Source organism: Pseudomonas sp. (assembly GCF_030150285.1).
In the GTDB taxonomy this organism is placed as follows: Bacteria; Pseudomonadota; Gammaproteobacteria; order Pseudomonadales; family Pseudomonadaceae; genus Aquipseudomonas.
The window spans coordinates 164,309-213,368 of record NZ_JASLGE010000043.1; the positions used below are offsets into that span (position 1 = coordinate 164,309).

Consider the following 49,060-nt stretch of genomic DNA (forward strand, 5'->3'; position numbering starts at 1 on the left):
TTCGCCGTCGACCTGACGCACTTCGGTGAACGCATTCTGCCGCTGCTCAAACAGGCTGGCTTACGCCTGTGACCCGCTCGCCAACGCTCATCAGGAGCCCTTTATGAGTCTCGAATTTATCGGCCACACCAGTACCCGCCGCGGCGCGGAAGTGATCGAAGCCAGCGGCCCGGTCATCGACAAGGCCTACATCAAACACCTGGCCACGGTGGCTGAAGACAACGGATTTGACCGCCTGCTGATCGGCAGCTTTTCCACCTGGCCCGACAACCATCAGGTCGCCGCCTACGTGCTGCACAACACCGAACGACTGGGCGTGATGCTGGCCCACCGTCCCGGTTTTGTTGCGCCCACCGTGGCCGCGCGGCAACTGGCGACCCTGGACCAGTTCAGCGAAGGCCGCCTTGCCGTGCACATCATCAGTGGCGGCACCGACGAAGACCAACAGCGCGACGGCGACTTCCTGGCCCACGACGAACGCTACGCCCGTACCGCCGAGTACTTGAACGTGGTGAAGAAGGTCTGGCACAGCGATGAGCCGTTTGATCACCAGGGTGACTACTACCGGGTCAAGGGCGCGCAATCGGCGGTCAAGCCCTGGCGCAAAAGCGGCGTGCCGATTTTCTTTGGTGGCTCCTCGGCGGCGGCGTTTGACGTGGCGGGGCAACATGCCGAGGTGTATGCGCTGTGGGGTGAGTCACTGGCGCAGACCGCCGAAACCATCGCCAACGTACGCACAGCGGCGGCCAAGTATGGCCGTGAAGAGCAGATTCAATTCCTGTTGGCCTTTCGGCCATTGGTGGCCGACACCGAAGAGGCTGCATGGGCTCGCAGCCGTGAACTGCTGGCGGCGGCGAAAGCCAAATACCCGGCGGCCCCGGTGTTGCATCAGAACGAAGGCTCCCGCCGCCTGCGCGCGGCGGCGGCCCAGGGCGCGGTGCTGGACGAACGCCTGTGGACCGAATTTGCTGCTGCCACGGGCGCGCACGGCAACTCCACGGCGCTGGTGGGCACCGCGCAACAGGTGGCCGATGCCTTGCTGAAGTACCACGCGCTGGGCGTGAGCAAATTCCTGATCCGGGGTTTTGACCCGGTACCGGACACCTTGACCTTTGGTCGTGACGTCATCCCCTTGGTACGCGCGGCCGTCGCACAGCGCGCCTGACACCCCCATCCTTCACCCGACCGCAGCCTGCGTCAGCGACTACCTGTAGTCGTTGACGCGCTGCGCGAGGCTACGTCCGATCGTAAATGGGCAGAGCCGTATGGTGGGCGGGTTACCAGTCGTAGCTCAGGCGTGCGTAGTAGAACGCGCCGCCAATACCGTAGGGGGTGTTGCGGTTGGCGTAAGGGTCTTCGTGGTTGATGGTAGACGCCAGCGCTTCAGGCTGGTTCGGCGGGCGTTTGTTGAACACGTTGTTGGCCCCCAGCGTGGCTTTGAGGTTGTCGGTGACCAGGTAACCCAGCGCCGCATCGGTGATAAACGCGTCGTGCGTGGTGGAGTCTTGCGCCGGGTTGAGTACGTTGTTCACCACTCGGGTTTTGGAGTAGTAGTGCTCGGTCAGTTGTACCGAGAATTTGCCCAGTTGCCAGTCCAGGGAGGCGCGGGCAATGTTCTGTGGCAAGGCTTCTTCCAGCAGGGTAATGCGCTCCCGGTCGAGCAGGCTGAGCCCGGCGTTTTGCAGTACGGCAGGGTCGTTGACTTTTTTCACCTCGGTCTTGTTGCGCGCGTAGCTCAGGCCCCAGTGCGCCTTGCCGTAGCGGTTGTAGTCGATGTCGTAGTCCAGGCGCAATTCAACGCCGCGTGTCTGGGTTTCGCCAAAGTTGGTGAAGTAGCGCACCTGTTGCTGGCTGGTCAGCCCGGCATCAGTCAGCGCCTTGGCCACCGCCGCGTTGTTGAAGCCGTTAAAAGCCCCCGTGAGGAAAATGCGGTCACGAATGTCAATCTGGTACACGTCCACCGAGGCCGACAGGTGCTCGGTGGGGGTGAACACCAGGCCGAAACTGATGTTGGTGGACTTTTCCGGCTTGAGCGGCTTCGCGCCAAGGGCTCGCGCGGCGGGTGAGTCGGGGCGCAAGGTGTCGTAGTAGTAAGACAAGTACGAGGTGTTGGTGATCGGGTCGTTGACCGGTTGTACCGTGGCGCTCTGGTAGTTTTGCTCGGCCAGTGACGGTGCACGAAAGCCGTTGCTCAAGGTGCCGCGTGCCGCGATCACGTCGTTGAACTGGTAGCGGTTGGAAAACTTGCCCGCCACTGCCGAGCCAAAGTCCGAGTAGTTCTCGTACCGGATGGCCAGGCCGCTGTCCCATTTCTCGGTGATTTTTTGTGCGAAATCGACAAAGTACGCGGTGTTGTGCCGGGCCTCGTCAAATTCGAACTCGGGGTTGAACCCCGTGAGGAACGCCGTGCCGGCCCCCGCCAGTTTGCCGCGCAGGTTCACGGCCGGGTAATCGTTGGGGTAACGGTAACCGCCCCCGGCATAGGAGTAGTACTCTCCCGCGCCCAGCGACAGGGTGTTGTAGCGGTACTCGGTGCCCACCGTGACATTGAGCGGGCGCTCCAGCAGGCCTGTTTCGAAGGCGCGCTGGCCGGTCAGTGAGGCGATGCTTTCGGTAAATTTGAGGTCACCGGCGTGCAGGTTTTGCAGCGGGATCAGGGCCCCGAACGAGGGGTTGGTGGTGTTGAGGATGTTGATGTCGGCACGGTTCTGGCCATAACTGAGGCCCGCGTCCCAGCTCCAGCCCAGAATGTCTTCGGCCTTGAGCCCCAGGTTGACCTGCATGTCCTCTTCTTTGGTTTGCAGCCGCGAGCTGTAGCCGCCGGGGGTGGTGATCACGTTGGCGGTGGCGTTGGTCTCGGAGCGGAACGAGCCTTTTGCCTCAGACCGGCGCGGGCTGTAGGTGGCGAAAGAATACACTTCAAGGTTGTCGTTCAGGGGCACGGCGAGGTTGTAGGCCGCGCTGGTGCTTTCCTGGATGGGCACCACCTCGTAGTTTTCCGGCACGTTGCGGTTGACCGTGGCTTCACGGGGGTCGCCTTCGGCGGCGTAGATTTGCCAGATGGCTTTGGACGGGTCTTTCCACGGCCCCACGGTGTGGCTGTCGCCGGTGTTCAGGTACGACAGGCTAAGGTTAAGGAAACCGCCGTTTTCACCCAGGGCAAAACCCGAATTGAGGCCGCCGGTCCAGGTGGCCCCGGCATCGCCAATGCCGCCGACCTTGGCCACGTCATGGTTGTACTCGCCATAGGATACATCGGCCGAACCGCCGGACGCCGCCGATTTGAGGATCACGTTGATCACCCCGGCGATGGCATCCGAGCCATATTGGGCGGCGGCACCGTCGGTCAGCACTTCGACCCGCTCCACCGCCGACAGCGGAATCAAGCCCAGGTCGGCGGCGGAAGAACCCAGGGTCGCTCCGCCGCTGTTGTTGATCAGCGAGGAACCGTGGCGGCGCTTGCCATTGACCAAGACGAGCACCTGGTTGCCAGACAGCCCGCGCAGTGACGAACCGCCGACGTTCTTGGCCAGTGCGCCTCCGTTGCTGTTGATATTGATGTACGACGGCGTAACCAGGGACAGTGCCCGGCGCAGGTCGCTGGAACCGGTTTCGCGCAGGGTCTGGCCCTGAATCATCTGCACGGGGGACAGGGCCTTGAGGGCCGTGGTTTCGACCCGGGAGCCGGTCACCACCACGGTGCCCAGGCGGTTTTTATCCGCTTCGGTTTCGGCGCGGGCCGTCTCCAGTGGCGCGAGGGACGCAGCCCCCACGGAAAGGACGACACCCAGGGTGTGACGACGTGTGTGAAGTGTAGACATGTGTATGGATCCGGTATTGCCTCTGCATTTATTGAGTGTGTGCAGGAATGGTTCGACGCTGGCTGGTTTAAGCCTGGCAAGGGGTCAGCAGTGTGGGGCGGCGGATGCTGCGTTTTCTGAATGTGGGGGTGGGTCTTGGCCCTCCTGTGTTGGGGATCTGGGCGCTCAGCCGAGCAGGTGATACTTGCCGATCAGGTTGAATTTCCAGGCCACCGGGTCGTGCACCGTGTGGGTGCGGGCGTTGCGCCAGTGCCGGTCGAAACCGAACTCAAGGCGCGTCGAACTGGCCCCACCGAGCTGGAACAGGGTGTTGCTGGCCAGCAGGGCGGCTTCGGTGGTGAGAATCTTGGCTGCGGCCAAGGCCGAAGACACGGCGTCCGAAGGGCCTGGCCCCTGTTGCGCGGTGACCTCGTCAAACAGCAGGGCGGCCCGTTCCAGCACGGCTTCACCGGCATGGATGCGGGTGTGCAGGTCACCGATGATGGCCAGTACATAGGGGTCTTGCTCAACGGCCTGGACCCCGGTGCGGGCGTAGGGGCGGGCGTGGTTACGCACGTAATCGAGGGTGTCTTTGAACGCGGCGCGGGCAATACCCAGGTCGAGCGCGCTGTGGAACAGGTCCGGGATGCCGTAGGTGTTGGCGGTGGTTTTGCCCTGTTCGGAGTCCAGCACATGGCTGTGCTCCACGCGCACGTTGTCCAGCAGCAGGGTGCCGCTGGCGGTGGTGCGTTGGCCGAAACCGTCCCAGTCATCAAGGATGGTCAGGCCCGGTGCATAGCGGTCCAGCACGGCGGTTTTCGACAGGCCGTCTTCGTCCACGCAACCGATGGAAATCAACTGTGAAAACAGCGCGCCGGTGGCATAGGCCTTGGCCCCGTTGACGCGGTAATGGTCGCCTTCGCGGGTGATGCGGGTGCGGGTGGTGCCGGCGGGCAGGCTGCCGCCTTCGGCGTGGCCATTGCCCCAGCGATAACCCTGCAGGATCTTGCCGAAAAACAGGCGTTTTTGATCTTCACGGCCGACGGCTTCGATCACGCTGGATGCCAGCACAATACTGAGCAGCAATTGGCCGATGGACGCGTCGGCCTCGCCAATGGCCGCCACCACGCGGGTGAGGGTGAGGTAGGACACATCGGCACCGCCGTATTCGCGGGGTACGCGCAGGGCCAACAGACCGTGGCGGGCGCAGTCTTCCAGTTCTTGCCAGGGCAACAACCGTTCCACGTCCCGTTGTTGGGCATTGTGTTTGAAGCGGGCCGCCAGTTGCTCGGCAATCTGCACCGCCTCTGCATCGCTGCGGATGATATGGGCCGGGGTGTCAGGTGGGGCGATGGTCAGTGCTGAAGTCATGGGCAATGCTGTTCCTTGATAAAAACATCCCTGGGTACGCTCTTGTTAAAAGATCGTGAGCAAGCTCGCTTCTACAGGGGGTGGGTGTCAGGCCGGGTTGTAGGAGCGAGCTTGCTCGCGATCTCTACGGGGGGGTTCAGGCCGGGTAGTGGGCATCCGCGAAGTTGCCGTACAGCGCTTCTGATGAGTTGAAAAAGTCCTGCAGGTGTTTTTGCGTCACCACCACGACGGTAGGGGAGACGATGGGGATTTTGGGCAGGTCGGTCAGGGCGATAAGCTGGAATTCGTCGTACCAGGCCTTGCGCTTCACCGGGTCGAGTTCGGTCTGGCCCAGCTCCAGCAGTTCATCCACCCGTTTATTGGCATAGCGTGAACCGTTGGAGAAGGCGATGCCGGGCTTGAAGTTGGTCGAGGCATAGAAACGCTGTGTGCCCATGACCGGGTCCGGCCCGGCGGTGGCGGTGATCAAGGTGGTGTCGAAATCGCGGCGGGTGTACACGCGGTTGACGTACTCGGGGAAGTCCTGGGCGCGAATCACCAGTTTGACGCCGATTTTCGCCAGGTTGCTGCGCAGGTAATGGGCGATCTGCAGGGTTTCGCTGGTGGGGTTGGGGTCGTTGAACACGGTAAGGCGTACACCCTTGGCGTCCCTTTTCAGGCCGGCTTCTTCCAACAGGGCTTCGGCCTTGGCCAGGTCAAAGGGGTAGCGCGGCACGGCGTCGTTGTAAAAGTCGCTCATGGCCGCTGGAAGCGTGCTGTACGCCGGTTGGGCAAAGCCGAAGTAGATGTTTTTGACCACAAAGTCGCGGTCAATGGCATGGGCGAAGGCCTGGCGCACGCGCACATCCTGGAACACCGGTTTTTCCAGGTTGAATTCAAACCCCACCAGCCCGGGCGAATAGGGCGCGCTGATTTCACTGACCTGCAACTGGCGAATGCCACGCAAGCGCTGGACGTTGCTCAGGGCCACGCTGGCCAATTGCACCGCTTGGGTTTCGAGGGCGGCCGAGGCAGCGCTCAGGTCGGGAATAATACGAAAGATCAACGCGTCCAGATGCGGTTTGCCGGTGTCCCAGTACTGTTCATTGCGCACCAGGTTAATGGACACGCCCCGGTCCCAGCGCTCGAACTTGAACGGGCCGGTGCCAATCGGTTTGAGGTTGTACGGGTTGGTCAGCGGATTGCCGTTTTCATAGACATGCTTGGGCAACACTTGTGCATCGGTGGACGACAAGGCACTGAGCAGGTAAGGCGCGGGGCTCGACAGGGTCAGCACCACCTGCAACGGCGTCGGCGTTTGAACCTTGATCACCGGGGCAAAGGTGATGATCCCCCGGGAATTGAACGTGCGCCAAATGTGTTCCAGGGTGAACGCCACGTCCTGGGAGCCGAACGGCTGGCCGTCATGCCAGGTCACCCCGGGGCGCAAATTGAAGGTGTAGACCAGGCCGTCGGGGCTCACCTGCCAATCGGTGGCCAGGCGCGGCACGGGCTGGCGCTGGGCGTTATACGACAACAAACCGTCGAACACCTTGCTGGTCACGGTGTAGATCGTGCCGTCGGTGGTCAGTGCGTTGGTCAGGATTGAAGGTTCGGGAAACTGTGACACCACCAGCGTCTGCTTGCCGTCCACGCGGGCGAACACGCTGGATGCCTGCGTCAGCACGCCGGCTCCGGCGGCCAGAATGAGAGCGTCTTTAAGAAACAGCCTTCTTGTGATCGACATGCGATACCTGCTCGAAACAACTAAATAAAAGAATGCAACTTCGGGTCTAAGGTTAGAACCTGAAGTGTATTTAAAGAGGCGTGATCAAGAGGCTGTTCGGTTGGGCGTCAAAACAGTGATGTGAGCCTAACGGATACTTTCAAACGTGTTCAAGTGCACGGGTTAGATCGTTAAGTTCAGTTGCCATGCCGAGGCGGATAATAAGTTTAGAACTTTTTCGCCGGTGTGAGTTTGAAGTAATTGAGGTATTAGTGTTCGCCGTTAATGCCATTTTCCTTTAATTGATTGCCTTTGCAGAGTATTCAATGCCGGCCAGTACTCTTTATCAGCGTTTTACGCGACGGTTTCGCTCTGGGTTTAGCGGCCCGCTGGTTCGCGCCTTGCCAACGGCGGCCGGGGTGATTGTGCTCAACTTTGTGCTGTTGCAGATGGTGCCCGGCGATGCGGTCGATGCGCTGGTGGCCGAGGCCGGGTCGGCCACGGCCCAAACCACTGAACTGCTGCGCCAGCAATACGGCCTGGACAAGTCGCCGCTGGCCCAGTTTGGCGACTACCTGGTGCAGTTGGGGCACCTGAGCCTGGGCGACTCGCCGCGTTACGGCATGCCGGTGATGGATGTCATCAGCCAGCGCTTGCCCAATACGTTGATACTGATGGGGCTGGCCTTGGCGATCTCGCTGGGCGCAGGCATTGCCCTGGGCACGGTGATGGCACTGTGGGCGGGCCAATGGCCGGACCGGGTGCTGTCATCGGCAGTCTTTGTGCTGTATTCAACGCCCGGGTTCTGGATCGGCCTGATGGCCATTGTGCTGTTTGCGGTCAAGCTCGACTGGTTGCCCGCCGGCGGCGACAGCACCATTGGCGCGGGGCTGGCGGGCCTCGATGCGTTCGTCGACAAGCTCAAGTACGCGATTCTGCCGGCCTTGACCCTGGCCAGTTTCTTTGTGGCGATCTATGCCCGCCTGACCCGCGCCTCGGTGCTTGATGTGCTGAGCCAGGATTACGTGCGCACCGCTCGGGCCAAGGGGCTGTCGCCGTGGCGCATCACCCTGCGGCACGTGCTGCGCAATGCACTGCTGCCCCTGACCACGGTGGCCGGGGCGCATTTGGGCGGTTTGCTGGGCGGCGCGGCGGTGGTTGAAACCGTGTTTGGCTGGCCGGGCATTGGCCGCTTAACCCTGGAAGCGGTGCAGGCCCGTGAATACAAGGTGCTGTTGGGCATTTTGTTGATGTCGTCGTTTATCGTGATCCTCGCCAATGTGCTGGTGGACGGGCTGCATACGCGGCTGGACCCGCGCATCGCGGCCCGTTTGAAGGGGGGCTGAGGCATGCGCCTGCAAACCCCGAGTTCCGCGCCGGTGCTCACTCATCCGGCCCGCAGTGGCTGGCGTCAACACGTGGGCAGCCTGATGCTGGGCCGCTGGGCACCGGGCATTCAGCGCCTGACCGAACCGCCGCACGCGTTGCCGCAGGCTCCCCGCAGCGGCTGGCCCGTGGCCCGTGCATTGCTGCGCTCGCCCGCTGCGGTGGTGGGCCTGACGGTGCTGCTGTTGATCGGCCTGATGGCCTTGAGCGCCCAGTTTTGGTACCCCGGCGACCCGCTGGACATGGTGGCCCAGCCGTTGCTGACCCCGGGCGAGGACTGGCAGTTTCCGTTGGGCACCGATGCCCTGGGCCGTGACCTGGCGGCCGGCATTGTGCATGGCGCGCGGGTGTCGCTGCTGGTGGGGCTCACCGCCGCGACGGTGAGTGTGGTGCTCGGCAGCCTGGTGGGGGCGTTGGCCGGTTACTACGGCGGTCGGGCTGATCGGGTGTTGACCTGGCTGATCGAGATTTTCCAGACCACACCGTCGTTTTTGCTGGTGGTTGTGGTGGTGTCCATCACTCAGTCCACCGTGGGCATTATCGCGGTGGTGATCGGGCTGACCTCATGGGACACCGTCGCCCGGCTGGTGCGCGCCGAATTTCGCGCCCTGCTCAGCGCCGACTTCGTACTGGCAGCGCGCAGTGTGGGCTACAGCACACCCTGGATCATCTTTCGCGAAGTGCTGCCCAATACCGTGGCCCCGATCATCATCACCGCTTCGGTGATCGTGGCCTCGGCCATTCTGACCGAGTCGTCCCTGGCCTTTCTGGGCGTGGGCGACCCCAACACCATTAGCTGGGGCAGCATGATCGGCAGCGGCCGTGACCTGTTGCGCAGTGCGCTCTACCTTACGGCGATTCCGGGCCTTGCCCTGGTGATCACTGTCTTTAGCCTGAACCTGCTGGGCGACGCCCTGATCAGTGCCCTGAACCCACGATTGCGCGGGAGAACCGCATGAATGCTGTAGCCAACGTCGATGATCATCGTCACACCTTGTTGAGCGTGTCAGACCTGCGGGTGAATTACGGCGACTACTGCGCCGTGAAAGGCGTGAGTTTCCAAGTGGCGCGGGGAGAAACCCTGGCGCTGGTGGGCGAGTCGGGGTGCGGCAAGTCCACCACCGCGATGGCGCTGATGCGCCTGTTGAGCGGGCGGGCCGAACTCACGGGCACGGTGGATTTCGAGGGCCTGGACCTGTCTGGCGTCAGCGATGCGGTGATGCGCAACCTGCGCGGCAACGATATTTCCATGGTGTTCCAAGACCCCATGACCTCGCTGAACCCGGTGTTGAGCATCGGTGAGCAAATTGGCGAAGTGCTGCGCCGCCATCGCGGCCTGTCGCGCCAGGCGGCCCGCGCCGAATCCCTGGCCCTGCTCAAGAAGGTACGCATTCCCAACCCCGAGGCGCGCCTCGATGACTTTGCCCACAACCTGTCCGGCGGCCAGCGTCAGCGGGTGATGATCGCCATTGCCGTGGCGTGCAAGCCGCGCCTGCTGATCGCCGACGAACCCACCACTGCGCTGGACGTGACCGTGCAAGCGCACATTCTGCAATTGCTCAAGGACTTGAGCGAAGAGTACGCCATGGGCCTGCTGCTGATTACCCATGACCTGGGCGTGGTGGGCCAGTGGGCCGACCGCGTGGCGGTGATGTATGACGGGCTGATCGTCGAGACGGGCAGCACCGAAGCGATCTTCACCACACCGCAGCACCCCTACACCCAAGGGCTGTTGGGGGCTTCGCTGCGGCTGGACAGCGACACGCACTATGCCCGTGCGTCACTGCCGGAAATCAATGTGCAGCGGGGGGCGGGCGGGCAGATCCACTTCGACCTGCACAGCTACCCGCGTGTGGCCAAGGCGCTGGAGCCCGACCGCGACGCCTTGCCGCCGATTCTGGACGTGCGCCACCTGCGCACCGAATACAAAACCCGCCAAGGCCCGGTGGCCGCCGTGGACGATGTGTCGTTCACGATTCGGCCGGGGGAAACCCTGGGGTTGGTGGGGGAGTCCGGGTGCGGGAAATCGACCCTGAGTAAAACCATTTTGGGGCTTATCCGTGCCAGTCACGGGGAAATTCTGCTCAATGGCACCAATATCGCGGCATTACCTGAAAAACAACTGCGCGCTTACCGGCCCTTTGTGCAGATGGTGTTTCAAGACCCTTATGGCTCACTCAACCCGAAGCACAGCGTGTACCGCATTCTGGACGGTGTGCTGAAAAACCATGGCATCAAAGAGGCGCAACAGCGCAGCCAGCGCATCCTCGACATCATTGCGCGGGTGGGCCTGCCCCCCACGGCGGTGTGGAAGTACCCTCACGAGTTTTCCGGCGGTCAGCGCCAGCGTATTGGCATTGCCCGTGCGCTGATCTTGCGGCCATCGTTGGTGATCCTCGACGAAGCGGTGTCTTCATTGGACGTGTCGGTGCGCGCCCAGATCCTCAACTTGCTGGCCGACCTCAAGGACGAGTTCGGCCTGGCCTACCTGTTTATTTCCCACGACTTGTCAGTGGTCAAGTACATGGCCGACCGGGTGCTGGTGATGCACGACGGCAAGATCGTGGAAGAGGGTGCCCACGACGGCATCTGGAAAAACGCCCGCCACGCCTACACCCAAAAACTGATCGGCTCCGTGCCGGTGCCGCGTTACCCGGTGGCCGACGACGAGTCGGTGCCCTACACGGATTCGGCCTGGCAAGACCTGCCGGTGGCCATGCTGTTGTCGCGTTTTGCGATCTAGCTTCACCTTTGAATCAACCATCAACCCCCTTTTGGGAGAGCGTATGAGCACCATCGAGTACCGCAACCTGGGCCGTAACGGCATCAAAGTGTCACCGATCACCCTGGGCACCATGATGTTTGGCGGCCAGACCGAAGAGGACGTGGCCAAGCGCATTGCTGATCGCGCCTATGAGCAGGGCATCAACGTTATCGACACGGCCAATGGCTACAACGGTGGCGCTTCGGAAGAAGTGGTCGGCCGCCTGATTGCCGACCGCCGTTCGCAATGGGTGTTGTCGACCAAGTTCGTCAACCCCAACCCGGGGGCGCAGGGCCCGAACGACCGCGGGGCTTCGCGGCACAACGTGATCCAGTCGGTGGACGCCAGCCTCAAGCGCTTGAACACCGACTACATCGACCTGTTCTACCTGCACCGCGAGGACCACACCACACCGGTGGAAGAAACCTTGCGTGCGCTGTCGGACCTGATCCGGGCGGGCAAAATCCGGTCTTACGGGTTGTCTAACCACCGTGGCTGGAAACTCGCTGAATTCAGCCGCACGGCCGATTTGCTGGGCATCGAACGCCCGGCGGCCAGCCAGCCGCTGTACAACCTGGCCAACCGCCAGATTGAAAACGAACACCTGCCGGCGGCGCAGTACTACGGCATTGGCGTGGTGTCTTACAGCCCGTTGGCCCGTGGCGTGCTCACGGCCAAATACGACCCGAACCAGCCGCCGTCCGAAGGCACCCGCGCCGGGCGTAACGACAAACGCCTGCACCAGACCGAATGGCGGGCCGAGTCGTTGAACCTGGCCCAACGGGTCAAAGACCATGCGCAGGCGCGCGGCATCACCCCGGGGCAGTTTGCCCTGGCGTGGGTGCTGAACAACGCATTGATCACCTCGGCCATCGCCGGGCCGCGCACCGAAGCGCAATGGAACGACTACGTGCCGGCGTTGAACTACGCCTTTACCGCCGAAGATGAAGCGTTTATCGACGACCTTGTCATCACCGGACATGCCTCCACCCCCGGCTACAACGACCCGAGCCATCCGTTTGCAGGGCGCAAATCGCGGGTTTGATGCAAACAGGCGGGGGGAATCCCCTCCGCCTTCTGTACCGGGCTGGTCGCTGGCGCAACCATCGTTAGCGCTGAATGGCGCAGTGATGGGTTTTACGGTGCTTTCAGCTTTTCTCCAGGTACCAATGTCGCCATTGCGGTTGAGCCAGCAGCAGGCCTGCAATGCCGGCCGCCACTACCCCCCATAAGGCGATGGTGCTGGCCACGCCCAAGCGGTCGGCGATGTAGCCGGCAACCACCGTCGCCAGAGGCTGCAAGCCAAACCCGATGATGCTGAACAACCCCATCAAGCGCCCGCGCATGGCAGGCGGCGAGAGGATTTGCACCAGGCTGGTACAGGTCACCATGGCTTGTGAGGTGGCCAGCCCGAACATGAACAGCGCCAGCAATTGCACGGCCAGTACGTCAGTCAGGGCCGAGACCACCAGCCAACTGCCCATCCAGATCAGTGTCATCGACAAGGTCAGCCCCATGCGCCGGATATGGCTGATCACCGGTGACAAGAAAAACGCATAAATCAATGACCCACTCGCTGCCGCGCCCAGCAGCAGGCCGGTACGCTGCGGGTCGCCGTGGGCCACGGCCGGAAGCAGGGCCAGGGTGCCCAGGCCAAACATCGTCAGCGCCGCACAGCACAGGTAGGTGTTGCGCAACGTCAACGTGCGGCGAATATGGCCGATGGCCTCACCCAGCGCCACCTGATTGCCCGCATCGGGCCGTCGCTGCTGCACCTGGCTTAGCGACAACAGCGAGGCAATCACCACCCAGTACGACAGGCCGTTGGCCCAGAACGCTGCGGACATGCCGACCTGGGCCACCAGATAACCCGCCAGGGTTGGCCCCAGTACGCGGCAGACGTTGAGGATCATGGAGTTGATGCTGATGAGTTTGCGGATGTTGTTCAGGCCTGCCAGGTCAAACAAAAACGCCTGTTGCGTCGGGAAATACACCGAGTTGACGCAGCCCATTAAAAAGGCGAACACGAAGATATGCGTCAGGTGGGCCTGATCGGCCTGAATCATGGCCGCGATAAGGCACGTTAGCGCGATTTCAATCAGATGGCAGCCAATCAGCAGTTTACGGCGGTCGTAGCGGTCGGCCAGCGCGCCGGTAAACAGGCTGAACAGCAGAATTGGCAGGCTGGAACACAGTGCGCTGACCCCCAGGGCAAATGCCTGGCCGCCCGACAGTTGATACACCAGTAGCGCCATGGCGGTTTGTTGCAGCCAGATGCCGATCATCGACACCGCTTGGCCCCCCAGGTAAATGCGGGTATGGGCCGACTTTAACGGCGTAAAGTTATTCAGCCACAGTGAAAGCGCAGACATAGTGAGGTTATATCCATAGAACAAACTTAATAAAAGGGGGGGCTGAAATCGCGCTGTAATCTGCGTAATGAAGTCAGGGCTGTCAATGGCTGTGCAGTCATAAACTCAGAACGCAATAATCTATAGGCCGCCACCGGGTTTGTTTTACACTCGTTGCACCTCGCACGGGGCGTTAGTTAATTATCTTTAAAACAACGCGAACTCAATGCCGTGCGACAACGTCCGTCATTATTGTGGTTTGTAAGTTGCCGCGCCGTGATTAAGTTGCGGTGTGCACTTATCTTGATAAGAGCGGATGGCATGACGGATTTAAAACTTTGGTATACCCGTTGCCCGACACCGACGCCCTTGGGGCTGGCGGTGAAGTTGGGGTTTCTTGAGGCGGCACTGGCGCAACAGTCGGTGCGCGTACAGTCGCTGCAAAGCGCGGCCGACGAAAAAGTGCGCGCCAGCCATTTTGATCATTCCCAGCCTTGGTCGTTTCGCCAGGGCGGCAATATCCCGCCGATTCATGCCCGTGCCAGTGGCCGCGATACGCGCCTGATCGGGATCAACTGGATCGACGAATTCCAGGCGGTCATCACCTTGCCGTCGACCGGCATTACCCAGGTCTCGGCGTTGGTGGGCAAGCGCCTGGGCCTGCCGCGTCAGCCGCCAGGCCTTATCGATTTTCAGCGCGCCACCGCCCTCAAGGGGTTGTTGTCGACATTGAGCGTTGCCGGCATTGCCCGTGAGGCGGTGCGTTTCGTGGATGTCGCCACCTGCACGCCACTGTTGGGCAGTGCGGCACCGGGCTATGCCCAAGGGATTCGTCGCTTACCCTATGCGGCTGAAATCACCCAGTTGATCCGGGGTGAGATCGACGGGTTTTTCGTCAAGGGAGCAGAGGGCTTGAGTGTTGCCCGCCAGTTTGATGCGGTGTTGCTCAGTGAAACCGGCCGCCATTCCGATCCGGCGATCCGCATTAATAACGGCACGCCCCGGTTGCTGACAGTGGACGGCACCCTGGCCCGTGAGCGGCCCGATCTGGTGCAGACCTTGCTCAGTGCCGTGCAACAGGCGGCCGAGTGGGCGGCGCAACACCCGGATGAAACCCGGCGTTTTGTGGCGCAGGAAATTGGCGTTAGCGAAGAGGCGGTGAGCGCCGCCTTCGGCCCCGAGTTGCACCTTAAATTCAGCACCGCCATTGATGCACCGGGCCTCGAGGCCATTGGCTCGTTCAAGGATTTCCTGCGGGTCGAAGGCTTTATCGACGCGGACTTTGACGTCCAGACGTGGGCGTATGGCGAGGCCCGCGCCCCCTTAACAACCACCTGACTGCGTGTCGGGCTTGCCCTTTCAGTTCATTGCCAAGCGAACCCTCTCAGGAGTTGAACCATGTCAGAAGCCTTGCTTAACAACCGGCCCGAGACCCGCGCCCCCGCACAGCCGACCGCCATCTGGTATACCCGCTGCCCCGTGCCGACCACCTCGGGCATCGCCCAGCACAAACGTTGGTTGCACAACGAATTTGCCCGTCACGGCATTCAACTGGACTCCATTCGCGCGTCTGCCGACCGCGCCGTGCGCGAGTCGCATTTCCGCCACAGCCTGGCCGGCAGTTTCCGTGAAGGCGGCAACGTACCGCCGATCTGGGCCCGTGCGCAGGGGCAAGACACCGTGGTCGTGGGCATCACCTGGGTGGACGAAGAGCAGTTTGTGTTTGTGCGCGGTGACAGCGATATCCACACCGCGGCCGATTTGCGCGGGCGCAAACTGGGGGTTGTGCGCAAGGCGGCCAGCGATCTGGTGGATGTGGGCCGCGCCGAGGGTTTGCGCGGCTTGTTGACCGCCTTGCACCTGGGCGGCGTGCCCCATGACAGCGTTGAATTCGTCGATTTGGCCACGGCCGAGTGGGACCTCAAAGAGGTGGCCCAGCACCGTGAAGACCACCACGCCATCCCCACCCGAGCCTTGCTAGACGGCGTCGTCGACGCGATTTTTATCAAAGGGGCGGGCAGCGCCCGGGCGTTGGCACAAGGGTTGCGCCCCATCGTCAACCTCAACGAGCAGCAAGACCCGTTCTTGCGGCTGAGCGCGGGCTCGCCCCGGCCCATCACGGTCGACCGGCAGACCTTGATCGACTCGCCGCAGATCGTGGCGCGGTACCTGGCCGTACTGCTCAAGACGGCTGAGTGGGCGCGCGAGCATCCGCAAGACGTGCTGAGCACCCTCGCGGCGGAAACGGGGGTCAGCGAAGACGATGTCGTGCGTGCCTTTGGCCCCACGCTGCACCTGTCGTTCGAGCCGAAGTTGAGCGAGGTGTATGTTGAAGGCTTGCGCCGTCAGAAGGACTTTTTGCTGGCGCAGGGGTTTATCGACCACGACTTTGACGTCAACGCCTGGGTTGACCCGTTACCGCTTAAACAGGCCCGGGCACTCAAGGACGAGATTGAGCTGGGCTGATCAAAGGTGCACTGAAACGCCGGGCCGGGAGGTCCGGCGTTTTGCGTTTCAGGCCACCGGGGCCGATGGCGCTGAGCATCGCCTGAAATCGCGCGCACTCGGCATGGCGTGGGGCAGGGCAGGCGGCTGCACGGCGCAGGGCATCGCGCAGGGTGCACAAGTGTTGAATGGTGCGGTCCAGTTCATCGGCCTTGTGCGCGAGTCGTTGGTGGTCAATATCAGGTTGGCCGTTTGCGTCCAGCATGGTCGCGATGTCATCCAGAGAAAACATCGCGGCCTGCCCGAGGGCAATCAAGGCCAACTGTTCCAGCACACTGGCCGCAAACACCCGGCTCAGGCCGCGACGGCCGATGGAGCGGATCAGGCCTTTTTCTTCGTAGTAACGCAAGGTCGAAGCGGGCAAGCCAGAACGCCGCGCCACCTCCCCGATGTCCATCTCTTTCATGCTTGACCTCAAGTCGACTTGAACCTGCAGACTCCCAATCAAAGCGCCAAAACCGGCGCAAGGCAAGGAGAAGGAAGATGCAAACAGCTGAAGCAGTGGTGCGGCTGGTGTGGCTTGGCGTGGGGGCCACGATGTTTATGGACGCCTCGGCGTGGTTGCAAAAACGCCTGTGGGGCATGGCCTCGGCGGACTACGGGTTGGTGGGGCGCTGGTTGGGCCATATGTGCCACGGCCAGTTTTGCCATGAGTCGATAGTGAAGGCACCGCGTAGGCGCCATGAACGGCTGGTGGGTTGGCTGTTTCACTACATCACGGGGTGTGTGTTTGCGGGGGTGTTGGTGGCGGTAGAGGGGCTGGGGTGGTTGCTGCAGCCGACGTTGTTGCCTGCCTTATTGACGGGGTTGATGAGCGTGGTGGCCCCGTTTTTTGTGCTGCAGCCGGCGTTCGGTTTTGGCCTGGCGGCATCTAAAACCCCAAACCCATGGGCCGCCCGGCGGCGGAGCCTGATGGCGCATTTGCTGTTTGGGGTGGGGTTGTTTTTGGCGGGGTGGGTGGGGGCGCTTGGGTAAACAGTGGGGGGCCGACCCACTGCCTATGTCACGTTCAGGGGGGCGGATAGGGGGCAGGTGTATTGCGCCGCCGCGTGCCCCGTCAGGACTGGCAGAAGCGCAGGCGGTTGCCGAACGGGTCCGGCACTTCCATGATGATTCCCCAGCCGTGGTCCACGATCTGCGGGCGCGAATAGCCGTACTGCCGGGCGTTCAGTTCATCGTGCAATTGCTGGAGGTTATTGACCGGCACAAACACCGTTGAGCCGGGGCACGCATCGCCGTGATGCCCCGACAGGTGCAACTGCAAGCCGTTGCGGCGGATGCCCAGATACAGGGGCAACCCGGGTTCGAAACGATGTTCGAACTCAACGCCGAACCCCAGAAAATCCAGGTAGAACTCCCGCGCCTTGGCTTCATCAAACATGCGCAGGATCGGAATGGGGCTGGCAAACGTGATATCGGGCTCGGTTGCGGGGTGCGGGTGTTCGTTGGGGAGCATGGCGGGGCCTTCAGGTGCGTTGTGTTTACGGGTGGGCCAAGCGGTACAGGGCTTGGGCATGGGACACGATCATGCCGGCGCGTTGCAGGTTGCGCCGGCTTTGGGCGTTGGCCAGTGTGGTGGCGGCCACCCGCTGACAGCCCATGGCGCGGGCTTGCTCGATGCGATGGGTGATCAGCGCCTGGTGCAGCCCCTGGCCCCGGGCGTGTTTACAGGTAGCGGCGGTGCCCAGGTAGGCGATGCCATTGCTGGCGCTATACAGTGCGGCCCCTGCCACCCGCTCACCGTCGAGCCACGCCACGTACAGCGTGAGGCGTTCATTGGCGACCAGCCCGGAAAAGGAGGCCAGATTGACCGCCGCACGGGCCGGGTCGGCGCGAAAACCGGCCTCATGAACGGCGGCAAATTCACTCAGGTCGCCCCCACTGACGGTTTCAATGATGAAACCGTGCGGGTGCGTGATCGCCTGTTCGAGGGGGCAACTCAACTGCAGGTGTGTCCAGCCTTTCAACCGTTCCAGTTGAGCCTCGCCGACCGAGAGGCGAGGAGCAAAGGCCGCCGTTTTAGCGATGTGCGGCCAGACGCTTGTACCTTCGGCATCGGCCTTGAGCAGCGCGACCGTGGTGTCGGGGGCCAGCGCCGGGTCGGCGTACACCCGGTTGAGCATCGGGCTTGCGCAGCCCTTGACGTGAAAGCAGGCCATGCCCTGGTGCTGGAACACCCGTGCACCATAGGGGTTGTCCGCCCGTTGCAGCAGGTTTTCGACCCGTGCGCACAGGTATTCGCGTTCTGCGGTTTCCAGTGCTTGGGCCAACGTTAAGTCCATGTGTGCCGTCCTGGCTCGGGGCGTGGCGGGTGTCAGGCGGTGGTGCTAACCGTCGAGCCCGAGGTACTGGCACCTTGCGCCGCCAGTGCCTGAAGCAGCGCCGCCGTAGCAGTTTGCAGGGCGGCGGTGGTGCTGGCTATCTGAGCCTGGAGTGCGCCCAGGGACGCAGCCTTGATCTCGGGTGGCTGGTCGCTGGCCTGAATGCTCTGCAGGGTTTGCAACTGCTGTTCAAGCTGTTTTCGCAGTTGGGCGATCTGCTTCAGCAGTATTTTCACAATGTCAGTGCTTTTGTCGTCGCTGTCTTCCACCGGCGCATTGGCGTTGCCGCGCGCCTCCCGGGGCTTGACCGGGGCCGCTTCAGAGAGTTCGCCGGCCGTTTGCGCGGTGGTCGTCGCCGGGGCGGAGGCACCGGCAATGGTCAGGCTGGAGGCCAGGTTGTTTACGCTGCCGAGCATGGTTTTTATCCTTGTGGGCAAGGTTCGTTACATCGGTATCGGCGGTATTGCTCAAGGCTTTAGCGTGCCGCCCGGCGACGGCCTTACTCGGCCACGTCGAGGGCTTCGCCAGTGGCGTAGTAATGCCCCCCGGCAACGTAGTGCAGGCTGCGCCACTGAGGATCGGCGGTTTCGAACTGCCAGTGGCCATCGCGAAAGGCTCGGGTGTCCGCCCAGGCACCGACCACTTCACCGATAAACAGGTCGTAGGCCGACTGGTTATGTGGCTCGGGAATCAGGGTGCAGGCCAGCCAGGCCGAGCAGCCCGCCACGAACGGTTGATCATGCCCCGGCAGATCGAACAGTTCGACACCACAGTGGTGCAGCTTGTCGGGGTCATCATTAAGGCTGATCGCGCCGACCTGGCTGGTGAGTACGAGTTGCTTCACCGTCGGCACCTGAATCACAAACCGGCCACTGTGCTCGACCAGTTCGCGGGTTTTAACCGATTTATCCAGCACCACGGTCAGTTTGGGGGGGGCGAAATCCAGGGCGCAGGCCCATGAGGCGGCCATGACGTTCTGCACGCCCTGGTGGCGGGCCGAGACCAGAATCGTCGGGCCGTGATTGATCAGTCGATAGGCTTTTTCCAGCGGGACGGCGGCAATGTGCGCGTTCATGGGGGGCTCCTGAGGGGTATACGAGCGTCGCAGTGAATAGCGCGGCAGTTTGCCCCAGAGCCCCGGTATCGAGCAATGCGTGCCAGCCGGACGTTTGATAGGCATTCACCCGCAGGAGCGCGCTTGCACGCGATCTTTTGCTCTTGTACAGACCGGACACATGGTTGACGCCTGTGCGGGGGGCCTTTAGATCAAAAACCAGATCAAAAGATCACGAGCCAGCTCGTTCCTACAAACTCTGCCATCCGTAGGAGCCGGGATTCAGGTTTTACGATCGCTGCGCAATCGGACGTTTCGCCAACGGTTACTAAACACTCGGCCCCTCGGGCGGGCAGGCGGATCTCAGGGGGCTCGTACGGTTTCGGCGTGCGAACCCTTAAAGCCGTGTGCGCTCAGACGCCGGAGTGTTTGACCAGCAGCGCGAGCAGTTCGCGGGCTGGCAGCGCCGTGGCACGCGCCGCTTGCTGGCCTGCCCAGAACGGCGAGAACTCGGCACTGCCGGCCTTGGTTGCTGCCTCGGCCAGGTGTTTGCCCGCGTTGTAGGCAATGCCGAAAGGCGGCACGGGCGGATGGCCCGCAGCGCCGGCTTCGCGCATGAACCGATTGACCATGCCACGGGCCGGTCGCCCTGAAATGACGTCAGTGAGGGCGGTGGTTGCGGCGCGTTCGCTGTTCAGCATGTGGCGGTAGGCCGGGCTTGCCGATGACTCCGGGCACAAGATGAACGCGGTGCCCAACTGTGCCGCCAGCGCGCCCAGTTCCAGTACCTGGCGAATGTCGTGGCCATCCATCAGGCCGCCGGTGGCGATCACCGGGATGTCCAGGCAGGCGAGCAAGCGTTTGAGCAGTTCCAGGGTCGGCAGTTGTTCATCCGGGGCGTGGGGGTCGAACATGCCGCGATGGCCTCCCGCTTCGATGCCCTGCGCCACCACCACATCCACCCCTGCAGCCTGCACCGCCAGGGCTTCCGCTTCGTGGGTGGCACTGGCAAACAGCACAATCCCGGCCGCCTTGAGGGCATCGATATGCCCTTGTGGCGGCAGCCCGAGGTGAAAGCTGACGACCGCCGGGCGCTCTTCAAGCAGCAGGTTCAGTTGTTCATCCGAGGCGCAGAAGCTGGTGTAAATCTGGTGGATGTCGGCCGGGACCGGGGCGTTGAACTCGGCAAAAAACGGGGCCAGGTGCGCAAGCCAGGCCTGTTCCAGTACCGGGTCGGCGCAGGAGGGGGCGTTGCAGAAGACGTTCACATTGAACGGTTTGTCGGTGCGTGCCCGCAGGTCGCGGATCATCGCGCGCCCGGCCTCGATATTGACCGCCGCGATGGAGATAGAGCCCAGCCCCCCTGCCTCACTGACGGCCGCCGCCAGTGCCGGAGTGGCCGTGCCGGCCATGGGGGCCTGGATGATGGGGTATTGAATGCCGAGGGAGGAAAAAAGGCTGCTCATGAAGACTCCTTGCCAGGTTGGGTGGAGCGCTCCGGGCGGCGGACCAGAGCGTAGGGTCTCTGGAGTCTAAGGGGTAATGACGCGGTTAGAAACATCGTATGATTGAATCCGTACCTACGTATTGAACGGTCGCTTCACCCTGTAAATATTCGTAAATCATCCGCGCTTACAGACCTTTCGATAGGTCTGACGGTACAAATCCCACATTTTTTAACCTCAACCCAGAGAGAGTTATGACCCATCACGATATTACCTTCACCCCCGACCCAGATGCGGATTCGATTTCTTCTGATGTGGCCGGTTTCGGCGGGCTATTGGTGTCCACGCAGATCCCGACCCGGGCTGATGGCAGCCTGGAACTGGGCGGCATTACTCAACAAAGCGAGTGCACCTTGCAGGCGCTCAAGGTGGCCTTGGAGCGGGCCGGCAGTTCGATGGACCGTGTACTGCATTTAACGATCTACCTCACCGACATGGCCGATCGGGCTGCCTTCAATGAGGTGTACAAACGCTTTTTCGCCAAGCCGTGGCCAGTGCGTGCTGCTGTGGGCGTGGCCGCGTTGGCGGTGGACGGCATGCGTGTCGAAGTGACCGCAATGGCGGCCAAGGGCTAAGCGGTGCCCGCACGGCGATCTATCCTCTACACTCTCGCTGGGCCATTAAGCCCTTGCCAATGAAGGCTAGACATAAGAGGGGTTTCAATGATGGTACGTATGGTAGTGGGCGTTGCGATGCTGGCTTTGTTGTCAGGTTGCGCCCTGAATCGGTCACAGGTTGAAGTGGACGGCAATGCGGGCGCGGTGCCGACAACGGCCTCGGTCAATGGCAAAAAGGTTTACATCACCGCGGTCGATGAGCGCGTGTTCCAGTCCAAACCCACTACACCGGACAACCCGTCGGTCATGTTCCAGCAGATGGAAGACAAAGCCATCACTGAACGGGTGATTGCCCGCAAGCGCAACACCTACGGCATGCACATCGGGGATGTGTTGCTGAAGCCGGGCCACACCGTGCCGGGCATTGTCAGTGATGCGGTCGCCGCTGCGTACCGGCAGGCCGGCTACCAAGTGGTCAGCGAACCGGGCGTTCAGGGTGCCACGGGTGTGCAAGTCAACATTGCGCAGTTCTGGTCATGGACGGTGTTGCGGGGCGTGCTGGATTCCGTCACCTACAACCGCGCCGTTTTGAATATCAAACCTGCCGACGGGCCTGAGTACCAGGTCAAAACGGAGGTGAATAAAGAGTTCGCTATCGGCAGCACCGACCGTTGGAAAGTCATCACCGAAGATGGGCTTAAAGCGGTGACCCAGCAAACCCTCAAGCACCTTCAGCAGCCTTGATCGCAGCATTACCGCCGGTAGGCACTGCCGGCGGTAATGTGCCTAACCGAAGACCTGTCGCAGGTTCGTTCGGTAGAAGTCGAACGCTGCAATCGCCCCGTTGATGGCTTGCTGCTCGTGTTCCTCGCTCAGCACCTGGCTGTCGAGCAGGGCGATAAATTGCCGCCAGTGCAGGCCGCGCCCGTCCGGGTGGGCGGCCAGGTGGCTGGCTCCCCGCTGTTGGTCCAGGCCCAGTTGCTGGGTTTCCTTGTACAGGTACGCGGCCCCCAGGTTTGACCCTTCGCTGCAATACAACCAGCCCAAGGCTTCAAAAGGGCCGTTGACCGGTGCCCGTGGCGGTGCGTCGGGCACGCTCAGGCCGAGGTCGGCCAGGTCGCGTTTCACCGCTTCAAATCGCGGCAGTTGCGCTAGCCCCGGCAGGCGCCGGTTCAGTTCCGGGTCGTGATACAGCGCGTCGATTGCGCCGTGAAACGCATGTTGCAAGCGCAGGAACTGGCCGTAACGCTCAAGGTTTGCGAACGGTCGGGCGGCCATTACCAGGCTGTCGACACTGTCGTGCTCGCGGTGTGTGGCGGCTTTCAGGCGTTTGGCCCGCGACAGGGGCAGGGCCTCAAGGGTGGGTGCGGTCATGGTGAGGTCCTTGGTGAGGGGGGGCAAAGCATAAAGCGTAGCAGGGGGCCGCCAGCGCCGGAGGCGACAGCGGCCACACGGCGTTCACCGGGCAGTCAACGCCGGTGTCCGTGGCGGAATGCTGCGTTTGCAACCCAGGGATTCAAACGCCGAAGCCAGCCGCAGCAAGTTCGAGTCGTCATAGGCGCGGCCGGCGAAGGTCAGGCCCACGGGCATGCCGATGTCGGCCATGACGCCCATGGGCACGGTGACGGTCGGCACGCCCAGGTGACGGATGGCCAGGTTGCCGTTGGCGACCCATACGCCGTTGCTCCAGGCGATGTCGGCCGAGGCCGGGTTGACGTCGGCGTCGGCCGGGCCGACGTCGGCCACGGTGGGGAACAGCACCGCGTCAAGGCCCAGGCGGTCCATCCAGTCTTCCAGGTCGATGCGCCGGGTTTCTTCAAGGCCACGCAAACCGTCCGGCAGGCTGGCGATCTCGTTCCACGGGGTAATCCCGCGCTGGGCCATGCGCACGTATTCGTCCATGCCGGCGGCCAGGTCGTCTTCACGGTTGGGCAGGGTGCCGGGGTCGTGGGGGAAGATCAGCGCGCCGTCGACATCGGCCAGGCGATTGAGCGCCGGGTCGTTGTTGGCCCGCAGGAAGTCGTCGAATGCCCAGGCTGACAGTGCCCACAGTTCGTCGTGCATAAACGCTTTGGACACCAGCCCTCGGGTCATTACCGTGGGCGCGCCGGGGCGGTCGCCTTCGCAGTTGGAGACCAACGGGAAGTCCACCTCGATCACTTCGGCCCCTTGGGCTTCGAGGGCCTGACGCGCGGCGTGCCACAGGTCCATCACCGAGTCGCGGGTGATGATGCGCTGCCCGGTCGGGCCGCCAATGCCGGGCTTTTCTGAGGTGCCTGCTGCCGGGTCGGCATTGATAAACAGGCGCGGCGCGCCAAAGCGCTTGCCCGCGAGCGCTTCGCGGCCCGCGGCCAGTGCCGGGTAGGAAGCCGGGCGCACGCTGTCCACGGGTGGAATCGGCACCCAGGGTTGCAGGCGCCACAGGTCGCCACGGGTGTCGGGGTCGGGGGCGACCACCACGTCGAGCACGGCCAGCAGGTCGTCCATGGTACGGGCATAGGGCACGACCACGTCCATGGTCGGGGTCAGGGGCCAGTTGCCGCGCACCGAAATCACCCCGCGTGAGGGCGTGTAGGCGCACAAGCCGTTGTTGGAGGCGGGGCCGCGCCCGCTTGACCAGGTTTCTTCAGCCACCCCGAAGGCGGCAAAACTGGCAGCGGTGGCGGTGCCGGCACCGTTGGAGGAGCCGGACGCAAAAGGGGCGGTGAGGTAGTCGGCGTTGTACGGGCTTTCCGCGCGGCCATACACCCCGCGCTGCATGCCGCCGTTGGCCATGGGTGGCATATTGGTCTTGCCCAGGCAAATGGCCCCGGCCCCGCGCAACCGCTCGATGGTGAAGGCATCGCGGTGGGCAATCAGGGCCTTGAAAGCCGGGCTGCCGGAAGCGGCGGTCAAGCCTTTGACCAGGTAACTGTCTTTGGCGGTGTAGGGGATGCCGTCCAGCGGGCCGAGGCTTTCGCCACGGGCGCGACGTGCATCCGAGGCGTGGGCGTCCTTCAATGCGTCCGGGTTGGGCACCACCAGCGCATTGAGCGCGGTTGCGGTGTGGGGGCCGTCATAAGCCGCGATGCGGTCGAGATAGGCCTGCACCAGTTCCACTGCTGTGGCCTGGCCGGATTCAAGGGCTGCACGCAGCTGGGCAATGGAGGCCTCAGTGACTTCGATCATGGCTTCACCGCTAACAGTTGAAGGTCAGTACACAGCATAAAAAGGCGTTTCATATCGGGTCTCCACGGCACGGCATAACGGCATATCGGCGCAGCTTAGCGAAAATGCGGGCACCTGAGCCAGTCAATGTGGGATTTGTCACCAGAGCTTCCAGGTGTAGTCGATATTTATCCGTAACTCGTTGTCATCACGGTGGCTGGCCTGGGCGGCAAAGTCATTGCGATACCAGGCGTGGCGCACTCGCAGCGACAGGTCCTTGAGGGGCCCGCTTTGCAGAATGTATGAAATTTCGAGGTCCTTTTCGCTTTCGCTCAAGTTGGAGCCGCCCAAGGTGGGCAGTTCGATATTGTCGCCCTGCACGTAGCGCACCATGGCCTTGAGCCCCGGCGCACCCAGGGCGGCAAAGTTGTAGTCGTAGCGCACCTGCCAGCTGCGTTCGCGCGGGTTGAGAAACTCCGAGCTGAGGGTGCCTTCGGTGATCACCAGCGGCTCGGTGCCAAACAGATAAGGCATGCCGGTGGTGCCGCTCAGTTGCATGTAGCCGGCCCCGAGTGCGTGGGAGCCCAGGGCGTAGGTCAACATCAGCGCGGTGTTGCGGTTGTCCACCGGGCCGGCCTTGCCTGCACCGTCCTCACCCGTGATAAACAGGCGAAAATCACTCTTGAGGGTACCGGGGCCCAGCGGGCGATGGTCGACAAAACCCAGGTAGTCCTTGCGGTACAACTCGGCCAGCTCAGCGTGGTAGTACTTGAGGGTTAACTGTTCGGACCACGCATAGTCGCCGCCGATAAACGTGAAGCGGTCGGACTCGGCGCTGCCGTTGAAGCGCCCGTTGGGGGCCCCGACCGACATTTTCTGGTAGTGGGTGGCGTCGCGCAGGTTGATGCGGTCGAGCCAGCCCAGGTGCAGGGTCAGCGGTTGCAGTTCCCGTGACGTCACATACGCGCCGCGAAAGGTTTGCGGTAACAGGCGGGTGGGGCTGGCAAAGGCGATGGGCAACACGGTACTGATCGTGCCCACTTGCAGTTCAGTGTGGGAGGCACGGGCCTTGGCCGTCAGCCCCAACTCGGAATACGCATCGGCCGGTTCACGGGTGCTGGCGCTGTACGGCAACAAACCGGTGCCGGTGTGGGCCTTGGAGGAATCCAGACGTACCCCCAGTTGCCCTTGGGCATCCAGGCCAAAGCCGATGGGCCCCTCGGTGTAGCCCGAGCGCACATTCAGCAAAAAGCCCTGGGCCCATTCACGGGCGGCGGCCTGAGGCGTAGCGTTGACGTAATTGCGATCGAAGTAATAGTTACGCAGTGTCAGATCGGCATGGCTGCCCTCGACAAAACCGCTGGCCATGGCGTGAGCCCATGGGGAAATGCAGGCGCAGGCGCTGAGCGCCCGAAGAATGTGCTTGAGCATGGCAAGGTCACTTTTATTGTTATGGAGTAGGAGCAAACCGCCCCGCACGGTGTGGGTGCGGAGCGTTACAACGACCGGTCAGTCGTGGGCGCAGGCCTTGCGCCGCGTTGACAGGTAAAACAGGGCGGCGGCAGCCAGCACGATGCCCGGTGCCGAAGCCAGCATGACGCCCGCCGTTCCGGTGCCCAGCGCGAGCATCTTGCCGGCTACCAGCGGGCCGCTCATGGCCCCCAGCCTGCCAATGGCCACGGCGCTGCCAACGCCGGTCGCCCGTATCGAGGCCGGGTAAAAGTGCGGGGCCAAGGCGTACAGCACGCATTGCCCGCCCGTGGCGAAAAAGCCGGCGACAAAACCAGCCGCCAGCATGCTGTCCAGGCGCGTGACCAGGCCCAGAGCGGTTAGCGAGGCGAGAATGCCCAGGTAAATCAGCGCGCACAGGGCCCAGGCGGGCAGACGGTCCATGACCCAACCCAGAAACAGCGTGCCCACGGCGGCACCGATTTGCAGGGCCAGCATCACCGCGCTGGCATCACGGCCACTGAACCCTTGGCCGATCAGCAGGCTGGGCAGCCAGTTGATCAAGATGTAAACCACCATCAGGGTGAAGAAGTAGCTCACCCAGATCAGTGCGGTCGGCCACGCCGCACCCTCGCCAAACAGGCCTTGCACCACGCCGATGGGGGCTTCGCTGCGGGCCTGGCGAAATTGCTGCGACTCCGGCAGGTAGAGGCCGAGCAGGGGCACAATCAACAGCGGCACCACGCCGCCGACGTAGAACACCACTTGCCAGCCGCCGGTGAGTTGCGCGATGCCAATACAGGCCGCCAACGCAGCCCCCAGGGGCACGCCGCAGTACATCAGGCTGACCGCCATGCCGCGCAGGCGTGGGCCTGCCACTTCACTGGTGAGGGCGATCAGGTTGGGCAGCGCGGCCCCCAGGCCCACGCCGGTGAGGCAGCGGGCAACCAGCAGGCTGTTGAAATCCCAGGCCAGGGCGGTGGCCAACGAGAACAGGCCAAACAAGGCCACCGACCCCATAAGCACGCGTTTGCGGCCTACGCGGTCGGCCAGCCAGCCGCCCACAAAGGCACCGGGCAACAGGCCGAAAATACCGGCGCTGAACACCCAACTCATGTGCACTTTATCCAGCGCGAAGGCGCTGGCCATCCCTTGGGCTGCGATCCCGGCAGCCTGCAAATCGAGCCCTTCCATCAGGGCCACCAGAAAACACAGTGCAATCGTGCGTACAACGGGCAGGGGTGAAGCCAAGGTGAACGTTGTCATGGGCAGTACCCTTTTTATTGTTGTCGTGAAAGGGGCGACTCAATCGGCGGGTGCCGTCAGCGGCGGCGGGTTGCCAGCCAAACCGGCACCGCCGACCCGCGCGGCCATTTCCAGGTGCCGGGTGGGGCGCGCGAGTGTGATCGTCACGTGGGTGCCGGTATGGCGGTGCGGTCACTGGCCGTGAAGGTGACGGCGACACCGCCAAGGCCGTCGATCCAGGCTTCAAAGTGATCGCCCTCGGCAACAGCGACCATGGGCCCCAGAGCGCCGGTGAGAATGATGTCGCCCGCCCGCAGCGGCTCTCCCAGGCGGGCCATGGTGCGGGCCAGCCACACGGCCGCATTGATCGGGTGGCCCAGGCACTCGGCACCACTGCCGCTGGACACCACTTCGCCGTGGCGGGTCAGGCGCATGCTGGCCTGGCGCAAATCCAGGCCGTCGATGCGCCGCGCCGGGCCACCCAGCACAAAGCAACCGCTGGAGGCGTTGTCGGCCACGGTGTCGACGAAACGGATGTTCCACTGCTGCACCCGGCTGCCGACGATTTCCAGCGCCGGTACCACCCAGCCGGTGGCGGCCACGACTTCGTTGAAGGTGGTGTCGGCGTGGGGCAAGTCGTGTTGCAAGATCAAGGCGATTTCGGCCTCGATCTTGGGTTGCAGTACACGGTCGAACGGCACGGTTTCGTTGTCACCGTAAGCCATGTCCGCGAACAGGGTGCCGAAGTCTGGCTGGTCAACGCCCAGTTGCTGTTGCACTTTGGGGTGGGTCAGGCCGATCTTGCGCCCGACCACGCGCCGCCCGTTGCTAACCCCATGGGCCACGTTGAGCTGCTGAATGGCATAGGCGGCGTCGGCATTGTTTTCGCCGATTTGCTCGCGCAACGGGGCGATGGCTTGGCCGTGAGCTTCGGCCTGGCGCAGATCGGCCGCCAGGCGTTCCAGGGTGTGTGGGGGAAGGGTCATAAGAGGCTCGCTTATTAATGGGTCAGGAAGTCCAGCACCAGGCGGTTGAACGTGTCGGCGTGTTCCCATTGCGCCCAGTGGCCACAGCGGTTGAACACGTGCAATTGCGCATGGGGCAGGCCGGCGAGCAGGCGCAGGCCGGTGTCCATGGGTACGAAGCGATCCTCGCGGCCCCAGACCAGCAGGGTGTGGGCGCTGATTTCGTGCAGGCGATGGCTGAAATCCGGGAATTGCTTGGGGTTGAGCCGGCTGCTTTCGACGAAGTTAGCGAGGTGATCACGGCGCGACAGCATGTTGTCCAGGCGGGTCTGGAACAGGGTTTCGGTGAGGGTGCTGGTGTCGAACACGAAGACACTCATCATTTTTTTCAGGTTTTCGAGGCTCGGTTCACGGTACAGCGCGCCGATCAACTTGATGCCTTCGGTGGGTTGCGGCACGAAGGCGCTCGGGCCACCGGTGCCGCCGCCCATCAAAATCAGCTTGCCGATGCGTTCGCGGTTATCCAGGGCAAAAGCCACGGCGCTGTGGGCCCCCATGGAGTTGCCGATCAGGTGCACACGGCCCAGCTCCAGCACGTCGAGCAGGCCTTTGAGGGCGTGGGCATTGAGGTTCGAGCGTGAGCCGGGGCTCACCACCGGGTCACTTTTGCTCCAGCCCGGGCAGTCCATCAGGATCACGCGAAAGCCGGCATTGACCAATGGTTGCAGGTTGCGGTTGAAGTTGGCCCAACCGCTGGCACCCGGGCCGGAGCCATGCAGCATGACCACAGTCTCGGCCAGCGGGTTCGCCGGGTTCGGTGCGATGTCGTTGTAATGCAGTTGCAGGTCCAGACCGCCTTCGCGGATGCGGGCAAAACGGCTGGTGGAGGCTTCGGTGAAGGCGGGTTCAGGGGCAGTCATGGCAAGGTTCCTTGGATTCAAAGGGGGGACGTGAATGGCTGGGCACCCAGGGCACCGAAGCCTGCAATCCACTCGGGAATCGGCCGGTAGTAGCGGCCGTGGCTGTGATAGGGGCCGAAGGCCGACAGGGCGGCGAATGCAGCCACCCAGGTTTTGACTTCGTGGGTGGACTTGCCCGCCAGCGCCGAAAGCGCCGCGTTGCTCAGGCCGTCCAGATCGCTCAGGCGGCCCTGTTCCAGGGTGTCGAGAAACTGTTGATCCCAAGTCGGGTTAAGCGGGTGCAGGCTGTTTTGATCCTCGACAAACTGCCGGGCGGCCTGGATTACCCGTTGCTGGCGGGCCTCTCGCTCCGTGGCGGGCAATTGGCGACCACTGCCCATCAGGCGGTCGGCCATACGGGCGTCTACGGTGGCCAGCTCCGGCACCGGCGGTTGATGGGACAACCCGCCCGAGGCCAGAAACAATACCCGTTTATTCAGCGTGCGGGCCCAGTGGCCGATGGCTTCGCCGAGCAGGCGGGCGCGCTGGAAACCGGGCAGTGGCACGGCCACGCAATTGATAAACACGGGGATCACCGGGCACGCTTGCAGGCCGCCCACCAGCAGTTCCAGCGGTTGGGCGAAGGCATGATCGACTTGCATGCAGTACGACACGGCGGTATCGACACCGCCGTCCAGCACCGCTTGGGCGCAGGCTTCGGCCAGCGGCCGGGGCACGTCCAACGGGCCGGCGGCCGTGTCGAAATCGCCGATGGCCTGAGCCGCCATGCCCACGCAGAACGGGGGCATCACGTCATAGAAAAAGCCGTTGTAGTGATCGGGGCCGAACAGCACGATCAGCTGTGGATCGAAGCGGGCGATGCGCTCGCGGGCTTGGCCGAGCATGGCGTCCACTTCGGCCAGCACCTGAGGGCTGGGGTCAACGTGGCCCACGAGTGGGGTATGGGACAGGCACTGCACCAAGGCACTCATCTCACGCCACCTGCCTGGCGACAGCCGCGTCGGTGGGCAGAGGCACGGCGTTGAGCGCCGCGGCCAGCTCGTCGCAGGCCCGACCCACGGTTTGCGGGATGGCCACGGCGGCGAGAAAACGGTCGGGGCGCAGCAGCGCAATGGAAGAGGAACCGCGCGCGAACCATTCCTTGAGGCGGCCTGTGGTGTCACCCACGCGGATCACGCCTGCCGGCGCATCACTGGCGACTTTGAGTTGAACGTCTGGCAGCACTTGGATAAAACGCGTGCCCAGCGCTTGCCATTGCGCCAACTGGGCGGGGTTCAGGCCCCAGGTCGGGTCGCAGCCCCAGGCAATGATGGCGAAGTTCTTACCGATCACTTCGTCCAGCAGTACGGTACTGCCGGCTTCGGTCAGCACCCGGGGCTGAATAAACATTTTACCCACGGGCGAGTGTTTTTCCGTGGGGGCGATCAACGCGCCACGGGTGTACTGCGGCATGGGTTTGAAGCGCATTTCGACAAAGTAGCGTTTGACCGGCGGCACGTAATTGAGCAGCCACGACACGCCGTCGCGCACCGTGCCTTGCCAGCGTTTGGGCGGCGCGAGCACATGCCCGGCCAGCACCGACAAGTCGATCATCGCTTTGGCATGGTCGCGGCGTTCCTGCTCATAGGTGTCGAGCAGGGCGTCGGTACTCAGGCCCTTGACCACCAGCGCCAGTTTCCAGGCCAGGTTGCAGGCGTCGCGCATACCGCTGTTGTACCCCTGGCCCTGCCACACCGGCATGATGTGCGCGGCATCCCCGGCCAGCAGCACGCGGCCTTGGCGAAAACGCCCGGCCAGGCGCGCGTTATGGGTGTACACACGGCTGCGGATCAGCTCGATGCGGTCCGGGTCGGGGATGACCTTGGCCAGCAGCTTGCGCAGGTTCTCGGGCTTGCTCAGTTCAACTTCGGTCTCGCCGGGCATCACCATAAATTCAAAGCGGCGCACGCTATGCGGCAAGGCCGCCGACACATAAGGGCGCACCGGGTCGCAGCACAGGTACACATGGGGTGTGCTCAGCGGGTCATTGGCGATGTCGACGACGATCCACTGGTTGGGGGCGGTCTTGCCCTCAAAGCTGATGTTGAGGTTGCGCCTTACCAGGCTGTTGCCCCCGTCGCAGCCAATCAGGTACTGGGCGTGCAACCGCTCAGTCTGGCCGTCGGAGCCCTTGAGGGTGAGCGCCACGCCCTTGTCGTTCTGGATAAACCCTTCCAGCTCACGGCCGAACAGCACCTTGACGTTGTCAAAGCGCTTCAGGCCGTCAAACAGCACACGGTCGGCCAGCGGCTGGATAAACGCATTGCGGCGCGACCAGCCGAATTCATCGGTTGTGGGTTGAATATCGGCAAAGCAGCGACCCTTGGGCGTGAGAAAACGCATGGCATGCCAAGGGGTGGTGTGGGGCAGGACCTGGTCGACCAGGTTGACGGCCTGGAAGGCCCGCAGACTTTCATCATCCAGGCCGATGGCGCGGGGATAGTCGATCAGGCTGTCGAGCTTTTCCAGCAAGGTGACCGTGACACCACATTGGCCCAGGTAATTGGCGATCATCAAACCGACAGGGCCAGCGCCGACAATAGCGACGTCTGTGGTCATGTCCACAGTGCAAGGTGTGGGTGCAGAACTCATGGGTATCTCCGTGCAGCGCTTTTTTGAATTTGTTGTTGGGCTCAGTATGGAAACCGTCACGCTGGTGGACAACGACAACCCTTGCTAGGGTGCACTGAGTGCACATCGTTGAATTACAAGAAAAAAGAGGTCGCCCATGAGCGAAACTGAATACAAGGCCGTGCGCGGCCTGATGCGCGGGCTGGCCCTGATTAACGGGTTGAACCGCTTTGATGGCGGGGCGAGCACGGCGCAATTGGCGCAGCAGTGCGGGCTGCACCGCACCACCGTGCGCCGTTTGCTGGAGACCTTGCAGGCCGAAGGGTATGTGCGCCGCAGCGAGTCGGATGACAGCTACCGGCTGACACTCAAGGTGCGTGAATTGAGTGAAGGGTTTCGTGATGAGCAATGGATCTCGTCTGTGGCGGCCCCTTTGCTCGGGGAGTTGTTGCAACAGGTGGTGTGGCCCACGGACCTGTGCACCCTGGACGGTGACGCGATGGTGATTCGCGAAACCACGCACCGCTTCAGCCGCCTGTCGTTCCATCGCTCAATGGTGGGGCGGCGCTTGCCCTTGTTGATGACCGCGACCGGGCGGGCGTACTTCGCATTCTGCTCGCCGGCCGAACGCGAAGAGTTGATCGAATTGCTGATAAGCCGTGATGACGAGGAAGCCGTGCTGGCGGCGGACCGACGCTTTGTCGAGCGCCTGGTCGAGCACACACGGGGCAAGGGCTACGGCGAAAACAATGCCCACTGGGGGGCCGAGCGAAAAATCGCTTCCATTGCCATTCCGGTGATGTTTGAGGCGCGGGTGATGGGGTGTTTGAACCTGGTCTATATCGCCAAGGCCATGCCCGTTGAAGAAGCGGCAAAACGCTACCTGCCCGCCATGAGGGCGGTGGTGGGCAAGATCGAAGCCGGGTTGGGCGCTTAAAAACGTGTACGCACTGACCTTGTCGTAAAGGGGCCACAGGATTAGCCTTCAGCTTCCTTTTTAACCCGGACGCCAAGCCATGATCACCTGCTACCTGCGTTATGTGATTGACCCTTACCAATTGGCCGAATTTGAAACCTACGCGCGGGTGTGGATCCCGCTGGTGGAGAAGTTCGGCGGCACGCACCACGGCTATTTCCTGCCTTCGGAAGGGGCCAACAACATAGCGCTGGCGATGTTCACCTTTCCTAGCCTGGCGGCCTATGAAGACTATCGCGAACGGTCCAAAACCGACGCTGAGTGCATCGCGGCGTTTAAAACGGCTGAAGACGCCCGCTTTATCCTCAGTTACGAACGTTCGTTTTTCCGACCGGTATTTGAGTAATCCCCTCGCGAGGCTATAGCGCCGGTTTTCTGAGGAAAATCGGCGGTTTGGTAACACCCGCGCGGTAACAGTCAAGGTCAAAAGACCGGGTGAAATCGCCGTCGAAAAAGCGCAGGGCCGTCGGTAACGCACGCATACACTGACGTGGGTCAGTACCGGCCTTGAAAAAAAACCGCAGAATATCTTGTTACTAGTTGTGACAATGGGATATTATCGTCCTGCGTTCACCTACCACGGTTTATGCATTTTTAAGCCCCAAGTTTCCATCAGCTACTTGGGCTTTTTTTTGCCTGAAATTTGATATTGGATCCAATTTCCGGGCATAAAAAAGGCACCTTCGAGAGGTGCCTTCCGTTCAGGGCTGCGCGTAACGCTTAACCCGTTGCTTTTGCACTCCACTCACCGTTGACCAAACGTTGCAGGCCCAGTGGGTTGCTGTTTTGCAGCGCTTCAGGGAGCAAGGCATCCGGGTAGTTCTGGTAGCACACCGGGCGCAGGAAGCGGTCGATGGCCAGCGAACCCACTGAGGTGCCACGCGCATCGGACGTCGCCGGGTACGGGCCGCCGTGGACCATGGCGTCGCACACTTCCACCCCGGTGGGGTAGCCGTTGACCAGAATGCGGCCGACTTTCTGTTCCAGGATCGGCACCAGCCACTGGTACTGTTGCAGGTCGGCCGGTTCGCCAATCAGCGTGGCGGTGAGTTGCCCGCGCAGGGCCAGCAGTGCGGCCTTGAGCTGAGCGTCGTCGGCCACTTCAATGATGATGGTGGTCGGGCCGAACACTTCTTCCTGTAGCAAGGGGTCCTTGTTCAGCAACAGGCTGACATCGGCCTTGAACAGTTGCGGCTGGGCCTTGGCACCGGCTTGGTGTTGCCCGGCCAGGTGGCTGATGCCCGGGTGCGACAGCAGGTGTTCCACGCCCTTGGCGTAGCTGCGCAGGCCGCCTGCATTGAGCAAGGTGTGCGGCGGTTGTTCAGCCATGTTCTGTTGCAGTTGCTCGATAAACGCCGAGAACGACGCCGAGCGCAGGCCGATGACCAGGCCCGGGTTGGTGCAGAATTGGCCACCGCCCTGGGTGACCGACGCGGCCAGGTCCTTGGCCACGGTAGCGCTGCGTGCGGCCAGCGCCTGCGGCAGCACCAGCACCGGGTTGATGCTGGACATTTCAGCGAACACCGGGATCGGCTGCTCGCGTTCGGCGGCCATTTTGCTCAGGGCGTTGCCGCCGTGCAGCGAACCGGTAAAACCGACGGCTTGAATCAGCGGGTGTTTGACCAGTTGCTCGCCCACACCCGAGCCAAAGATCATGTTGAACACACCCGACGGCATGCCGGTTTTCTCGGCGGCGCGAACGATGGCGCTGGCCACGAGATCGGCGGTTGCCATGTGCCCGCTGTGGGCCTTGAACACCACTGGGCAACCGGCGGCAAAAGCGGCGGCGGTGTCACCGCCGGCGGTGGAGAAGGCCAGCGGGAAGTTGCTGGCACCAAATACGGCCACCGGGCCGACACCGATGCGGTACTGGCGCAGGTCGACGCGCGGCAGCGGGGTGCGGTCCGGCAGGGCCAGGTCAATTCGCGCCCCCAGGAAATCACCACGGCGCAGCACCTTGGCGAACAGGCGCATCTGGCCGCTGGTGCGGCCGCGCTCGCCTTGAATACGGGCGGCCGGCAAGGCGGTTTCGCGGCACACCACGGCCACAAAGTCATCACCCAACTGGTCGATTTCATCGGCGATGGCGTCGAGGAATTCGGCGCGACGCTCAGGGCTCAGTTGGCGGAACGCGGCAAAGGCCTGGTCGGCGGCAAGGGCGGCGCGGTCCACTTCTTCGGCGGTGGCCTGGTGAAAAGTAAACGGCAGCGCTTCGCCAGTGCTGGCATCCAGGCTGTGCAGGGTGACGGTGCCAGCAGCACTGCGGCCGCCATTGATGAAGTTGTGGCCGGTTACGGTCGACATGGTGGGTTCCTTGCTAGAGAGGTGTGAAGCCCGGTGGCTCAGGCACCAGACAGGGGAGGTAGGGGTCGCCAGGCACACGGCACGACAGGGTAGGCGGCACCTGTAACTGATGTTAACGGACATCATACGAGTTGATATTTCGTCCCGCAATGCAGAATTTCCACTGGAAGTGCCGTTGTCAGCGGTTTTTTCATGCCCGAGTGTAGACACAAAATCACATGTTGTCGTACCTCTTTGTGCGCGGCAAGTATGCCCGGGGCCCCTGCGCGCTACACACGGCAGCCCTTGCAGCCACTGGGGCGCCTCTTGAGGCATATCAACATGCTATCGTGGCCGACTTTTTCAAGAGGAATAACCATGCGAATGCTGATCGGTGCTGTGAGCGTGGCCTTGTTGGCCGGCTGTGCCTCAACGGCCATGAATGAGACCCGTCAACACAGCCCGGTGCGGGCGCTGACGTCGGATAAAGCGGCACCGCTGGTGGCCGAATGTATTCAGTTTTCGTGGCAGGACGAAACCGTGTTCGGGGTGGATGCCAGCGGCTATATCCAGTCGGGCAAGAACGGCCAGTTGACGGTCTACACCCGTGGCGGCGAGTCCTTTGCCGACCTGGTGCCGCAGGGCATGGGCACCTCCGTGAGTTACTACGCCCAGCGCCCGGATGACAGCACGGCCCTGCGCCGCATGGCGATGCTGGCGACATGCCTGTAACCCGGCTGGCGTGGCGTTGAGGCCGCCGTGGTGCAGGTAAGGCAGGGCTTTGTCCTCACCCGTCACTGGCGCGATACGCCCGCGGGCACGGAAGTGGAGTTCTGGTTGGCCACCGATGCGGGGCCGCAGCAACTGCGCTTGCCGTATCAGGTGTGCAATGCGTTTATTCCGGCCGTGCAACGCGAGCAGGCCGAAGCCCTGTTGCAGCATGAGCGGCATGTTGAGCTGCGGGCGTTGGCGTTGTGTGACTTCCAGTCCCGGCCAGTCCTGGGCGTGTACTGCCGCCAGCAGGGCCAATTGATCGACATTGCCCAGCGGTTGCGCCGTGCTGGAGTGGATGTGTATGAGGCCGACGTGCGGGCCCCCGAGCGCTACCTGATGGAGCGTTTTATCACGGCCCCCGTGAGTTTCAGCGGCGAGCTTCAGGCCGACGGTGTGCTGCACAACGCCCGAATGAAACCTCACCCCGATTACCGACCACGCCTGAAGCTGGTGTCGCTGGACATTGAAACCAGCGCCCAGGGCGACTTGTACTCCATCGCCCTTGAAGGCTGCGGTCAGCGCCAGGTGTACATGCTGGGCAAGGCCACCGACGCCGATACGCCGGTCAATTTCGACCTGGAATTTTGTGCCACCCGGGGCGAGTTGTTGCACCGCCTGAACCACTGGCTGGCGCTGCACGACCCTGACGCGATCATTGGCTGGAACGTGGTGCAGTTCGACCTGCGTATTTTGCACGAGCATGCCCGGTGCCTGGGTATACCGCTGCTGCTGGGGCGCGGCGGCAACGAGATGCAATGGCGCGAACACGGCACGCGCAAGCAGCATTTCTTTGCCAGCGCGGCGGGTCGCCTGATCATCGACGGCATCGAGTCGCTGCGCTCGGCCACCTGGTCGTTCCCGTCTTTTAGCCTGGAAAACGTTGCGCAAACCTTGCTGGGAGAAGGCAAGGACATCAGCACGCCGTACCAGCGCATGGACGAAATCAACCGCATGTTTGCCGAGGACAAGCCGGCCCTGGCGCGTTACAACCTTAAAGACTGCGAGCTGGTGACGCGCATCTTTGAGAAAACCGAGCTGCTGACCTTCCTGTTGGAGCGTGCTTCGGTGACCGGGTTACCGGCCGATCGCAGCGGCGGCTCGGTGGCGGCGTTTTACCATTTGTACATGCCGTTGATGCACCGCCAGGGCTTTGTCGCCCCGAACCTGGGGGAGAAGCCGCCCCAGGCCAGCCCGGGCGGGTTTGTCATGGACTCGCGGCCTGGCTTGTATGAGTCGGTGCTGGTATTCGACTACAAGAGCCTATACCCGTCGATTATTCGCACCTTTTTGATCGACCCGCTGGGGCTGGTCGAAGGCCTGCGCGACCCCAGCGATGAAGCGTCTGTGCCGGGTTTTCGCGGGGCCCGTTTTTCCCGCACGCGGCATTGCCTGCCGGCCATTATCGAGCGCGTGGCCAACGGCCGTGAAGTGGCCAAGCGCGAGAAAAACGCGCCCTTGTCTCAGGCCCTGAAAATCATCATGAATGCGTTTTACGGCGTATTGGGCTCCAGCGGCTGCCGGTTTTTCGACACGCGCCTGGCGTCGTCCATCACCCTGCGCGGCCACGAGATCATGCTCAAGACCCGGGCGTTGATCGAAGCGCAGGGCTTTAGCGTGATTTACGGTGACACCGATTCGACCTTTGTGTGGCTGCGCAGCGAACACAGCGAAGCCGAGGCGACGCGTATCGGCCGTGAGCTGGTGGCCCATGTCAATCAGTGGTGGCGGGCCCATGTGCAAGAGACCTACGGGCTTCACAGCGCGCTGGAATTGCAGTTTGAAACCCACTACACGCGGTTTTTGATGCCCACCATTCGCGGCGCTGAAGAAGGCAGCAAGAAGCGTTACGCGGGGCTGGTGGTGCGGGCCGACGGCGAGCGCGAGATGGTCTACAAGGGCCTGGAAACAGTGCGCAGTGACTGGTCGCCGCTGGCCCGGCAATTTCAGCAGGCGTTGTACCAGCGTATTTTTGATCGCCAGCCGTATCAGGCGTATGTGCGCGATTTCGTACGCAGCACCCTGGCGGGCGAGCATGACGAGCTGCTGATTTACCGCAAGCGCCTGCGCCGCCCGCTGGACGACTACGAGCGCAACGTGCCGCCCCATGTGCGCGCGGCACGGCTGGCCGATGAGTACAACGACCAGCAGGGCCGGCCCCGGCAGTACCAGAGCGGCGGCAGCATCCGTTACCTGATCACCGTGGCGGGGCCGCAGCCGCTGGAAAACCTCACCGCGCCGGTGGACTACGACCACTACCTCACCCGGCAACTGCAACCGGTGGCCGATGCGATTCTGGTGTTTGTCGACGACGACTTCAGCGCCCTGGTGGGCGGGCAGATGGGCCTGTTTTAAGCGCCCTTGGCGGCGGCCAGTTCCCTGGAGCGGGCACGGTCTTTAGCGGCCTTGGCTTCAACCGCCAGGCACTCCAGGCAGAATTGCTCGGCGTAGGTCATAAAAATTTCAGTGGTGTCGCCTTTGATCGTGCGTGACCCGGCGAGGATGTAGCGCATGCGTTTTTCGGTGGCACCGATGCGCTGGGCAATCCAGCCCGGCGTCTGGCCGATGCGGTCGACCAGTTTGTTAGCGTATTCGGTGTCGGGGTTGTAGCGTTCAGCGTTGGGGTACATAGGGGTTCCATGTGCGGGGGAGTAAAGCAGGGCGGCAGGGTACTCCTTTTCCGCGGGCCGGGCTTGCTGCCGTGCCGGGCGCGACGCTTAAACCGCTCAGCGGCGGCTTTCGCGGTACTGGCTGGGCGACAGACTGGTGAGTGCGCGGAACTGGCGGCTGAAGGCGCTGTGATCGGTGTAGCCGCAGCGCAGGGCAATGTCGGTGATGGGCAGCTCGGTGTGCAGCAGCAGCCGCGAGGACTCTTCAAGGCGCGCCTTGTGGATCATCTGCCTGGGCGTGAGCTGGAACACCCGTTTGCAGTTGCGCTCCAGTTGCGCCACTGACACCCCGGCGATGGCGGTCAGTTCAGCGAGGGCGATGGGGCGGGCAAAGTGTTCGCGAATATAGGCGTCCACAGCGGCCAGTTTCTGAAACGCCGGGTGGCCCGACTGCGGCAGTTGCAGGTCGCGGGAGATGCCCGCCAGGCCGACGATGCGGTCTTCGGTGTCGCGCAACGCCAGTTTGTGGGTCAGGCACCAGACCGGCTGGTTGCCGAAATACAGGTGCAGTTCCAACTGGTCGGCCAGGGTGCGGCCGCTGGTCAGCACTCGGCGATCCTGCTCGGTGTACAGCGGGCCGAAGCGCTGGGGGAACACCCGCTCGGCGGTCAGGCCCAGCAGTTCATGGCTGTGCTTGAAACCGCAGCGGCGGGCCAGGGTCTGGTTGACAAAGGCATAGCGGGCCTCGCTGTCCTTGATGAAAAACACCACATCCGAGAGCGTATCGAGCAACGGTGCAATCGGTTGCAGGCTACTGAGCAGGGTCGGCAAATCACACGGTTTGAACGGGCTGAGCGAAGCGTACATGGTGCTGTCGGTCTGATGGCAATCAGCCGGATCATAGTCATTTGGCTCCCCGGCCGATACCCCCGCGCCCGGATTCATGCGGGCGGGGTCTCGTCCAGGCACAGCAAGGTGTCAATGCGCGCGGGGCTGAAGGGCGGCCGGGGGGCCGGGGTTTGCCAGCCAAACAGGTGGGCCACGGCCCCGCCGCACACACGGCCTTGGCACGCGCCCATGCCGCAGCGGGTGGCCAGTTTGGCCTCGCGCCAGTCGCGGTGGCCGACGAGGTCGGCGTAGGCCACGTCCTCACAGCGGCACACCAGCGTGTCGGCCCGGGGCAGTTGCTTGAGCGTCGGGTTGAGGGCGAAGGCGCGGTTCAGTGTGCGGGCAAACCCTTGCCAGCGCGCACGCCGAGGCCACAGCGCCTGTGCGGCCTGGCGCGCGCCGACGGCGGCGTGGCCGGCAATAGCGCCCTCGACCAACGCCAGTTCACTGCCGCCAAAACCGGTGCATTCGCCGGCGGCGTAATGGTCGTCCCGTGTGCTGCGCTGCCACGCATCCACCGCCAGCGCCTGGCCGTCGAGGGCGTAACCCAGTGCCTGGCCCAATTGGGTATTGGGAATCAGGCCGAAACCACAGGCCAGACGGTCGCAGGCCAACTCCACGGTTTTACCCTGATGCTGCAGGCGTACACCTTCCAATCGCTCGTGGCCCAGTGCGGCAACCACCTGGGTGGCGGTGCGGTAACGGGCGTCAAACAGGCTGAACGATTGCAGCCACTTATGCGGCCAACGCGGCAGGTGTGCGGCGAAACCGGCCACGGCTCCCAGCGCAGCTTGTTCGGCGATGCGCACGATCTGCGCGCCGTTGTGCCGGGCGGTGGCGGCGCTGGCCAGCAATAACGGGCCGCTGCCCGCAATCACTACGCGCTCGCCCGCCACCGGCATACCGCCCTTGATCAGCGCTTGCAAGCCGCCCGCTCCCGTGACACCGGGCAAAGTCCAGCCCGGAAACGGCAACAGCAACTCACGGGCACCGGTGCACAGAATCAGCCGGTCATAGGTGAGGGTCCAGCCGCGTTCGTCGTTTTCCACCAGCAACTGTTTGGCCCCGGCGCAGGCGATCACGCGGGTGCTGTTGTACAGGTGAATATTGCTCATGCGCAGCAGCGCCTCCCGCTGCTCGCGAGCCTGGCGGGGCAGGGCGGCTTGTGGGCCGTCGCGCCAGATCTGGCCGCCCGGCAGCGGGTTGTCATCGAGCAGCACAATCCGCGCGCCACTGGCGGCAGCGGCGAGCGCGGCGGCCATGCCGGCCGGGCCCGCGCCGATAATCAACAGATCGGTGTGTTCCGTCATGGCTGGGTCTCTACGTGCATGCCGTCCTGGCACAGCGTTTGGCAGGCGAGGCGACGGCGGCCGTCGATGGTCACGCGGCATTCCTGACAAATGCCCATGCCGCACAACGGTGCCCGGCGCTGGCCGCTGACCGAGGTGCGGCTGCTGCCATCGCCACCCAGCCTCAGGGCGGCGGCCACCGAGGTGCCGGGGGCCACGCGCAGGGGTTGGCCATTGAGCATCAACTCAGGCATGGGCAAGGCCTCCGGCAAAACGTTCGGGCAAATAAGGGTCGGCTCGCAACGGCGAGGCTTCGTTGAACATCTGGGCCATCAAGACATCGGCCGTGCCGGGGGCCGTGGTGACGCCCAGGCCTTCATGGCCCACCGCCAGCCACACACCCTTGCGTTGCGGGTGCTCACCCACCAGTGGCATGCCGTCGGGGCTCGCGGCGCGAAAGCCGGTCCAGGCGCGAATGCCATTAAGCTGCGCGAGCCCGGGCATGTACTCGGTGGCCCGCTTGAGCATTTTGGCGAGCATCCAGCCTTCGACCGCCGGGTCGGTGGTGCCAAACTGGCGCGACGCCCCGATAAATAATTGCCCGGTGGGGCGTGGCTGGATATTGCAAGCCGTCGACGGCCCGGTCGCCGTGTGCGCGCTGGTCACGTAACCCAGTTCCACCAGCGTATGGGTGACGGTGCCGGGGTAGCGGTCGGTGATCAGCAAGTGGCCTTTTTTCGGTTCGATGGGTAGCTCTGGGCACAGCTCGGTGGCCTGTATGCCGTTGGCCAGCACCACGGCGTCGGCACTGAGCCAGTGGCCGTCCGCCAGCCGTACGCGGCTGCCGTCGACTTCCACCACCCGTGCCCGGCGCTGTTCGATGCCCGGTGTGTCGAGCATCCAGCGCGCGGTGGCTGGGGCGTACAAAATACCGTCGCCGGTGATCAGCAGGCCGCCTTCCAACCCTTCGCGCAGGGCCGGCTCACGCTCACGCAGGGCGCTGCTGCCGATCAGTTCACAGGCCACGCCGTGGGCCTGCAGGGTGTCGTATTTGGTCTGCGCCACGGCCATTTCTTCGGGGTTGGCGGCCAGCCACAGCGTACCGTTGCTGCGGTAGGCGCACCCGTCGGGCAGGTGCGGCCCGTGCTCGCGCCAGCGCTGCAGCGAGTGTTGGGTGAGGGCCAGTTCCGCCGGGTTGTCATCGAGCACCAGCAAATGGCCCATGCCCGCCGCCGTCGCGCCGTGCAGGCCGGCGTCGAGCACCAGCACGCGCTGCCCGCGGCGGGCCAGTGCCTGGGCACAGGCCGCGCCGACAATGCCCGCGCCGATCACGATGACATCGGCTACGCGGCCGTGGGTCATGGGCGAATGCCCCAGGCGAAGGGATCGTCCTGTTCAATGATCAGGCTGGCTTCGGCACTGATATAGGCGCGGCCGCGAATGGTTGGCACGATGCGCTCGCCGGCCCATTCATACGAACCCTCGAACTGGCTGCCGATGACGCTGGCCTGACGCCAGATCTGGCCCGGTTGCAGCTTGCCGTCGGCGGCCAGGCACGCCAGCTTGGCGCTGGTGCCGGTGCCGCACGGGGAGCGGTCATAGGCCTTGCCGGGGCATAGCACGTAGTTGCGGCTGTCGGCTTGGGCGTCGTCGGCAAACAGTTCGATATGGTCGATCAGGCCGCCGTCTTCACCGCGAATACCTTGGGCTTCCAGGGCCTGCTGCACGGCGTAGGTGTAGGCGGTCAGGGCGTCGATGTTATCGCCCGCGATGCGCTGGCCGTGGTCGGCAATGAGGAAAAACCAGTTGCCGCCCCACGCCACATCGCCCGTGACCTGGCCGATACCCGGGACCTGCAGGCTCAAGGCCTGGCGGTAGCGGTAAGACGGCACGTTGCGCACGCTCACCGAATGGTCGTCGTGCAGGGTGGCTTGCACAGTGCCCACCGGGGTTTCGATGCTGTGCACGCCAGGGCCGATTTTGCCCAGGTGGGCCAGCGAGGCGACCAGGCCGATGGTGCCGTGGCCGCACATGCCCAGGTAACCGGTGTTATTAAAAAAGATCACCCCGGCGCAGGCGCTCGGGTCTACCGGCTCGCACAACAACGCGCCCACCAGCACATCACTGCCCCGGGGTTCGAGTACACACGCGGCGCGCCACGCATCATGCTGCTCGGCCAACCGCTGGCGGCGCTCGGCCATGCTGCCGGTGCCCAAGTCGGGAAAGCCAGCGGTGACCAGCCGGGTGGGTTCGCCGCCCGTGTGGGAATCGATTACGGTGATGCGTTTCATAGAAGGGCCACGTCCATGGGTTTGGGAGAGCACTAGCGTGGCGGGTAGCGGGTGTTTGCGGCTTGATGGATTTGCGCCGCGCGGATGACGAAATCAGCACAGCGGGAGCCGGTTCAGTGGCTTTGTGGCAGGTGCTCAAACAACGTTTGACAGACCCCGGCAATGTGCTCGTCAAGCAGGCTAACAGCCCGTTCCACATCGCCGGCGCGGCAGGCGTCGAGGATCTCGCGGTGCTCGTGGTCGGCCCGTACTTTGCCTGCTGACAGGCTCATTTGCAGGCGCAGGTAGCGCTCCAGTTTGTCGTTGACCGAACGAATCAGGCTGATCATGAACGGGCGTTGCGCCGGTTCGTAGAGGCAGGCATGCAGTTCCCAGTTCAGTTCGGCCCAGCGGCCCACGTCTTCCTCGCCCACAAACTCCTGGCAAATCTGCTCGGCGCGGGCGAAGGTTTCTTCGGTCATATTGGGAATGGCCAGGCGCAGTAGCTTGTCTTCAAGCAGCATGCGCACTTCAAACATCTGCGCCAGCTCGGCATCGGAAATACGCGTGACCATGGCCCCGCGATTGCGCTGGAACATCACCAGCCCTTCCGCCTCAAGACGCTTGAGGGCCTCGCGCACCGGGATTTTGCTGACATTGAACTGGCGGGCAATGTCGTCCTGGCGAATCGGCTCGTCTTCGTCAAAATGCCCGGCCACGATGGCATCGCGCAGGTGGCGAGTGATGATTTCCGATGTGGAGGGCGAGTTGCCCAGGTCGGGGGCGTTGAGTTTGGGTAGGGCCACGGTAAGGATTGTTCGCTCTAAAAATGGATATGGTATACGAATTGATACACCTATTCCTTGTGCCGGTGGTCAGCTTGTGACGTGTGTGTCGTAAAAATTGTGGATTCGGTCGCAAATGGAACGGTAGGGGGGTTGCTTGTGGCGGGGTATTATCCGATATATGATTGGTAACAATTATCATTCGTAAGATTTGTTTTCATGGCCAGCCCCCTCGAACCTGTGTCCACGCCTTGCAACGTCTCGGATCTGTACATTGCCCACCACGGCTGGATTCGCCAGTGGCTCAGCAAAAAACTGGGCAATACCAGCGATGCCGCTGAGTTGGCGCACGATGTGTTTGTGCGCCTGTTGGTCCAGCCCAGAACCTTTACCAATGACAGCCACGCCCGCGCGTACCTGAGTGCGATGTCGCGGCATGTGTGCGTGGATTTCTGGCGGCGCAAGCAGGTCGAGCGGGCATGGGCTGAAGTGCTAAGCCAGCGTCCGGAGCAGCATTCACCTTCCGAAGAGCATCGGGCCCTGGTGCTGGAGGCGTTGCAGCAATTGCAGGCCATGCTCGACCGCTTGCCGGGCAAAGTCGCTCAGGCTTTTTGCCTGGCACAGCTTGAGGGTTTGAACTACCGCCAGATTGGCGAGCGCCTGGGGGTCAGCGAGCGCACGGTGACCAAATACATGGCCCAGGCCATGTTGCAGTGCCTGCTGCTGGAAGTTGAGCTTGAAGGGGCGTTGCTGTGACGGCTGCCACGCTGGATCACGCCACGTTGCAACAGGCCGCGCACTGGTTTGCCCGGCTCAGTGATGAGCCTGTGGCGCACGGGGTACACGAAGCCTGGTGCCAGTGGCACGCTCAAAGCGAGCGCAACCGGTTGGCCTGGTGTTATGTCGAGCGCGTGAGCCAACGGTTTGCCCCGCTACAGGGTGACACTGCCGGGGCCGCGCAAACCCTTGAACATTTGCGCCATACCCGCCGCTCTCGCCGCCAGGTGCTGCGCAGCCTGTCGATTGTGCTGGGCGGTGCCATGCTGGGCTGGGCGGGCTGGCGTCAACGCTGGCTGCCAGATGCCTTGACCACGGACTATCACACCGGCACTGCGGTACTTGGCGCGCAACGCCTGGCGGACGGTACGCAGGTGTGGCTCAACAGCGGCACCGCGCTGGACGTTGATTACAGTGCAACGCAGCGCACCGTCAGGCTGTATGCCGGTGAAGTGCTGATTAACACCGGGCGTGATCCGCGCCCGTTTTCGGTTGAAACGGCGCAGGGGCACCTGCAGCCTCTGGGCACCCGCTTCAGTGTGCGTGAGCGGGGTGAGCGCACTGAGCTCAGCGTATTTGAAGGGCAGGTCAAGGCCACGGCGGGTGTCGGGGGTGACACCCGCGTGGTAGCGGCTGGTCAGGCGCTGGCTTTTGACGCGCAGCGGCTGTTCGCCACAGAACCGGCACGCCTGGAACGTCAGGCCTGGGCGCAAGGGGTGCTGTTGGCCAACGACACCCGCCTCGCTGATTTTATTGCTGAACTGGCCACGTATCGACATGGGCACCTGGGGGTTGATCCACGGGTCGCCGACCTGCGAGTGATGGGCACGTACCCGCTGCACGACACGGACCAAGTGCTATCCATGCTTGAACACGTATTGCCCGTGCGCCTCGAACACACCCTGCCCTGGTGGGCGACGGTGGTTCCCCGCTAGTTTTTTTTCGAGAAGCCTTCCGGTTTTTGAGTCTCATTCGAATTAACAAGAGACCACGGCTTAACGCCTTTCTCGACCGGGACCCTTCAATGTCATTTTGCATGCATGCCTTACCTCAGCCTGATCGCTCTCACCCTACGCACCCGCTGGCGCTGGCCATCGTTCTGGCACTCGCCACGCCAGTGGCCATGACCCTCAGCCCAGTTGCGGCTGCGACGGAGCAGGTCGACAGCCGTTTTTTTGAGCTGCCTTCAGGACCGCTGGCCAACCAGCTCAATCTGCTTGCGGCCCAGGCCGGTGTGTACCTGGCGGGTGATGCGGCGCTGACGGCCGGCAAAACCAGCCCGGCCCTGCGTGGCACGTACACGGTTGAGCAAGCGCTGCACGTCGTGTTGAGCCGCAGTGGCCTGATGGCAGTGCCCATCGGTGAAGGGCGTTACCAGCTTCAGGTGCAAGCGGGTGCAGTGGCGGGCGGGCCGCTGGAACTGGGCAGCACCATGATCTCCGGTAAGGCCGCCGGCTCGACCACCGAAGGCAGTGGCTCCTACAGCACGTACTCGTCCAGCAGTTCGACGCGCCTGAACCTGGCACTCAAAGACACCCCGCAGTCCATCACCGTGATGACCGACCAGCGCATCAAGGACCTTAAACTCGCTAACCTGACCGATGTGATGGAGGCCACGCCGGGTATCGCGGTGTCACGCGTGGGCGTGGGCGCGGAGAACGATACCTACTGGTCACGCGGTTTCATGATCAACAACTTTGAGGTCGACGGCGTACCGACATCCGCGCGGTTGGGCAATTTTTCCCAGAGCACCGCGATGTACGACCGCATCGAAATTGTGCGCGGGGCCACGGGCCTGATCAGTGGTTCGGGCACCCCATCCGCGACGGTGAACCTGATCCGCAAGCGACCGACCGCCGACAATCAGGCCAGCATCACGGCAGAGGCAGGCACCTGGGACCGCTATGGGCTGGGCATGGACGTATCCGGGCCGTTGACCGAGACCGGTAACGTGCGTGGGCGCCTGGTACTCGACTACAAGAACCAGAAGGCATGGGTTGACCGCTACACCCAGGATAACCAGTTGGTGTACGGCATCACTGAGTTCGACCTCAGCGAGTCGACGTTGCTCACGGCCGGTTTCAGTTATGTGAAGAACCAGGCCAATTCGCCCCTGCGCACGGGCTTCCCGGTATTTTTTGCCAACGGTGAGAAAAGCCACTTCAAGCGTTCCGCCAACAGCGCCCCGGACTGGTCCTATTACGACGTGGCCAAGAGCAACCTGTTCGCTTCGCTCGAACACCGTTTTGATAACGGCTGGAGCGCCAGGATTGAAGGCGGGCATACCGCATTCCAGTTCGATGAATTGATCAACTACATGAACGGCAGCATCGATCAGGCCAGTGGTTCGGGAGCCTATATGTTCCCCAACCGATGGTCGGGCACACCCCGCGAAAACACCGTGGATGCCTATGTCACCGGGCCGTTTATGGCGTTGGGTCGTGAGCATGAATTGATCACCGGCGTGACCCTGTCACGCTACCGCGAAAGCGTCCCGGAGCATGGCGGCTGGTACGGGCCATGGACCGGTTACGACGGCGGCATCGACAATATTTTCATCTGGGACGGCAAAGGCCCCAAACCCGATACCACCGCGCAAGGCAAAAGCGTGATTGAAGAAAACCAGTACGCCGCGTATGCCACCACCCGGCTGAACGTGACCGATGACCTGAAAGTGATTTTGGGCGCGCGGGTGACCGACTGGACCCGCAGCAGCGAGAACCGGCCTGACGCTGGCGTGGCGACGCACAACGATGAAACCCGCAACGGCGTGTTTCTGCCCTATGCAGGCGTGGTGTACGACCTGAATGACACCTGGGCGGTGTATGCCAGCTACACCAAAATCTTCAACCCGCAGGCCTATGGCGTTAAAGACAAAAACGGCAAACCACTCAACCCACAGGAAGGCACGGGCTACGAGACCGGGCTCAAGGGTGCCTTTCTGGAGGATCGCCTGAACGCCAGCCTGGCGCTGTTCAGAATTGAACAGGACAACCTGGCGGTTTACGCCGGCGAGTTCGACACCTACACGGCGGAGCAGGGCACCACGACACAAGGCCTTGAGATCGAATTGAACGGCGAACTGACCGACAACTGGCAGGCCTCGGCGGGGTATGCCTACAGCGTCAGCCTGGACCATGATGACGAGCGCATCGTCACCAACATCCCGCGCCACAGCCTTAAAACGTTTACGTCTTATCGCTTGCCGGGGAACTGGAGCAAACTGACCGTGGGCGCAGGGGTTAACTGGCAGAGCAAGATTGGCCAGAACCTGCATGAGTTTGAACAGGGCAGTTATGCCTTGATAAACCTGATGGGGCGTTATCAGGTCAACGACCACCTGAGTGTGGCCTTGAACGTCAACAACCTGCTTGATCGCTCGTACTACAGTTACGCCGATAATTGGAGTGTGTACGGCGCGCCTCGTAACCTGATGACCAGCCTGCGTTACGACTTTTGACCCTGGCCGCCCCGCCCGTGAGCCTTGCGGGCGAGGTGTCGGGCGTCAGTGTGAGGTTTCATGCCGGGTCAGGGCCTTGAGCAGCTCAGCGATTAGCATTTGATCCGACTCACTCAATTGCGAATAGGCATTGAACAGAGCCTGGGAATCCTCACCGGGCTCGGCGCTGGATGATTTCTGGCCGGTGATGACATACAGAATATCCACGCCTAATGACGCCACGCGCAGCAAATAGTCGGCCCGAGGTGAGCGACTGCCTTTTTCATATTGCCCTTGAGCATTAATTAAAACGCCCCCACACGCTGCGAAGCTTTGTTGTTTGAGATTCAATCGAACCCGTTCTTCCCGCAAGCGGCTGCCGATGGTGTGCATACCGAGTCTCTCTTAACAGTCCGGTGAATAGAAAACCTGAAACTTGCAGTTAAAAGAGTCGGCGTTGCGAACGGTCTACGTAGGGAGTGCTAGCCAGACTCTTTTTTACTGTGAAGTGACGTTAATCCAAGTGGTAATACCTGGCTACTGTCAGAACTTACAGGTGAGCGTTCTACGGCTGGCGCTAAAGAGAGTAGGGCAGCGGGTTACTTTTACAGCGAGTCCCTTTTGTCAAACAGCCGCAAAAGGAACCCAAAAGGCCTTGCCCCGATGTTCGGCCTGCCGAAAGGGGCTTGTAGATCAAGATCAAGATCAAGATCAACAGCGCGTGCGGCGTGTGCCGTAGCAGTTGCCGAGCTGGGCGAGGCTACGTTCGATTGCGTAGCGATCGTAAACCCTGAATCCCGGATCTGGCAGGAGGGGCGGACTACCTGTGTACCGGGTACATATCCATTACGAGTGTTTAACCGGGCTATCGGTTTCGCTCTTACAGCGAGTCCCTTTTGTCAAACAGCCGCAAAAGGAACCCAAAAGGCCTTGCCCCGATGTTCGGCCTGCCGAAAGGGGCTTGTAGATCAAGATCAAGATCAACAGCGCGTGCGGCGTGTTCCGTAGCAGTTGACGAGTAGAACGAGGCTACGTCCGATTGCGCAGCGATCGTAAACCCTGAATCCCGGATCTATCAGGAGGGGCGGACTACCTGTGTACCGGGTACATATCCATTACGAGCATTTAACCGGGCTATCGGTTTCGCTCTTACAGCGAGTCCCTTTTGTCAAACAGCCACAAAAGGAACCAAAAAGGCCTTGCCCCGACGTTCGGCCTTCGCTGCGCTCAGGTTCCCTCGCTCCGGTCCCGCTTCGAGGGCACGCCGAGACGGGCCATCCTTGGCCCGACACGGCTTTCCCGGCATCCATGCCGGTCA

The 49,060-nt window shown here is 62.7% G+C and carries 45 protein-coding genes (1 of these 45 only partly in view); 18 read left to right on the forward strand and 27 right to left on the reverse strand.

Features of this window, described 5'->3' with window-relative positions; genetic code table 11:
* Both Q1W15_RS10770 and Q1W15_RS10775 read left to right on the forward strand, forming a co-directional pair.
* Positions 1–72, forward strand: the 3' portion of a protein-coding gene (locus Q1W15_RS10770) for an LLM class flavin-dependent oxidoreductase (protein WP_300727623.1). Its footprint begins 1,095 nt before the window's first position; only the last 72 of its 1,167 coding nucleotides appear in the window; the start codon falls outside the window, past its left edge; it ends in the stop codon at positions 70–72.
* 31 nt (positions 73–103) lie between these two features.
* Entirely contained in the window at positions 104–1,165 is a 1,062-nt protein-coding gene (locus Q1W15_RS10775; protein ID WP_300727626.1) for an LLM class flavin-dependent oxidoreductase, read from the forward strand.
* A gap of 112 nt (positions 1,166–1,277) precedes the next feature.
* Here Q1W15_RS10775 and Q1W15_RS10780 read toward each other — a convergent pair whose 3' ends face one another.
* From Q1W15_RS10780 to Q1W15_RS10790, 3 genes are all read right to left on the reverse strand, one after another.
* On the reverse strand, positions 1,278–3,821 hold the full coding sequence (locus Q1W15_RS10780; RefSeq protein WP_300727629.1) for a TonB-dependent receptor: 2,544 nt from the start codon (positions 3,819–3,821) through the stop codon (positions 1,278–1,280).
* A gap of 165 nt (positions 3,822–3,986) precedes the next feature.
* A complete protein-coding gene (locus tag Q1W15_RS10785; RefSeq protein ID WP_300727632.1) occupies positions 3,987–5,171 on the reverse strand; it encodes an SfnB family sulfur acquisition oxidoreductase in 1,185 nt (394 codons plus the stop codon).
* A gap of 136 nt (positions 5,172–5,307) precedes the next feature.
* Positions 5,308–6,897: an ABC transporter substrate-binding protein gene (locus Q1W15_RS10790; RefSeq protein ID WP_300727635.1), complete on the reverse strand. Its 1,590-nt coding sequence runs from the start codon at positions 6,895–6,897 to the stop codon at positions 5,308–5,310.
* A 305-nt stretch (positions 6,898–7,202) separates the two neighbouring features.
* On the opposite strand from Q1W15_RS10790, the gene Q1W15_RS10795 reads away from it, so the two are divergent.
* Genes Q1W15_RS10795 through Q1W15_RS10810 form a run of 4 tightly spaced genes read left to right on the forward strand, consistent with a single transcriptional unit; the run spans position 7,203 to position 12,071 of the window.
* Positions 7,203–8,222 carry an ABC transporter permease gene (locus Q1W15_RS10795; protein ID WP_300727638.1) on the forward strand — a complete coding sequence of 340 codons (1,020 nt, stop codon included), beginning with the start codon at positions 7,203–7,205 and terminating at the stop codon, positions 8,220–8,222.
* A 3-nt stretch (positions 8,223–8,225) separates the two neighbouring features.
* Entirely contained in the window at positions 8,226–9,221 is a 996-nt protein-coding gene (locus tag Q1W15_RS10800) for an ABC transporter permease (protein ID WP_300727641.1), read from the forward strand.
* Positions 9,218–11,005: an ABC transporter ATP-binding protein gene (locus tag Q1W15_RS10805; RefSeq protein ID WP_300727644.1), complete on the forward strand. Its 1,788-nt coding sequence runs from the start codon at positions 9,218–9,220 to the stop codon at positions 11,003–11,005. Before Q1W15_RS10800 ends, Q1W15_RS10805 begins: the two co-directional genes overlap by 4 nt.
* 43 nt (positions 11,006–11,048) lie before the next feature.
* Positions 11,049–12,071: an aldo/keto reductase gene (locus tag Q1W15_RS10810; protein ID WP_300727647.1), complete on the forward strand. Its 1,023-nt coding sequence runs from the start codon at positions 11,049–11,051 to the stop codon at positions 12,069–12,071.
* 103 nt (positions 12,072–12,174) lie between these two features.
* Here the strand turns inward: Q1W15_RS10810 and Q1W15_RS10815 are convergent, their stop codons facing one another.
* The gene (locus Q1W15_RS10815; protein ID WP_300727650.1) at positions 12,175–13,398 is read right to left on the reverse strand and encodes an MFS transporter; all 1,224 of its coding nucleotides are present in this window, start codon (positions 13,396–13,398) and stop codon (positions 12,175–12,177) included.
* Between the two features lie 300 nt (positions 13,399–13,698).
* On the opposite strand from Q1W15_RS10815, the gene Q1W15_RS10820 reads away from it, so the two are divergent.
* Entirely contained in the window at positions 13,699–14,715 is a 1,017-nt protein-coding gene (locus tag Q1W15_RS10820) for an ABC transporter substrate-binding protein (protein WP_300727653.1), read from the forward strand.
* Between the two features lie 60 nt (positions 14,716–14,775).
* Positions 14,776–15,843 (forward strand): ABC transporter substrate-binding protein, encoded by a 1,068-nt coding sequence (locus Q1W15_RS10825; RefSeq protein WP_300727656.1) that lies wholly within the window; start codon positions 14,776–14,778, stop codon positions 15,841–15,843.
* Here Q1W15_RS10825 and Q1W15_RS10830 read toward each other — a convergent pair.
* The gene (locus Q1W15_RS10830) at positions 15,818–16,288 is read right to left on the reverse strand and encodes a helix-turn-helix domain-containing protein (RefSeq protein ID WP_300727658.1); all 471 of its coding nucleotides are present in this window, start codon (positions 16,286–16,288) and stop codon (positions 15,818–15,820) included. The genes Q1W15_RS10825 and Q1W15_RS10830 overlap by 26 nt on opposite strands.
* Positions 16,289–16,365: 77 nt before the next feature.
* On the opposite strand from Q1W15_RS10830, the gene Q1W15_RS10835 reads away from it, so the two are divergent.
* A complete protein-coding gene (locus tag Q1W15_RS10835; protein WP_300727661.1) occupies positions 16,366–16,857 on the forward strand; it encodes a DUF2938 domain-containing protein in 492 nt (163 codons plus the stop codon).
* An 82-nt stretch (positions 16,858–16,939) separates the two neighbouring features.
* Here the strand turns inward: Q1W15_RS10835 and Q1W15_RS10840 are convergent, their stop codons facing one another.
* From Q1W15_RS10840 to Q1W15_RS10860, 5 genes are all read right to left on the reverse strand, one after another.
* The gene (locus Q1W15_RS10840) at positions 16,940–17,338 is read right to left on the reverse strand and encodes a glyoxalase superfamily protein (protein ID WP_300727752.1); all 399 of its coding nucleotides are present in this window, start codon (positions 17,336–17,338) and stop codon (positions 16,940–16,942) included.
* 25 nt (positions 17,339–17,363) lie between these two features.
* Positions 17,364–18,164, reverse strand: coding sequence for a GNAT family N-acetyltransferase (locus Q1W15_RS10845; RefSeq protein WP_300727664.1), 801 nt, complete (start codon positions 18,162–18,164; stop codon positions 17,364–17,366).
* A 32-nt stretch (positions 18,165–18,196) separates the two neighbouring features.
* Positions 18,197–18,619 (reverse strand): hypothetical protein, encoded by a 423-nt coding sequence (locus Q1W15_RS10850; protein WP_300727667.1) that lies wholly within the window; start codon positions 18,617–18,619, stop codon positions 18,197–18,199.
* 83 nt (positions 18,620–18,702) lie between these two features.
* A complete protein-coding gene (locus Q1W15_RS10855) occupies positions 18,703–19,278 on the reverse strand; it encodes a flavin reductase family protein (protein ID WP_300727670.1) in 576 nt (191 codons plus the stop codon).
* Positions 19,279–19,670: 392 nt separating this feature from the next.
* On the reverse strand, positions 19,671–20,723 hold the full coding sequence (locus Q1W15_RS10860) for a nitronate monooxygenase family protein (RefSeq protein WP_300727673.1): 1,053 nt from the start codon (positions 20,721–20,723) through the stop codon (positions 19,671–19,673).
* A 233-nt stretch (positions 20,724–20,956) separates the two neighbouring features.
* On the opposite strand from Q1W15_RS10860, the gene Q1W15_RS10865 reads away from it, so the two are divergent.
* Positions 20,957–21,337 carry a RidA family protein gene (locus tag Q1W15_RS10865; RefSeq protein ID WP_300727676.1) on the forward strand — a complete coding sequence of 127 codons (381 nt, stop codon included), beginning with the start codon at positions 20,957–20,959 and terminating at the stop codon, positions 21,335–21,337.
* 87 nt (positions 21,338–21,424) lie between these two features.
* Positions 21,425–22,063, forward strand: coding sequence for a flagellar biosynthesis protein (locus Q1W15_RS10870; protein ID WP_300727678.1), 639 nt, complete (start codon positions 21,425–21,427; stop codon positions 22,061–22,063).
* Between the two features lie 42 nt (positions 22,064–22,105).
* On the opposite strand, the gene Q1W15_RS10875 is transcribed toward Q1W15_RS10870, so the two are convergent.
* From Q1W15_RS10875 to Q1W15_RS10910, 8 genes are all read right to left on the reverse strand, one after another.
* Positions 22,106–22,693 carry a biliverdin-producing heme oxygenase gene (locus Q1W15_RS10875; RefSeq protein ID WP_300727681.1) on the reverse strand — a complete coding sequence of 196 codons (588 nt, stop codon included), beginning with the start codon at positions 22,691–22,693 and terminating at the stop codon, positions 22,106–22,108.
* An 84-nt stretch (positions 22,694–22,777) separates the two neighbouring features.
* Positions 22,778–24,487 carry an amidase gene (locus tag Q1W15_RS10880; RefSeq protein WP_300727684.1) on the reverse strand — a complete coding sequence of 570 codons (1,710 nt, stop codon included), beginning with the start codon at positions 24,485–24,487 and terminating at the stop codon, positions 22,778–22,780.
* Between the two features lie 138 nt (positions 24,488–24,625).
* The gene (locus Q1W15_RS10885) at positions 24,626–25,897 is read right to left on the reverse strand and encodes an OprD family porin (RefSeq protein ID WP_300727687.1); all 1,272 of its coding nucleotides are present in this window, start codon (positions 25,895–25,897) and stop codon (positions 24,626–24,628) included.
* A gap of 78 nt (positions 25,898–25,975) precedes the next feature.
* Entirely contained in the window at positions 25,976–27,181 is a 1,206-nt protein-coding gene (mhpT, locus tag Q1W15_RS10890) for a 3-(3-hydroxy-phenyl)propionate transporter MhpT (RefSeq protein WP_300727689.1), read from the reverse strand.
* Between the two features lie 143 nt (positions 27,182–27,324).
* Positions 27,325–28,146 carry a 2-keto-4-pentenoate hydratase gene (gene mhpD / locus Q1W15_RS10895; RefSeq protein ID WP_300727693.1) on the reverse strand — a complete coding sequence of 274 codons (822 nt, stop codon included), beginning with the start codon at positions 28,144–28,146 and terminating at the stop codon, positions 27,325–27,327.
* A gap of 14 nt (positions 28,147–28,160) precedes the next feature.
* Positions 28,161–29,045 carry an alpha/beta fold hydrolase gene (locus Q1W15_RS10900; protein WP_300727696.1) on the reverse strand — a complete coding sequence of 295 codons (885 nt, stop codon included), beginning with the start codon at positions 29,043–29,045 and terminating at the stop codon, positions 28,161–28,163.
* 17 nt (positions 29,046–29,062) lie between these two features.
* The gene (gene mhpB / locus Q1W15_RS10905; protein WP_300727699.1) at positions 29,063–30,016 is read right to left on the reverse strand and encodes a 3-carboxyethylcatechol 2,3-dioxygenase; all 954 of its coding nucleotides are present in this window, start codon (positions 30,014–30,016) and stop codon (positions 29,063–29,065) included.
* 1 nt (position 30,017) lies between these two features.
* Positions 30,018–31,676 (reverse strand): bifunctional 3-(3-hydroxy-phenyl)propionate/3-hydroxycinnamic acid hydroxylase, encoded by a 1,659-nt coding sequence (locus Q1W15_RS10910; protein WP_300727702.1) that lies wholly within the window; start codon positions 31,674–31,676, stop codon positions 30,018–30,020.
* A 136-nt stretch (positions 31,677–31,812) separates the two neighbouring features.
* Between Q1W15_RS10910 and Q1W15_RS10915 the strand changes: the two genes are divergently transcribed.
* Complete coding sequence (locus Q1W15_RS10915; RefSeq protein ID WP_300727705.1) at positions 31,813–32,592, forward strand: DNA-binding transcriptional regulator; 780 nt, start codon at positions 31,813–31,815, stop codon at positions 32,590–32,592.
* Between the two features lie 79 nt (positions 32,593–32,671).
* The gene (locus Q1W15_RS10920) at positions 32,672–32,977 is read left to right on the forward strand and encodes an NIPSNAP family protein (protein WP_300727707.1); all 306 of its coding nucleotides are present in this window, start codon (positions 32,672–32,674) and stop codon (positions 32,975–32,977) included.
* Positions 32,978–33,351: 374 nt separating this feature from the next.
* On the opposite strand, the gene Q1W15_RS10925 is transcribed toward Q1W15_RS10920, so the two are convergent.
* A complete protein-coding gene (locus Q1W15_RS10925) occupies positions 33,352–34,935 on the reverse strand; it encodes an aldehyde dehydrogenase (NADP(+)) (protein ID WP_300727709.1) in 1,584 nt (527 codons plus the stop codon).
* A gap of 357 nt (positions 34,936–35,292) precedes the next feature.
* Between Q1W15_RS10925 and Q1W15_RS10930 the strand changes: the two genes are divergently transcribed.
* Positions 35,293–35,646, forward strand: coding sequence for a hypothetical protein (locus Q1W15_RS10930; RefSeq protein WP_300727711.1), 354 nt, complete (start codon positions 35,293–35,295; stop codon positions 35,644–35,646).
* A gap of 30 nt (positions 35,647–35,676) precedes the next feature.
* The gene (locus tag Q1W15_RS10935) at positions 35,677–38,040 is read left to right on the forward strand and encodes a DNA polymerase II (protein WP_300727756.1); all 2,364 of its coding nucleotides are present in this window, start codon (positions 35,677–35,679) and stop codon (positions 38,038–38,040) included.
* Here the strand turns inward: Q1W15_RS10935 and Q1W15_RS10940 are convergent.
* The 7 genes from Q1W15_RS10940 to Q1W15_RS10970 all read right to left on the reverse strand — a co-directional run bounded on the left by Q1W15_RS10940 (position 38,037) and on the right by Q1W15_RS10970 (position 43,547).
* Entirely contained in the window at positions 38,037–38,315 is a 279-nt protein-coding gene (locus Q1W15_RS10940) for a hypothetical protein (protein ID WP_300727714.1), read from the reverse strand. The two genes, Q1W15_RS10935 and Q1W15_RS10940, sit on opposite strands and share 4 nt — an antisense overlap.
* Positions 38,316–38,411: 96 nt before the next feature.
* Positions 38,412–39,161 carry an AraC family transcriptional regulator gene (locus Q1W15_RS10945; protein WP_300727759.1) on the reverse strand — a complete coding sequence of 250 codons (750 nt, stop codon included), beginning with the start codon at positions 39,159–39,161 and terminating at the stop codon, positions 38,412–38,414.
* A gap of 74 nt (positions 39,162–39,235) precedes the next feature.
* Positions 39,236–40,492, reverse strand: coding sequence for an FAD/NAD(P)-binding oxidoreductase (locus Q1W15_RS10950; protein WP_300727717.1), 1,257 nt, complete (start codon positions 40,490–40,492; stop codon positions 39,236–39,238).
* Positions 40,489–40,725, reverse strand: a complete 237-nt coding sequence (locus Q1W15_RS10955; protein WP_300727720.1) for a (2Fe-2S)-binding protein — start codon at positions 40,723–40,725, stop codon at positions 40,489–40,491. The genes Q1W15_RS10950 and Q1W15_RS10955 overlap by 4 nt, the downstream gene beginning before the upstream one ends.
* Positions 40,718–41,833: an FAD-binding oxidoreductase gene (locus tag Q1W15_RS10960; RefSeq protein ID WP_300727723.1), complete on the reverse strand. Its 1,116-nt coding sequence runs from the start codon at positions 41,831–41,833 to the stop codon at positions 40,718–40,720. The genes Q1W15_RS10955 and Q1W15_RS10960 overlap by 8 nt, the downstream gene beginning before the upstream one ends.
* A complete protein-coding gene (locus Q1W15_RS10965; protein WP_300727725.1) occupies positions 41,830–42,762 on the reverse strand; it encodes a 4-hydroxyproline epimerase in 933 nt (310 codons plus the stop codon). Before Q1W15_RS10965 ends, Q1W15_RS10960 begins: the two co-directional genes overlap by 4 nt.
* Before the next feature lie 113 nt (positions 42,763–42,875).
* Positions 42,876–43,547: a GntR family transcriptional regulator gene (locus Q1W15_RS10970; RefSeq protein WP_300727728.1), complete on the reverse strand. Its 672-nt coding sequence runs from the start codon at positions 43,545–43,547 to the stop codon at positions 42,876–42,878.
* Positions 43,548–43,745: 198 nt separating this feature from the next.
* On the opposite strand from Q1W15_RS10970, the gene Q1W15_RS10975 reads away from it, so the two are divergent.
* The 3 genes from Q1W15_RS10975 to Q1W15_RS10985 all read left to right on the forward strand — a co-directional run bounded on the left by Q1W15_RS10975 (position 43,746) and on the right by Q1W15_RS10985 (position 47,763).
* On the forward strand, positions 43,746–44,282 hold the full coding sequence (locus tag Q1W15_RS10975; RefSeq protein WP_300727731.1) for a sigma-70 family RNA polymerase sigma factor: 537 nt from the start codon (positions 43,746–43,748) through the stop codon (positions 44,280–44,282).
* Entirely contained in the window at positions 44,279–45,238 is a 960-nt protein-coding gene (locus tag Q1W15_RS10980) for a FecR domain-containing protein (protein WP_300727734.1), read from the forward strand. Before Q1W15_RS10975 ends, Q1W15_RS10980 begins: the two co-directional genes overlap by 4 nt.
* Positions 45,239–45,339: 101 nt before the next feature.
* Entirely contained in the window at positions 45,340–47,763 is a 2,424-nt protein-coding gene (locus tag Q1W15_RS10985) for a TonB-dependent siderophore receptor (protein ID WP_300727736.1), read from the forward strand.
* A gap of 45 nt (positions 47,764–47,808) precedes the next feature.
* Here Q1W15_RS10985 and Q1W15_RS10990 read toward each other — a convergent pair whose 3' ends face one another.
* Entirely contained in the window at positions 47,809–48,135 is a 327-nt protein-coding gene (locus Q1W15_RS10990; protein WP_300727739.1) for a helix-turn-helix transcriptional regulator, read from the reverse strand.
* Between the last annotated feature and the right edge of the window lie 925 nt (positions 48,136–49,060).

Excerpts from the sequence above, each read along its gene's own strand:
- mhpD (WP_300727693.1), bottom strand. The coding sequence starts at position 28,146 with ATGACCCTTCCCCCACACACCCTGGAACGCCTGGCGGCCGATCTGCGC.
- Q1W15_RS10780 (WP_300727629.1), bottom strand. The coding sequence starts at position 3,821 with ATGTCTACACTTCACACACGTCGTCACACCCTGGGTGTCGTCCTTTCC.
- Q1W15_RS10850 (WP_300727667.1), bottom strand. The coding sequence starts at position 18,619 with ATGCTCGGCAGCGTAAACAACCTGGCCTCCAGCCTGACCATTGCCGGT.
- Q1W15_RS10865 (WP_300727676.1), top strand. The coding sequence starts at position 20,957 with ATGACCCATCACGATATTACCTTCACCCCCGACCCAGATGCGGATTCG.
- Q1W15_RS10790 (WP_300727635.1), bottom strand. The coding sequence starts at position 6,897 with ATGTCGATCACAAGAAGGCTGTTTCTTAAAGACGCTCTCATTCTGGCC.
- Q1W15_RS10975 (WP_300727731.1), top strand. The coding sequence starts at position 43,746 with ATGGCCAGCCCCCTCGAACCTGTGTCCACGCCTTGCAACGTCTCGGAT.
- Q1W15_RS10940 (WP_300727714.1), bottom strand. The coding sequence starts at position 38,315 with ATGTACCCCAACGCTGAACGCTACAACCCCGACACCGAATACGCTAAC.
- Q1W15_RS10955 (WP_300727720.1), bottom strand. The coding sequence starts at position 40,725 with ATGCCTGAGTTGATGCTCAATGGCCAACCCCTGCGCGTGGCCCCCGGC.
- Q1W15_RS10845 (WP_300727664.1), bottom strand. The coding sequence starts at position 18,164 with ATGGACTTAACGTTGGCCCAAGCACTGGAAACCGCAGAACGCGAATAC.
- Q1W15_RS10785 (WP_300727632.1), bottom strand. The coding sequence starts at position 5,171 with ATGACTTCAGCACTGACCATCGCCCCACCTGACACCCCGGCCCATATC.
- Q1W15_RS10950 (WP_300727717.1), bottom strand. The coding sequence starts at position 40,492 with ATGACGGAACACACCGATCTGTTGATTATCGGCGCGGGCCCGGCCGGC.
- Q1W15_RS10825 (WP_300727656.1), top strand. The coding sequence starts at position 14,776 with ATGTCAGAAGCCTTGCTTAACAACCGGCCCGAGACCCGCGCCCCCGCA.
- Q1W15_RS10835 (WP_300727661.1), top strand. The coding sequence starts at position 16,366 with ATGCAAACAGCTGAAGCAGTGGTGCGGCTGGTGTGGCTTGGCGTGGGG.
- Q1W15_RS10885 (WP_300727687.1), bottom strand. The coding sequence starts at position 25,897 with ATGCTCAAGCACATTCTTCGGGCGCTCAGCGCCTGCGCCTGCATTTCC.
- Q1W15_RS10910 (WP_300727702.1), bottom strand. The coding sequence starts at position 31,676 with ATGAGTTCTGCACCCACACCTTGCACTGTGGACATGACCACAGACGTC.
- Q1W15_RS10775 (WP_300727626.1), top strand. The coding sequence starts at position 104 with ATGAGTCTCGAATTTATCGGCCACACCAGTACCCGCCGCGGCGCGGAA.
- Q1W15_RS10945 (WP_300727759.1), bottom strand. The coding sequence starts at position 39,161 with ATGTACGCTTCGCTCAGCCCGTTCAAACCGTGTGATTTGCCGACCCTG.
- Q1W15_RS10925 (WP_300727709.1), bottom strand. The coding sequence starts at position 34,935 with ATGTCGACCGTAACCGGCCACAACTTCATCAATGGCGGCCGCAGTGCT.
- Q1W15_RS10810 (WP_300727647.1), top strand. The coding sequence starts at position 11,049 with ATGAGCACCATCGAGTACCGCAACCTGGGCCGTAACGGCATCAAAGTG.
- mhpT (WP_300727689.1), bottom strand. The coding sequence starts at position 27,181 with ATGACAACGTTCACCTTGGCTTCACCCCTGCCCGTTGTACGCACGATT.
- Q1W15_RS10875 (WP_300727681.1), bottom strand. The coding sequence starts at position 22,693 with ATGACCGCACCCACCCTTGAGGCCCTGCCCCTGTCGCGGGCCAAACGC.
- Q1W15_RS10985 (WP_300727736.1), top strand. The coding sequence starts at position 45,340 with ATGCATGCCTTACCTCAGCCTGATCGCTCTCACCCTACGCACCCGCTG.
- Q1W15_RS10870 (WP_300727678.1), top strand. The coding sequence starts at position 21,425 with ATGATGGTACGTATGGTAGTGGGCGTTGCGATGCTGGCTTTGTTGTCA.
- mhpB (WP_300727699.1), bottom strand. The coding sequence starts at position 30,016 with ATGAGTGCCTTGGTGCAGTGCCTGTCCCATACCCCACTCGTGGGCCAC.
- Q1W15_RS10965 (WP_300727725.1), bottom strand. The coding sequence starts at position 42,762 with ATGAAACGCATCACCGTAATCGATTCCCACACGGGCGGCGAACCCACC.
- Q1W15_RS10855 (WP_300727670.1), bottom strand. The coding sequence starts at position 19,278 with ATGAACGCGCACATTGCCGCCGTCCCGCTGGAAAAAGCCTATCGACTG.
- Q1W15_RS10920 (WP_300727707.1), top strand. The coding sequence starts at position 32,672 with ATGATCACCTGCTACCTGCGTTATGTGATTGACCCTTACCAATTGGCC.
- Q1W15_RS10930 (WP_300727711.1), top strand. The coding sequence starts at position 35,293 with ATGCGAATGCTGATCGGTGCTGTGAGCGTGGCCTTGTTGGCCGGCTGT.
- Q1W15_RS10820 (WP_300727653.1), top strand. The coding sequence starts at position 13,699 with ATGACGGATTTAAAACTTTGGTATACCCGTTGCCCGACACCGACGCCC.
- Q1W15_RS10815 (WP_300727650.1), bottom strand. The coding sequence starts at position 13,398 with ATGTCTGCGCTTTCACTGTGGCTGAATAACTTTACGCCGTTAAAGTCG.
- Q1W15_RS10860 (WP_300727673.1), bottom strand. The coding sequence starts at position 20,723 with ATGAGCAGCCTTTTTTCCTCCCTCGGCATTCAATACCCCATCATCCAG.
- Q1W15_RS10830 (WP_300727658.1), bottom strand. The coding sequence starts at position 16,288 with ATGAAAGAGATGGACATCGGGGAGGTGGCGCGGCGTTCTGGCTTGCCC.
- Q1W15_RS10915 (WP_300727705.1), top strand. The coding sequence starts at position 31,813 with ATGAGCGAAACTGAATACAAGGCCGTGCGCGGCCTGATGCGCGGGCTG.
- Q1W15_RS10900 (WP_300727696.1), bottom strand. The coding sequence starts at position 29,045 with ATGACTGCCCCTGAACCCGCCTTCACCGAAGCCTCCACCAGCCGTTTT.
- Q1W15_RS10795 (WP_300727638.1), top strand. The coding sequence starts at position 7,203 with ATGCCGGCCAGTACTCTTTATCAGCGTTTTACGCGACGGTTTCGCTCT.
- Q1W15_RS10800 (WP_300727641.1), top strand. The coding sequence starts at position 8,226 with ATGCGCCTGCAAACCCCGAGTTCCGCGCCGGTGCTCACTCATCCGGCC.
- Q1W15_RS10840 (WP_300727752.1), bottom strand. The coding sequence starts at position 17,338 with ATGCTCCCCAACGAACACCCGCACCCCGCAACCGAGCCCGATATCACG.
- Q1W15_RS10960 (WP_300727723.1), bottom strand. The coding sequence starts at position 41,833 with ATGACCCACGGCCGCGTAGCCGATGTCATCGTGATCGGCGCGGGCATT.
- Q1W15_RS10805 (WP_300727644.1), top strand. The coding sequence starts at position 9,218 with ATGAATGCTGTAGCCAACGTCGATGATCATCGTCACACCTTGTTGAGC.
- Q1W15_RS10990 (WP_300727739.1), bottom strand. The coding sequence starts at position 48,135 with ATGCACACCATCGGCAGCCGCTTGCGGGAAGAACGGGTTCGATTGAAT.
- Q1W15_RS10880 (WP_300727684.1), bottom strand. The coding sequence starts at position 24,487 with ATGATCGAAGTCACTGAGGCCTCCATTGCCCAGCTGCGTGCAGCCCTT.